Below are 57,671 nucleotides of genomic sequence, written 5' to 3'. Positions count from 1 at the left end.
TTGAGAAAAGTCTCTGACTTGGAATAAAATCAAAATATTATCTAAAAAATGATTAATTTGTGGTTGTTCTGGCTCTGTAAAATGTAGACATTTAATTAAATAAATCCCCTCTTCGGCAGAGATGATAGATTCATCTCTTCGAAGAGAGGTTTTTAAATTATTCATATAATGTTGTTATTCAAACCAACTTTTTTGAATTTCTAAACCATACCTCCATTAACATAAATGGTTTGACCATTGATCCATCTAGCTGGACCTGCTAAAAAGGAAATTACTTCAGCAATATCTTCTGGTTTCCCTAAACGTTCAATAGGGTTCATCTTGGCCATTCGATCAATTGTCTCATCATCCTTGCCTTCAAAAAATAGTTCTGTTGCTGTTGGTCCAGGAGCTACTGCATTTACAGTGATATCGCGACCACGGAGTTCTTTTGCAAGTACAAGGCTGATTGCATCAACAGCTCCCTTGCTAGCAGTATAGGCAGCATAAGTAGGCAATGCAAGTTTCTTTACTGAAGTAGAAAGATTAATAATAGCTCCTCCAGATCTTACGCGACGGGCAGCTTGTTGATCAACAACAAAGGTACCACGGATATTTGTACGAATTATTTGATCAAGCTTATTAAGATCGAAATTAGCAATTGTATTAAGCCCCATAATTCCAGCTGAGTTAACTACAACATCTACTCCGCCAAAGTCTTTCTCGGTCATATCAAAAAGTTTGCTGACTGCCACTTCGTCGCTAATATCTGCCTTAATAGCAATTGCCTTTCCTCCTTTTTCTACTATGGATTGGACAGTTTTATCAGCTTCAACAGCATTATTTGCATATGCTATAACTACTGTTTGTCCGTCAGATGCGAGACGTTCTGAGATTGCACGTCCAATTCCACGTGATCCTCCTGTAACAATTGCAATTCTTTCTTTTTTAGTTGTATTCATAATAAAATCCTCCCTTAATATATGCAGCACGTAGCCGCTTTATGTTTTTTTATAATGAAATTGTGAATATAAATACCAAGTTGATATATATTTTTAATTTTGGTACTTTATATTTACTGTTTTAATGTTGACTATGTTTTTAGGTTAATTAGAAAGTTTACGAAATCACCATACTAGCAATTTGATTTCCTTTAAGAGTAAAAGCTATATCTCCTGTACCGTTATAACCATTTCCGGAAACCTTGACCGTAAGAACATAACTATCCGGTTGATTATTGGTTTTAAAAGATTTAATCTCGAAATGAGAATTTTGACCTATATTATCAGTTTGATTCCAAGATGATGCACCTTCACGGCCAAGATATGTGCGTCCCCAATCCTCAAGATAAGCATCCTCAGTAAACAAATCAATAAAAGATTTCGAATCACTTGCATTTGTAAAATCTACAAATAACTTGATTGGTAAAGGAATTTGTGTGTTGTTGTTAATAATGTTATGATTTTTACTCAAACTCAATTCTATCTTCTCCTTTCTGCTTTCATTAAATACCTTTTATCTAAGATAATTATATATATATGATGCATCAGTTAGGTAGCCTATTTTTATTTAATCATTGCCTAATCCTACAAAGTAGAATATAATTTGTATATCAATTGATAGTAGAAAGAAGTTAGAAATGGATAAAGAATTATTGAATAACAAAATTACAATTTATCAAAAAGAATTGGTTTCAATGATTAATGGACTTGTTAACATGGATGGAATACATGCTACAGCTATACCTTCTTTGCGGTTATTTCGCGCATCCAATGCTTCTGAGCCCTTACACACTATTTATGACCCATCGTTATTGCTAATTGTACAGGGATCAAAAATTGTAACGCTAGCTGATGAAAATTATCAGTATGATCCAACATCATATTTGGTTACATCTGTTCACCTTCCTATTACTGGTCAAATAATTCAAGCTACTTCTAAAGAACCTTATTTATGTGTGCAAATAAGCTTTAATACGGATCAAATACTTGATATTATTAAGGAATCAAATGAGGCGTGGAGTGGTAAGGTGGATTCAGGACGTGGAATAGTGGTTAATAGAATAAATTCTGATTTGCTTGATGCTGTGTTAAGACTTGTTCGTCTTTTATATACACCTAAGGATATTCCAGTTCTTTCGCCTTTGATAATTCATGAAATTCTTTATAGAATTCTGCAGGATAGGCAAGGAGATCTCATTAAGCAATTTGCAATGATTGGGAGTCATGCACATTGTATTGCAAAAGTTATTCAGATTATAAATAGTAATTTTTCAAAACCGCTGCGAATTGAAGAATTGGCAAAGAAAGTTAACATGAGTACATCTTCATTACACAATCAGTTTAAAAAAGTAACGGCAATGAGTCCTTTGCAATATCAAAAGCTGATAAGATTGCAAGAGGCGCGACGTCTGCTGTTTGCAGAGTCATCTGAAGCAGCAAATGTTGGTTTTCAAGTAGGTTATGAAAGCCCATCTCAATTTAGCAGAGAATATGCACGCATGTTTGGATTGCCTCCTATAAGCGATATAAATCGTATTCGAGCTTCGTTAGCTTCAGGCACTGCTTTAATCTAAAAGAATAACATTCTGATTATGGTACTAGTACACATTTCTGCAAACTGCACAAGTAGATAGTTGAAATTAATTTCTTTATTGTATACAGAAAGATCTAATGATCCGATAAAGATAGATTATAAAAACTTAACAGTAATAGTTTCATCTGATCATTAGGTTAAGTATCAGACAATTTTTATATTATACTTGATACTGATAAAAATACCATCTAAAGCCGTAAGTTTGGATGGTATTTTAATGTCTTATACAGTTTACAATTATATGCAAACTGTATAAATTTGGTTATAGATTCTTTTCTATATATTCTTCGTTTATATATCTCATTTTTTTATTTTTGATAATAGACATACTTACGTTTATCTTTATATCATCAAAATTAATTATGAAAGATTTGTTTTTCCTAATAAATGTATTGAGTGAGCTATACCAGAATTGCAGAAATTGAAGAAAAACTTAAAGAAAGTTAATATTATTTATAGTAAGGCATAGTAGATTTGATGTTATAAGGTAAGGAATATTCTTTGGAAATTAAATAGTATAATATTTGTAGATATTATACTATTTAGTGGTTGAAAAGTTAATTTATACTTATGAAATTTTCTCAACTATAGTTATAAATCTATTAGCGTATTCAGTTATTTTTTTGAGCATTTTACCTAAGCCTTTTGAGTTGCCTTATTTCTAATCATATGTACTGACAATGCAATAATCTGCGTAAGTAGTCCATAACAGCAAACACCTATCCAGCCAAAATAATCAAAGCAATATGAACCTAAAATCGATCCCATAGCTCCACCAACAAAAAATGAAAAAATATATATAGCAGTAACTCTACTTCTTGCCTCATCTGTAAGTTGTTGAACTCTTGTCTGGTTAGAAACATTACAAATTTGACTCCCCAAGTCAAGTATGATTACTCCAATAACTAGTCCCCAGAGCTTGAATCCAAATATTATTAAAATTATATATGATATAGTTACGAAAGCTATACCTATTCCAACAGTGAACCTAGAACCTTTTTTATCAGCTATTTTGCCAAAAAGTGGTGAGCAGAAGGCACCAACAGCACCTAACAGACCAAATAGTCCAGCAATATCGGATCCCATGTGATAAGCAGGAGATTTTAGCAAAAAGGTAAGGGATGTCCAAAAAGCACTAAATGCACTAAAAACCATTGCTCCAGTCATTGAAGCTTCCCTTAAAATATTATATTTTCTTACTAGTTTTGCCATAGACTTAAAAGCCTCAAAATATTTAATTTCAGATTGTGGCTGGAACTGTGGTAATAGAATGCGTAAAATAATTGATAAAATTATCATCGCTATTGATGCTATTAAATATATGGTTTTCCAATTAAAGTAGTTTCCTAATAATCCGCTAATTACACGTGAAAGCAGCATACCTATAAGTAATCCGCTAGTTATTTTTCCGATTACACTTCCTCTTTCATTCTTATTTGCCATCTGTGCAGCAATAGGAACTAATAATTGAGTAATCACAGATGTAAAACCAATAAATAATGATGCAGCACAGATTATATAAAAACTTCGGCTATAATACATAATGAAAAGAGATATTGCAGAAAAAATAAGCATGATATTAATTAGTTTTCTTTTTTCAACTATATCTGCAATAGGTAAAATTAAAATAATACCAAGTGCAAAGCCTATTTGAGTAATTGTCGCTATACTACCTGCACTTACTTGGGATATCATAAAATCCCTTGCTAATTCTCCCAGTAGTGGTTGTATATAATAAATGTTTGCTACTATAATTGCACATGCTATAGAAATTATCCATGTTAGCATAGGCGTAATTGTTTCTTTACCATTGAGTGTTTTTCTATTGTTTGCTTGCATTTTTAATTGTTTGTCCATATTATACCAATCCCTTTCAAAAGTTGTTATATAATTTTGCAATTGTTTTCATCATATTTGTAGCAATGATTCCAACAGATTATTTTCACTAAAGTATTCTAAACTTACTAATTAATAGGTGATCTAGAATATTCCAAAGCCATAATACTTTTCATATGTGTTTAATGATGCAAAATATTTATAGTAATTTTTTTATAATTATGATGCTAGTTCAAAGATAACCATATTTAATAGCGATTCACCTTGAGAATATGCTCTTTGACTGAAAGTATCAAATTGCTCAAATTTATTTTTGTAAAGGCGTATATGTTAATAATTTACCTTCTTCATTTACTTTATAAATTTTAATATAGTTTTAAAGTTATAATAAAATTTTATAATTAATTAGACTGTTTCAATATAATACGTATAATTCAATATTGAAATAGTCTTATCAATGCATAAGTAAAATTTAGTACAGGGCTTATGCAATTGATGTAAATAAATGCATTAATGTAAAAGAATTTTTTCATTGAAATGCATAAGTTCGGCTATTATACTAAATTAAACATATTTTTAAGTTCTTCATTTATAAACACATAATTTTTAACCCACAGGTTAAATAAAATGTAAGACACTTTAATTCTGTAATTTCTCTAATAAAATTGCCATGTTTTCTCCTAAGTTATCCATATTAACAATTCCTTCAGAATCATTTTCAACTTCACCAATTTCTCTGCCATACATCATATTCCAATATGTTGAACCTGTTAAGAACATCTGATTCCATTGAAAGAAGTGGTTTATAGTATCAAACGCATGGGTTGCACCACCTCTACGTACTGCTGTAATCGCTACTCCTACTTTATGCTTAAACATATAGTCATTTGCTTTGGCAACATAACCTGAACGTTCAATGAATGCTTTCATTGATGCACTTACATCAGTAAAATATACTGGTGATCCGAGAATTATACCATCTGCAGAAGACATCTTTTCGATACACTCATTAACGATATCTTTATTATTTACACATTTTTTATTTTTACTTTTATAGCAAGCCAAACACGAACTACAGCCAGAAATTGATTTACCAGATAATTGTATTAACTCTGTTTCTATACCATGTTTTTCCAAAACGCTAAATACACGTTTTATTGCTATCGCCGTATTTCCATTCTTTCTAGCACTTCCATTAATTGCTACGACTTTCATATTTACATCTCCTCTTGAAATAATATTAATCAACAAAAATTATTCATTTTTTAACAATAGTAAAAATGACATTTGCTTGTTTTTAGTATAATGCCATTAAACTTTAAACCAGTAGTACAATCGTCGTTAATTATTGCATAATTCTACGAAAAAAATTATGATGTTTGCTTCATATAAATCACCTCCTAAAATTAATTTACCCTAAGTCTGTAAATATAGGGTTGCAATAATCATAGCATTATGTTTATACTGGTTATAGTAGTGTATTTATACTGGTATTAAAACTACCACTTTAAGAAAAGGTAGGGGATTATAATGGATAATACAAAGCAAAGATATAAAGAGCTTGGAGACTTTTTGAAGACACGAAGAGCTAAAATCCTGCCTTCACAGGTTGGGCTGACAGAGGGAATACGGCGCCGTACACCAGGACTCAGACGAGAAGAGGTCGCTTTACTTTCAGGTATTGGGTTAACATGGTATACATGGCTTGAACAAGGGAGACAAATCCAGGTATCTAGTCAAGTTTTAGAAAGTCTCTCAAGGGTGTTGATGCTTGACAAACAGGAAGTTATACATCTCTATACACTTGCCCAGCAAGCTCCACCTGCTTCTTTTCATGCATCCAATAAGAATGTTAATCCAATGCTACAGAATGTTCTGGATAGTTTAAAATATTCGCCTTCTATGATTCTTGATATTCGCTGGAATGTTATTGCATGGAATAGGGCAGCTACGATGGTTTTTACCGACTTTAGCAAGATTAATATATGTAATAGGAATCTAATCAGTATAATGTTTACCAATCAAAACTATAAGCGATTATTTCCAGATTGGGAAAGCCAGGCAAAAGGAGCTCTAGCTCGTTTTCGAGCAGCTTGTGGAAAGATTATTGAAGATCCATGGCTTTCAAACTTTATCAAGGAACTTCGTTCTGAAAGCAAAGAATTCAACCAGTGGTGGCCAATGCATGATGTTGAACCAGATCAGGAAATCTTTAAGGAAATATTACACCCTGTATTAGGACAACTGAGATTTGAACATACAAGTTTTTTAGTTGCTAAGGACACTAATTTTAAGATGTATGTAAATACTCCGTTAGCAAAAGAAGATACCGAAAAAATTGCAGAATACATTAAAATTAATCAATAAGAAATAGGACATTTTGTAAGTGATCCTTGTAAAAAGTGATGAATCATCGAAGGCTATAGCTTTGATGGTTCATCATTTTTTATTCTATTATTTTTAATACCAGTATAAATTCACTACTGGTACGGTTATAGATAACGTAGTATCTTAATGAATGTGATTATGAATAAATTTCATATATTTTTGAAAGGAGGAAATTTTATTGAAAAAAAGATTATTAGGAAAAAGCAAACTTGAAGTTTCGGCTATGGGATTGGGGTGCATGGGAATGTCCGATTTTTATAGCGGACGTGATGATGAAGGTTCTATTCATACAATACACCGTGCTTTAGAACTAGGAATTACATTTTTTGATACTGCAGATATGTATGGTACTGGCAAAAACGAAGAACTTGTTGGCAAGGCTTTAAAAGGTCATCGTCATGAAATCGTACTTGCAACAAAATTTGGCAATGTACGAGGAAGAGATGGGCAATTTTTGGGTATTAACGGACGCCCAGAATATGTAAGAGCAGCTTGTGAAGCAAGTCTTAAGCGCCTTGGTGTTGAAACTATCGATCTCTATTATCAGCACAGAGTAGATCCTGATACTCCAATTGAAGAAACTGTGGGTGCTATGTCTGATTTGGTTCGTGAAGGTAAAGTACGTTATATCGGATTATCGGAAGCAACACCAGATCAAATCCGCCGTGCTAATGAGATACATCCTATTACTGCTCTGCAAACTGAATATTCTCTTTGGAGCCGCGATGTGGAAGACGTAATACTGCCAACATGCCGTGAACTTGGAATTGGCTATGTACCCTACAGCCCACTTGGCCGTGGTTTCTTAACCGGTGAAATTCAAAAATTTGAAGATTTGGCGGAAGATGACTACCGTCGTACTTCCCCACGTTTTCAAGGTGATAATTTTAAGAAAAATCTTAAGATTGTCCAGAAAGTAAGGGAACTAGCGTTTCAAAAAAATTGCAAACCTTCCCAATTTGCTTTAGCATGGTTGCTGGCTCAAGGAGATGATATTGTTCCAATTCCGGGTACAAAACGCACTATTTATTTAGAAGAAAATATTGGGGCTTTGGATATCGAATTAACAAAGGATGATCTTGCAAATATAAATGAGATTGCTCCTGTTGGTGTTGCATTTGGAGACCGTTACTAAAATTAAAATATAATTAATATAAATTTAGTAACAATTAAAAGGAGTTTTGCAAATGAAAGTATTATTAGTTAATGGTAGTCATAATAAAAATGGATGTACTTATACTGCTTTGTCTGAGGTAGCTGGAGCATTAGAAAAGAATGGTATAGAGACAGAAATTTTTCACTTAGGTACAAAAGCAATTTCTGGATGTGTGGGTTGTTATTCTTGTATGAAAACAGGCAAATGCTTTATGAATGATCAAGTAAATGAATTTTTAGAAAAGGCATATGAAGCAGATGGGTTTATTTTTGGATCTCCAGTACATTTTGCTTCTTCTACCGGGAGGTTAACTTCCTTTATGGATAGGTTATTCTTTACTAATATTTGGACAGGATCTTTATCCTACAAACCCGTGGCAGCAGTTATGAGTGCTCGCCGTGCTGGTACTACAGCTACATTTGATCAAATGAACAAGTATTTTACTATGAGTAATATGCCTGTTGTATCATCTCAATATTGGAATTCAGTACACGGAAATACTCCTGATGAAGTAAACCAGGATTTGGAAGGTATGCAGACAATGCGTACACTAGGTAATAATATGGCGTGGATGCTAAAGTCCATTGAAGCAGGAAAAGCTGCCGGTGTGACTTTACCTGAGAAAGAAGCACCAGCGCTCACTAACTTTATTCGATAAACTTTTTCTAGGTTAAATTACTGGACATGCTATTAGAATTTCTGTTATTAGTACATTTGTAGCTTATTAGGACGTTTGTGCTGCTATTACAAATATGGCAATTCAAGGCATTCTTAATGCTAAACAAAATGAATTAAAAGTAACGGATGCTGGTATATTCATTTTTTCATTCGGGTCTCCTTGATAGCACGTCCAAATGTTGCAAAATTATATTTTTCGTCTTTGTTACGCATATTTAATCACCTAAGTATATTCTAGGTTCCTAATAATTGTGTAACAGGTATAGAAAAACGTATTGTTAGGTTTTATAATTCTTATTATCTATTGTCTATAAAAAATATACTGCTGTGCGGTAAATAAAAAAAACCGCTATTGCAGCAGTATTCTTTTCTTGCTCTCATTTAAATATAGCTATACGGCGGTTTTGAATAATCAAAGCTGTCGTATTTTTTCAAATTCAGAAAAAGGCACACTCAATGTAAATTATATAAACGGCGGCTAATAGGAGGTAGCTGCTATTAAAATATATAATTGTCTAATAAAATTATACGTTAGGTTCTATAATAAAAAAGTTTATTATACAGCAATAAATAAAAAATACTATCAATTTGGATTTTTACAATATATTCAAAACATAATTATATCGAAAGCACATAAACAGATTAGACAGTCTGTTTATGTGCTTTTTTGGACTTTAAGAATTTCATTTAAAAAATTTTTAGAAGAACGCAACAAAAGTCACCTCTTTTGGAAGTTACGTTGCGGAAAGGGGAAAGAGGGAAAGCCTCAACCACTTCGTGACAGAAAGGGGGTGAACTTATGCAATCATCTTCTTTTGAAAAGGCAATCGAAGCTCAATTTGATTGCCTTACAAAGAAAGTCATTAAGTATGAAAAAAGTAAGTATTATAGAGATATTTCTAGACATTGGAAAAATGAAATTTCATTTTCTGATCTGTTAGAAGTAGAATTGGATGGCTTTCATAGAATAGACACATATCCTATTGAGTATACCACATTTAATGTTTTTGGAATGGAAGTACTAATAATGGATGAGCAGTTAAGCAAAGTTCTGAAAGTACTGCCAGAGAAGAAAAGAAATATTATCTTACTGTCATACTTTATGGACATGTCAGATTCAGAAATTGGAAGACTTATGAATCTTGTACGCAGCACAATTTATAGACATAGGACAAGCACACTAAACGAAATAAAAAAATTGTACAAGGAGGGATCAGAATATGAAGAAGAATAAAAATCTATCATTTGATACTATTGTAGCTGCTGTGGGTGGAGATAAGGAAGCGATTAAAAAAGTTTTGAACTTCTATGATGGTTATATATCAAAATTAAGTTTACGCAAAATGTATGATGATTATGGAAATGTTTATATGGTTGTTGATAGTGAATTAAAGGGTAGATTGCAAACTGCTGTAATGAATATGACTTTGAATTTCCAGATTACTGTAGTTTAGAAATTTAAAGTAGACATATATTTTGTCCTCTTTCTAAAATGCTTCCTATAATACTCTATAAAAGTTAATAAAATAATTAATGTTTGATATCTAAAAGCTTTATTGTTCTTTGAAAACTGAATAAAGCAATCGAATACGTTCTAATAAGAAAATAGCTGACAGACTGACACGCCATGACCATAAAGCGAGCGATTATTGTCAGTGCTCTGTAAGTAATCTTTGGCAACATTACTGCCATGACTTCTTATTGTAATAATGATACTCCCGTATAGCCCCTTAGTCCGAGCGTGATAAAACCGTCGCAGGCAATGGATACGGCTGCATGAGAACCATGCAGGGGTTAGATTCCCGTGAGCTGAGCCACAGCTATTCGATTTGCTTAGCAAATAACAGATTAGTAGAAAGGTGGATTATATGAACAAGGATTTGATTAGTTACAGTATGCAACTTGCAATGTTAAAAAAATTACTTGTTCGCAAGCTGATTTCAGAAGAAGAATATACAAAAGTAAAAAAAGGACTTATGAAGGATTATAAGATAGTATCAGATATAACTACTTGAATCGAAGTTCCTTTTGCTATATAATTAGCACAACAAAAGGAATACGGAAAGGTGGCTTATATGAAAGAAGTTGAAGTGATAAAAGCTAAAGGTATAACTACAGGGAGAAATAATGGGAAAACAATTGAACGATTACGTGTAGCTGCTTATTGTAGAGTAAGTACTGATAGTGAAGACCAATTAAATAGTTATAAATCGCAGGTAGCCTATTATACGGAATTAATCAAGAAAAATAAAGAGTGGGCTATGGCTGGAATTTTTGCAGACGAAGCAATTACAGGAACACAGGTGACAAAACGAGAAGATTTTCAAAGAATGATTAATGAATGTATGAATGGTGAAATTGATATGGTGATTACAAAATCTATTTCACGTTTTGCAAGAAACACTTTGGATACATTAAAATATGTTCGTATGCTAAAAGAAAAGAATATTGCTGTTTATTTTGAGTATGAAAAGATTAATACTCTTACAATGGATGGTGAATTACTACTTGTAGTTCTTAGTTCTGTAGCACAACAAGAAGTTGAAAATATATCTGCAAATGTAAAAAAAGGACTTAAAATGAAAATGAAACGTGGTGAATTGGTTGGATTTCAAGGATGCTTAGGTTATGACTATCATCCAGAAGATAAAACAATAACTGTAAATCAAGAAGAAGCTAAAATTGTCCAATATATTTTCAATAGATATATTGAAGGTGCTGGAGGTTCAGTAATTGGTAAAGAATTAGAGAATCTTGGATATAAAACAAGATATGGAAGTAGTTCATGGGCGCAATCAACCGTAATTGGAATAATTAAAAACGAGAAATACAAAGGCGATTTGCTTATGGGAAAGACTTTTACTGTTGATCCAATTTCGAAAAGAAGACTAGATAACTTTGGAGAAGAAGATAAATTTTATATTAGAGACCACCACGAAGCTATCATTAATGAAGAAATTTTTGAAAAAGCACAGGCAATTTTAGAAAGAAGAAATCAAAATAGGGTTAAAATTAGTGACGGAAATATTAAAAGAGAAAAATTCAGTAGACAATATGCTTTCAGTTGTATGCTTGAATGTGGTTTTTGCGGTGGTGCCTTAACTAGACGAAACTGGCATAGTGGAACAGATCACAGTAAAGTTGTTTGGCAGTGTGTTACAGCTACTAAAAAAGGAAAGAAATTTTGCAGTGATAGTAAAGCTATACCAGAAAAAGCTATCGAAGATGCATTTGTAGAAAGTTATCGTCTATTATGCTCTGATAATAAAGAAGTACTTGAAGAATTTTTGCAGAGAATGGAGGAGAATTTAAATAGTAGCAGTGTTAACAAGCGAATATCCAAAATAGATAAGGAAATAAATACACTAGAGAAAAAGAAAAATAAGTTAATTGATATGAGATTAGAGGATTCAATTGATAAAGCCACATATGAAGCAAAATATGCTGATTTAATATTAGCTCAAGAGAATCTTATTAAAGATAGAAAGAAGCTTGGTGAAATCTCTGAAAATGAAAAAGAAATAAAACACCGTTTAAAAGAATTTAAGACGACATTAGAACAAAATGAAGTATTAGATGAATTTGATAGATATGTTTTTGAAAGTGTAGTAGAAAAAGTTGTTATAGGTGAAATTGATGAAGAGGGAAATAAAGATCCTGCACAAATTACATTTGTCTATAAAACAGGATTTAAGAGTAGTTTAAATGGAGAGAAATTTAGACCTCAAAGAAAAAATGCAAGAGGTAGACATAGAACTTATGAATTGTGTTCATATGATAATAACGAGGTTGATAAATTGTGTTCTGATAGTAGCACCGACACATGTGGAAACTGTTACTCTACTAATCAAGAAATAGAGCTATTCTTGAAAATAATATAAGCTTAAAAACTTCCGACTTCCGACATTCTTCCGACGGGAGATTTAGTTGGTCGGAAGCTCTATGCTTATTACTATAATAAAGTATAAACAAAGAAGTAAAATCTGCGAATTTTAAGAATTACTAATGAAACGATAGTTATAGGTGCATATATTTCAAGGCAGTGTGTGAATTTTGGATTAAAGAAATAAATATAGAAGAAAAAAGTTCGAAATTTATGTACGAATTTTTGAAAGTGAATATTTAAGAAAGAAAACTATATTAGAGATATTTATTCAGACGTTGCTGCTAAAATAAAGAATCTGAGCGAGAATAATGAATTTTAATTATAGTGTCCAAAGTTTTTGTCACCTTTTTTTAGATTTTGATGAGTGGTATCAACAAAATTATACCTTTTTGGGATTATGGCAGAGTTTTGATATAAATTTAAAGTAAAATCAATAGGTATTGTCAAGATTATACTTAAGTCATTGACGATACCTATAAAGATCGGGGGGTATATTAATGAATATTAATGAAAAAACATATCTAAGTATAGAAGAGCTTATTTCATTACCAACCTTATCAGGTATAAACATAAGTGATGATGGCAAAAACGTAGCATTTGTCAAGAAGACAACTAACTGGAAAGACAATAAATATAGTAACCATATATGGATATATGAAAAAGACAAGGGGCAATGTTACCAATTAACAACTGGAGATATAGATTGTACATCCCCATTATGGTCTCCAGATTCTAAACATATTGCATACCTTAGTTCGGTTGGTGACGTGGATAAGAAGAAAAATCAGATATTTGTTAAGTCAGTAGATGATTATAGTAGTTCTCGTATTACTGATGAAAAAGAAGGGATCAGTAAATTCAAATGGGAGCCTACTGGCAAGGGTTTTTATTATGTTGCACATTCAAAAGAATCTGAGGAAATCAAGAAACGCAAGGAAATATATGGAGATTTCCAACATGTGGGTAAAGAATACCAGAATAATTTTTTATATTACATTGAAATAAAAAAAGGTATACAAAAATCTAATGATAAATATGATTACCTAGAAGGTTCCAGTAGTACAGGTAAGAATAAAAACGAAAATAGTATTGCGTATCAACTAAATCACGGTAAGGATTTTCATATCCATGAATTTGATATTTCAAATGATGGAAAAAAGGTTGTGTTTATGGCTACGCCAAGCCCAGATGAAGAAGATTATCAGAATGGAGACCTATACGTACTAGATATTAAATCTAGAGAGTTACATAAGATGAATGGAAAAAAGTTATTTTTGGGGAGCGTTTGCTTTTCTCCTAATGGCACAAAAATATGTTATACAGCAAGCATAAGGGAGAAGGATTACTATAAGAAACATATAACAGACAGTACACTAGAGATATATGATATTAATAGTGGAGAGCTAATTCAACCTTTAACAGATTTTGATAGTACGGTTATTCCAATACGATGGACAGCTAAAGGAATTTTAATTATATGGCAGGATAAAACTAATTATCTTATTGGGTTATTATCGGAAGATGGTAAGGTGGACATGTTAAGTGAAAAAACAGATTGCTTTATAATGGATGTTTCTATAACAGATAATGGAAATCATATATCATATAGTAAGGCTACATCCAATGAAACCTTCGAAGTCTATTTAGACGATAAAAAAATTACAAATGAGAATAGTATTTTTAAGGGAAAACTTAAAAGTAATAGGAAAGTAATCTCATGGAAAAGTAGTGATGATCTTGAAATAGAAGGTGTTTTATCAACCTCAATAGAGTTTGATTCAAATAAAAAATATCCTTTATTGGTACTAATCCATGGTGGTCCAGGGTGGGCATCTTTTCCAATCCATTCAGGCTGCTTCAATGAAAAATATCCTATTGAGCAGTTTATTGAAAAGGGCTTTATAGTTTTAGAACCAAACTACAGAGGAAGTTCAGGGTATGGTAATGAATTCTTAAAAGCAAACTATAAAAATCTGGGAATTGGTGACTACAATGATGTTATATCTGGGGTTGATATGCTAGTTGACAAGGGAATTGCAGATAAGGATAGAGTAGGGGTTATGGGGTGGAGCCAAGGGGGATATATATCAGCCTTCTGTTCTACATATAGTGATAGATTTAAGGCTATTTCAGTTGGAGGTGGAATTAGTGATTGGATTACCTATTATGCAAATACAGATATACCTCAATTTATTAGGAGATATTTAGGAGATGATCCATGGAGTGATCCAGAGATATATGCTAAAACTTCACCAATAACATATATTAAATCAGCCTGCACTCCCACCTTGATTCAACATGGTGAAAATGATGCAGGAGTTCCAGCTCAAAATGCATATGAGCTATATCAAGGACTAAGGGATATGGAAGTTGATACAGAATTAGTTATATTTAAAGGAATGGGATATAGTTCTGGTCAGCCAGGAATTAATGTGGCTATTATGAAGCAGAATTTGATGTGGTTTTCACACTATATTCTTGGAGAAAGCATTAAAGATTTTATGGTTTTATGATTAATAAATGGATATCTGCACAGGATACATAAAGATGAAACAGTCTTCATAAGGACACTGTTTTTTAATAACTACTATAAATCTAGCCCCAATAAAGGGAATGACTTGTTCTATATATTACTTGACGGTATAGTTTGTACATGGTAAATAATGCGTACTTATATAAGCAAAGCCGCCATTTATGGCGGCTTAAAAAATATCTATTTTGTTTTTTTCACTCAAGTGGAAGTCTTTCAAACTACGGAAGAAGCTCCTCAAGGAAATTGAGATTGGTATCTTCCATATGTTTTGTAATTTCTGTAAGAAGCAATTCAAAATAATTATAAGGTTTTAAATTATTTGATTTGTTTGTCTCTAATACTATAAATAATAGCACTAATCTTAGCACCATCAATTGTATTAATAAGATGCAAGTTATTTTTTCTGATACAGAAGCCACGAATGCTTGATTCAGCAGCATTATTGTCAGATGGAACATTTCCAGCTTCGAGAAATACTTTCAGGTATTTTTGTAAGTAAAGCCTTTTCCTGTTCCAAACGATATAGTAGAATCTGACTTACTGACAGTTAAATTCAATATATTAAAAAATATAATTTTTATTGATATTTTACTTTTAAAAAGTATAGTTGCATTACTATGTCTAAGATCATGCCAGCGGATATTTTTCTATGTGCAATATTTACATAATCTTTTTATTCGTTGTAGGAATCTAGAGGGTATTAAAAATTCACCATCTTCTTTGGTGAAAACCAAATCATATTTGATATTATTAAATTTATTTTTTAGATAAAACTCTTAATATTTGTCTAAAATAAAATTAATTAACAATTAGAAATCATTTCATTCACTTCTCTATTTTTCATTTGTATATTTTTCCTTAATAGAGTCTAGTTCTTCCTTGCTGTGATAGGAACCTGCACGTATAACAGCGTCAATTTTATGAAGATTTTGAACACTCTCTATAGGATTTGCATCCAAAAGTACTAAATCAGCATTCTTACCAACTTCTGCAGTGCCCATATCATCCAGGCGATTCAGAAACTCAGCTCCGTTCAGGGTCGTCATCTGAAGAACATGAAGCGGGGAGATGCCGGCCTTCTCAAGTTCGTCAAATTCCTTGTGAATAGCGTTACCTTCGCTTCCATCGGTTCCAGCCATCATTTTAACGCCTTCGAGATCGTAGGTCTTAACAAGACTTAAATATATATCATAGAGCCTCTGAGCAGTGGCTTCATCGCTCCCATTGAACAGGCCGGCATGCATGCGCACCATAGTCGGACATTGCCACGTATTATATTGGACATAGACATTGGCAAGCTCTTTTGCCTTTTCTTCACTATAAGTGTTAATGATATGCATCAGCTGGGTTTCATCTTTTGCACCCCCAGAGGTCTTAGTGCCCCACTTTATGAATTGCTCGTTCACAAAATGTTGAATGCCCCTGATCTTCATGAGCTGCACGAAGATTGGATTTTCAGTGAATTTGGTAGGAATTCCAGTTGCCTGCGATCTCAAGGCTTTCTCGTCTGTTGAGCAGGAAATCAGAGCCCCGAAGTTGATGCCAAAGTGTTCGATGCAGTGAAAACCATTTTTCGAGACCTCTTTCAAGTCCATATCAGGAAGCACATGTCCCACGACCGGAATACCGAGTTTGTTCGCCTCTGCTTGAATGGCATTAAACACATCCGGCGAAACACCGCCAACTTTTATAAAGTCAACCCCGGCTTTTTGCTGCTGGCGAACAAATTCCACGGCAATCTCTGGCGTTGGTGCATTTATGGGTGTCATGATATCAACGGGCATCGTCAGTAGCGCTGGTTCGTTCGTAGAGCTGGTAAAGGCACCGGATCTCCATTCCTTGAGAAGTTCAACTGAGCCGCTCATTTGTCGGAATCCGGTTACACCGTTAGCAAGCAGAAGAGCCATCGATTCCGAGGTGTTCTCTTCCCCAATCACATGCATATGCATGTTCAGATACCCGGGAACCACATACTTTCCAGTTGCATCAATGATCTTTGTGTCATTGTCCGCTTTGATTGTGCCAGCTGGTGCAATGTCCTTGATTTTTCCATTGACGCACAGAATGCTCATATTGGAAGTTAGATTACCAGTCCGCGTATCCACAATAGTTAAGTTATTCAGCAAAAGCTGATAGGGAGCGCTAGGCTGCTCCAATTTCTGCGTGGTGTAAGGTTGAATATTCGTTGAAGGCTGGCTGGCAAATAGACCAGTCCATGCAACTACAAGCGCTAATATCCAACAGAGCAGGATTCTCCATCCGCGCCAGAATCTCGTACTTCTAAGGAAAACGAGTAAACTAACACAGGCCGCCAGAATCAGATAAGCAAACCATCGCTCCCCACTGCTGATCATCAGCACTAGAACAACGCCAAACAAAAGCACTAATAATAGTGCAAAACCAATAGTCATTAAAATATTTCTTTGCTTCATCGTATTATTCTTCCTTTATATTAATCTCGCAAAGCGAGAATATTCTAATGAATGAAGTAATGGAGACTTTGTCTTTACATCTTTCCATTCGTTCTTATTCTAGACAAGTTAGTCAGTAAGGAATATTTGAACACCAATATTATGAAGATACAAGTATCTCCGGATTGAGTTAATTCGATCATTGTCGTGAAAAATTCTGAGCACAAAAAGAGCTTAGACAGGCTTTGCGACAATAAGAAATATATTAAAGAAGTATCGGTGTCTTGGTTATTTTGTGTACTATATTATTATTTATGTATTCAGCTTGTTTTGTGGTTTGTTTACATTTGCAATAATAAACATTGGGACAAGTAAAAGTGGTAAATCTATGATGAAAAACTTGATAACAGGATTATTTGATGTAGATGTATAACATATACCTTATGCATATTTAACTACGACACATAAAGGAAATATGGTAGGTTTTTCTTATAATTTGATATAGTGCTAACACATAGTAAAAATTAAATTTAATGTTAAGAGATAAAATGTGCAACTTTTTGAGGAATATAATCGTCTATTATATGAATCGATTCAGAACGGAGATGAAACATTGGTTGATGAAATAGCATTTAAAAAGGCTTTAGATGGAGATGGAGAGAGTTTTTATAAATGATTGGTGCCTATTAAGGACAAGTTGTATAAAGTAGCTTACGTGTATTTACGAAATGAGAATGATACATTGGATTGTATTCATGAAGCAATAATAAAGGCAATACAGTCATTAGATACATTAAAAGAACCACAATACTTTAATACTTGGATGATGAAAATAACTATTAACAAATGCAAAGATTATATTAAAAAAAATAATAAAGTAGTTTTAGTAGATATAGAAGATTATAAAGACATTATTGCAATAGACGAAGAACAATTTGAATGTGCAGATGATATAACTGATGTATTAAATAAACTATCTGTTAAGGAGAGAGAGTTTATTGTTATGAGATATTTGAAGGATATGCCATTAAAAGAAATATCTAATATTACAACTACACCGTTAGGTACTATTAAAAGTAATATTAGTAGGACATTAAGAAAAATGAAGAAATATATGGAGGAAGTAAAACAATGAAAAAAATAAAGATAGACAATATTGAAGTTTCTTCCAAGCTAGATGGTTTAATAAATAATGCAATTAAAGAAGGTTATAGAGATTATAGCAATAATAAAACTAAAAAGAAAGCACACAAAAGAAATATTCTAGTAGCAGGAATGGTTGTAGCATTAACTGTTACATTATTTGGAACAAATGTAGGAGCAGAGGTATTAACAAAAGTGTTAGTAATAACAGGGATAGATGATATTAGTAGTTTTTTTGGAATTGCAAAGAGTTTGGATGAATATAAAACCGTTGTAAATAAGTCTGTAACTGATAATGGAATAACAGTTAAATTAAATGAAGTCATATTGGATGGAAGTGAAATAATAGTTTCTTATAGTGAGTCTGCTGATAAAAAATTAGGTGAAAGTATAAGACCAGTGCATATTAAAGGGAATATTTATATAAATGGAAAGAAAGCAAATGAAGAAAATATTAATAATTTTCATTCAAAAGTCATTGATGTTTATAGTACCCAAGAAGTTATTACTTATGATTTGGAAAATATAGATTTAAGTGGAAGTTTAGATATAAAAATTGAATGTCAATCGATAGAATTAGAGAATGGATCCGAAAAAAAAGGAAAGTGGAATTTTGAATTTAAGGCTGATGGTAATGAACTAAAAGCAGATACAAGGGAAATAGAACTCAATAATAGATTTACTATTGAAGATGGAACAGAATATACTTTAAAAAAATATACAGATAACTCATTAGGTCAAAAAATTTATGCTTCTATATCAAATTTCAAAACAAGTAAAAAGTATAATCTAATTTTATTGATAGGAACTGATGATTTGGGAAATAAAGTTGAATTTTATTCATTAAATAGTGATGAAGATCATGCATTATTTAAAATACAAAGACATGGGCTTAATAATCTGAATGAAAATGCAAAAATATTAACATTAACTCCTTATGATGTAGAATTGCAAAAGGGTGGTGGTAAATCTGAATTAAAGCAAGTAGGAGAAGCATTTACAATAGATTTGTCACAATTAAAATAATAAATTTTAATATAGTTATAGATCTAACATTATTAAACTCTCATATTATGAGATTACTCATACAGATAATGCTGATTATAAAGTAATTTCTAAAATTTCATTTTACAGATTTTTTGCATGTAGTTGAGGGCATTGTGGTGTTAAAATGTTCCAAAAATCTAATATCAAACAGTGGGGGATTTATGTTAAAGTGACAATTATGTGACTAATAAAACTGTCCACCTAAAGCTGTTGATATAACTAATGTTAAGACTATGTGACAAAGTGACAACTAATTAAATAGTTTTAATTAATGATTATTGATTTTCTATACCATTTAAATATATATTTTATAATGATTATTTATTATTATGTGGCAAAATATTAACTTGTCACCCATTTGCCACCGTTAATAAGTAGTGGGTGGTAATTTTTATAATATAATTATTTACCATCATTTGTATAATTATTAGTATCCTTTAAGATATTTTCGAGTATATCCACTGTATTATCGCTCATTTTCTTAGTAACATGTAAATAAGTATCCATGGATAATCGAGTATGAGTCCCTAAAAAAGGATATATGCTTGCTGTTTGGAAAAGTAGTTATCGATGCTCCTGCCCCCATATGCACATTGCACCCATGATCGGTATTAGTGATCTTCCTTTTTCTGAAAGACTGTATTCTACTTTAGGTGGAATTTGTGGGTATTCTTTGCGAGTGACAAGACCATCTTTTTCTAACTCTTTGAGCTGTACACTTAGTGTCTTATAAGTAATCGTTCCGATTAGGCGCTTTAATTCGTTATATCGAACTACCTTATGACCATATAGCAAATAAAGAATTATCATTTTCCACTTTCCACCTAAAACGGAAAGTGTGTACCCAAAAGGAGTATCAGCAATATTAGATTTCCTTTGAATCGATTCATTATTCATATTCACACTATCCTTTACGAAAGTATGCGTCATAAAAGTGCATACTTATAATAATCTTTATACGATTGTATAATATTACTGATATAAATTCAACTGATATTCAGTTGGATAAAACATTCTTATAAAAGGAGTGACTTGAAATGAAAGTAACTGTAATAACAGGAAGCCCACGCAAATTTGGTACGTCCACTCTCCTGGCAGATAAATTTATCAAAGGTGCCAAGGAAGCGGGACACGAAATTTTTCGATTCGATGCAGCTTTTGAAGGAGTCCATCCCTGTACTAGCTGTAATAAGTGTGAGCATGGTGATAAACCCTGCGTTTTTCAGGACAGTATGGCAAAGCTATATCCACATTTAATTGACGCCGATTTGATTGCATTTGTAACACCGCTGTATTTTTTCGGTGTATCTTCTCAGATTAAAATGGCTATAGACCGCTTCCATGGCATTAACAATCAACTGAAAGGTGCAGATAAAAAAGCTATACTGATGGTAACCGCTGCCGGTAAAGAAGAGCATGTCATGAATGGTGTTGTTGGAAGCTACAATGAGACACTGCGTTATCTACAGTGGCAGGACTGCGGCATCGTGCTTGCAAACGGCTGTAACGAACGGGAAGCCATCGAAAAAACAAATTATCCTGAGCAGGCGTATCAGCTTGGAAAGAAGCTGTAAATCCAATAAATGATTCAGTGATGACTATGACATCTATATTGGGAGCTTCCTTCTAACTGGATAGATAACATGTATGATAAAAGAAATGAGATTGTATATGGTGGTGAGGATACAACACTTGAAGCAATTTGTAAATAATATAAAACGTGTAGAGAATGGTGAAGAGCCTGAAAGCAAGCTAAATCAGTTATTATAATTTTTGTACCTTAAAAATAAGGGCCTTTTAGATTTTTATCTCATTTTATTCCAAGCTTTTTATTGTAGGCTTTAAAGTGAACAGGAGAGTAAAAGACCAGTAGTGGATTGGATGAAATTGATTCAATTCTTTTTAAGATAAATAAGAAAACAATACATGTAAAATAAGCAGGTAATTACTTAGACAGTACTCTAAGTAATTATCTGCTTATTTTTTTGATTTGTATACCAGTGCTTATAAGACAGTAGGCAAGGTTATATCACTTCTAGGTTGCTGTTGGTTTTGGGTAAAGGGAAGAAGTCCTTATTTGTAACAAAAGTGAGTTGTATATACTGAAGGACGCAGATTTCCTGGATTTTATTGATGTTATACATGGCTTAAAATCTTCTTAAAGAAAATTTTTAAATATGCTTGACTTATATAAAACTCTAAGTGTTAGTATTAGTACAAAGTACAATACAAGAACTTTTAACATCTTTTATAAATCTAGAAAAGATGGTGAAAATGTACTTTAAATCGCACAAGAATATACAGAAGTCATGTATATTCCGTAAACAGGATATAAAAGTGGAATTTATGATTTTATTTAGAAAAAGACATGCAATGTAAATAAGGTTTATATTATAAAATAAGTAAAATCAATCAGCTTACAAGCAAGTACAGTAGATAATAAAAGGAGTGTTTATTATGGCAGAAAATATGAAACGAAATTGGACTTCGGCAGATATTCCTTCACAAAAAGGTCGCTCAGTTGTTATTACAGGAACAGGTGGAATTGGCTATGAAACAGCATTAGAGATGACTCGTGCAGGAGCTGAGGTTATAATGGCTGGTAGAAATAAGGATAAAGGAGAGGAAGCTATAAGAAAGATTAAGAAAATAAATCCTTCTGGAAATATACGTTTTGAAAAACTTGATCTAGCAGATCTTGCATCTATAGAAGAATTTGGTGAACGAATGAGATCTGAGCGCAAAAGTTTAGATATTCTTATAAACAATGCAGCAGTAATGGCTCCGCCTAAGCGCTTGGTTACAAAAGATGGGTTTGAACTGCAAATGGGTACAAATTATTTTGGACATTTTGCATTAACAGCACATATGCTTCCTCTTTTAAAGAAAGGAAATAAGCCAAGGGTAATCACCCTGAGTAGCTTAGCTCATCTTTCAGGAGTTATAGACTTTGATGATATTCAAGCAGAACACAGCTACAAACCAATGGTAACTTATTCTCAGTCGAAACTCGCATGCCTTATGTTTGCATTTGAATTACAGCGAAGAAGTGATGCAGCTGGCTGGGGAATTAGCAGTATAGGTGCGCATCCAGGTATATCAAGAACAGAATTAATACCTAATGGAGCCGGAAAGAATAGCCCAACTGGAATTGTGCGACGTTTATTTGGTCCGTTTTTATTTCAGCCAGCAGCTCATGGAGCATGGCCATCACTTTATGCTGCGACAGCAGAAAATGCAACAGGTGGAACATATTATGGACCTTCAAAAATGAGCGAAGTGAGAGGGTATCCTAAAATAGCTAAAATTGCACCACAAGCTATGGATGTTAAGGTTGCTTCAAAGCTTTGGGAGGAATCAGAGAAGTTGACAAACGTAAAGTTTATTTAATTAAAACTTAAGTAGTAAGAAATAACTAAAAACATATTATTAATCTTAAGATAAGCAGGCAGTCACTTAGATACTACTTTAAGTAATTGCCTGCTTATTTTCTATTTCAAGTTCATTTTAAAATTATTGCCTCAAGGAGATTAATAATTATCTGTTTTCTCACAGGAGCGGTTTTCTTTGCATTGCATGCATAAATGGATATATTAATTTTTCTATTCTTGTTCTACGAATATACTAGAAAGAGATAAGCCATCATCAGAATCATAGAGGGCAATTTTTAAATCGATGATATTTAAATTTTTCTTTAAATTATCTATTTGCTTTACAACCTCTTTCCTATGGGCGATCATCATCTGCTTTCTCTGTTCAGAGGTTTCAACCCCTTGCATTGCTAAGTCAATATATCTTCTAATCTCTTTAACTGGCATACCGCTATTTTTTAAACAGCAAATAAGTTTGATTACGTTCAAATCTGAATCGCTAAACTGTCTATTTCCAGTACTATTTCTTGAGACAAAAGGCAAGAGCCCTTCTTTGTCATAGAAGCGAATTGTATAAGGTGAAATATCACAAATATCGGCTACTTCATTTATTGTATACATTGATTTATTCTCCTCGAAAATTTTATAAAAAACTTTAAAACTCAGTAATACTTAGATAGAACTCTAAGTATTACTGACAGTATAAACTTAACTTCGAGAATTTACAAGGCTTTAATAGCTAGAAAGTATATGTATTCAAATTAAATAGACACAGAAATATTTAATTTTAGTTCATTGTGACAGTTCAAAATCACATTATTCTAAATTAATGATGTGGTTTTTAATTCAATTATTATTTTATATGGCAGAAGTTTAGAGAGAGGCACTTAAAAATAAAGATAATAGTGAAGCTAAAAGAAAATCTGTTAAGCCTTTTATTCTATTTTTTTGTAGAGTATTATATTCTGAAATATAGCTGTAGAATCGCTTATATTTTTATAAGTATGCGATTTGTTTGCTTTAAAATTCAAAGAATTTCCCTTTTTTAATCTAAAGCTTTTATTATCTATAATCATTTCAATTTCGCCTTGTGTGACTAGGATATATTCTTCAACTTCATCATTATGTGGTGTGGAAGGATGAATACAGCCAGACTCAAGTTCTATTGTAAATATTTCAAATCCTTTACTAATATCAAAAGGGAATATGGGATATAATCGCATTTTACTGTTTTCTTCTATTATTGGAATTATATCTTCTTGATCTATTATATTAAGCTCATCATTACTCTCATCGATAAAGACAGAAAAAGATACCTTAAGTCCAGTTGCAATTTTCCATAAGGTTGAAACCGTAGGATTAGATTGTCCTCGCTCTATTTGACCAAGCATTGCTTTGCTGACACCGGTTAACTTAGATAGTTCATCCAAACTTAAATTTCTCTTACTTCTTATATATTTAAGTTTATTTCCTATAATCAAATTTAGATTTTCCATAAAAACCTCCTTGCTATTAATCAATAGTTTTGTACATTATGGAAGAGCAATTTTCTAGATATATTTTATAGCATTCTAGAGGAAAAGTAAATTATATATTGAGCAATATAACGCATAAATATATAATATAACATATAGAAAGGGGAGATATATATGATAAAGGCATTTGCACTTGGAATAGCTGCATCATTTTTCTTTGCATTCACTTTTGTATTAAATCAACAAATGAGTGTCTCTGGAGGAAATTGGATTTGGAGCGCATGTCTTAGATATGTTTTTATGCTACCAATTTTATCTGTTATTGTTTTTTTTAAAAAAGAATTGTTTTATGTTTTAAAAGATATAAAAGAGAGAACATTTCAATGGATTATATGGAGCACAGTAGGATTTGGAATTTTTTATGCTCCACTAAGCTTTGCTTCAGCTTATGGTGCATCATGGTTAGTTGCAGGCACATGGCAGATAACAATAGTTGCGGGAGCGCTTATGTCACCATTATTTTTTAAAAATGTACAAACCGGGGCTAAAGTTACTAGAGTAAGATGCAGAGCACCTAAGAAATCTATTTTGATGTCTAGTGTGATTTTATTTGGGATATTACTAATGCAATTTGAGCATTCAAAGGCTGTCTCTGCATCACAATTGGGTATAGGCATCATACCAGTAATTTTAGCTGCTTTTGCCTATCCGCTTGGAAATCGTAAAATGATAGAGATATGTGAAAATAAGTTTACCACTTTTCAGAGAGTATTTGGGATGACTCTTTGCAGTATGCCATTTTGGCTTGCTTTGTCTTCCTTTGGTATAATTTTTGATGGTCTTCCAAGTAAGGGACAGTTAATTCAGTCTTTAATAGTTGCCATTTTTTCAGGTGTTATTGCAACTGTGCTATTTTTTAAGGCTGGAGATATGGTTGGGGGAGATACTCATAAAATGGCTATTATAGAATCAACTCAAGCTGGAGAAGTGGTGTTTACATTACTTGGAGGTATATTTGTTTTTGGTGATAAAATCCCAAATACTTTTGGAATTATAGGTATAATATTTGTGATTATTGGCATGATTTCTAATAGTCTTATGGGAAGCAGCGAAAACAAATAAAATATGATAATACTTAAGTTAAGCCGGTGTGACTTATTTAATTGAAGAAATTAAAAGCCTATTTGTTTTCATGAATCAAAACATCTGCGTGGAGTATTTTAAGAGAATTAATGGTAAATTAAAATATTTAAAGCAAAATTAACCATATATTAACCATCACTTAAACTGAAAGGAGTAACGTTAATAAGAAGGAATTATTTATTTTAGGAGGTCATATTATATGAAAATTAGTAAGAAAACTAAGTTTATTCTTCCAATTGCAGTAGCTGCAGTTGTTGCTACTTCTGCATGTCTACCTTATATAGCAGATGTTAATGCTGCTGTTACAGGAACCTCAAGCATTGAAGGCTTTTCTTTGCCTCAGGTAGCAGGTCCTTATAACATTAATGCAGGTGTTGGTTCAAATCCAAAGGAACTTGATTTCGCTTGGTTTACTCAAGCTGCTGGAAAAACTCAAGTGAAAATTTCACCCACATCTAAAATGAATGGCACACAATTTCCAGACTCTGCTGTGGTTCAGACTGCAGATCAGGCTGCCGTAAAAGCTACACAAGCTATTGATCAGGATTATTCAGTTCTTCCTCATACTAAAGGAACTCCTGAACCTGCTAATTATGGGGATAACGCTTTTAATGGAAAACCTTCAGCAGGTACTCTAACTGGTGAATATTCAAATAAGGCAACAGTAACAGGATTAGATCCAAACACACAATATTCATATTCTGTAAGTGACGAGAAAGGTAATTGGAGTCCAGTTTATACGATTACTACTCTACCTACTGATAAGGTAAGCTTTGCCGCTTTTGGTGATCCACAAATTGGTGCATTTGATGATTCTAAGGGGACTGCTAAATCCAATGCTACAGGTGGACATAAGAACTTAAATGATGATAAAACTGGCTGGCAAAACATGCTTAAGCTGGTAACTCAAAATAAAGATTTAAACTTCTTATTTTCAATGGGAGATCAAATTAACGATTATGATTACTTAACTCAACCTTCAGGTGTTCCTGATGGACAATGGTATCAATATAGAGACTTTTTCAATCCTGATCCTTCAATAAATTATATACAAAGTATGCCTTTAGCTGCGTTTTCTGGTAACCATGATCATCAAATGGGTGAATATTACGGTTATCATTACAATCAACCAAACATAAGCAAGCTTGGTGCTACAAGATATGGAAATGACGGAGACTATTGGTTTAATGCTGGCCCTGTTTTATTTATGGTACTTAATGCAAATAACTATGCTACAGCTGGTCATGATCAATTTATGAGTGAAGCTATTAAAGCTAATCCAAATGTAAAATGGAAAGTAGCTGTATGGCATCAATCTGCATACAGTGAAGCAAATCACAATACTAAGAATGAGATTGATGATCCAGTTTTAACAATTCGTAACACTTGGACAAAGATGATGGATAAATATAATGTAGATGTTGTATTACAAGGCCATGATCATTATTATACTCGTACAGCTCAAATGCTTAATGGAAATGTCATTAATCCTGATACTGGAGCATCTGAAAATTTAGAAAAGACTAATACTACTTCTATACCAGGAACTACAAATCCAAAAGCTACTTATGCAAAAAAAGATTATCCAGACAGTGTAACAAATCCTAAAGGCACAGTTTACTTTACTCTTGACACTGGAACAGGAAGTAAATATTATGACTTCAATTCAGGTAGTAACGATTCAGTTGGAGGAAGTGCAGACCATTCTTTCAGCGTTGTTGGATGGCAAGGTTATGTTCCATCCTATTCTGATGTATCTTTCACTGATAGTACATTTACAATTAAAACTTATGCAACAACAGATTACTCATTAAATAATCAATCACTAATTGATAGCTATACAATTACAAAAAACTAATTAATAAGTATTAGAAATCTTTAAAAAGATCAAGCAATCTAGTTTATATTGACTAGATTGTTTGTTATATAAAATTACGCTGCTATTATATAAGTGCAGTATAGAAATAGGAGAAATGACATGAAGGTAAAATTAGATTGGATTTCATCAATTAAAATAGGTGGTAAAGTTATTGGGCCAATTGCTGTTTTGTTTGTTTATATCATAATGGCTGTACTTTTCAGTTCTCACACGCCGATTTATAACCCATATAGTTCAGAAGCTGGCGGAGAAATGCATTACGAAACAGGTAAGGTTGTCTCAATTGATGAGCAATCAATAAACCCTTCAGGTTTTTCTGGGCTATATAGTGGAAGACAAATTGTCAGTGTCCTTATAGAAAGTGGACAATATAAGGGAAAAACTTTTCAAATTAATAATGCACTTAACTATGATACAAATTTTGTTCTTCATAATGGTCAAAATATTGTAGTGTCTGTAAATACATCCACTGGTGACACATCCTTTATAAATGCGTATATGTTTGCACCTTATCGTGTTGTTCCTTTGCTTGTACTTATCGGTCTTTTTATTGGGGCAATCTGTTTGGTAGGAGGCTGGCGTGGTTTCCATTCTGTGCTAGGGATTATATTTACATTGACCACAGTACTATTTATTTTTGTTCCATTACTTTTTCATGGTGTACCTGCTATTGAAGCAACTATTTTACTTGTTGTGGTCACTTCCTGCGTAACACTTTTTCTTGTGGGAGGCTTCGACAGGAAAACTTTGTCCGCTATATTAGGAACTGTAGCTGGGGTAATTATCTCAGTTATCCTTATGCTTGTTTTTAGCAAAATCTTGGGAGTATCTGGTTATACATCCTCTGATACAGATGCACTGCTCAATATTGCTGGTCAAAGCAAGCTGCAAGTGAAGGATCTTCTATTTACAGGGATTATTATTGCTTCATTAGGTGCTGTAATGGATATTGCTATTTCTATTGCAACTTCAATCAATGAGCTGCAAAAGCAAAAACCAGATGTTAGCTTTACGGAATTATTCAACTCTGGTATGAATATAGGACGCGATATGATGGGTACCATGACAAACACACTTATTTTAGCATTTCTAGGTGAGTCAATTTTTTCATTTATATTGATGTATTCTTATGAAGTCCAGTTTAAACAATTGATAAACTCTAACGGCATCGCAATTGATATTCTTAATGCTGTTTGTGGCGGCTTTGCAATTATTCTAACAGTTCCTATTGTATCTGGTATCACCGCTAAACTGCTTCAAGGAAAGCAAAGTTTAGATAACGAATAAGCTTTTATAGCATTATAATATACATCATGTGGACTAAGTGAAAACTTAGTCCATATTTTGTGATTCAATATATCTATAATTTGATTGCATGAGATGACGATTATCGGGCTTAAGATAATGCGATCGTTTTATTACAAGATGATATAATTATGCTAATAAAGGTTATATAACCATATTTTCACCTAATATAGTGTGATAAAGTAATTTCAAGTAAACGACTACAAATTGAAGAGCATAGGAATATAAATAAACTTTTTATAGTCAGCAGATAAAGTTTGTGACAGCAATTACAATTGATATGATTCATTGTAATTTTTGACATCAAAAAAAGATAACATACCATAGGAAAAGGGGGAATGAGGAGAGATTGGGAATAATATGAATCTAATTTTATTATTTAAGGAGGATGTATTTATGAAAAGATTAATGAGAAAAAGTGTTATGTTTATTATTGGTTTAGTACTAATAACATCATCATTTGTATCGGCAGCAAGTGCAGCAGCAAATCCTAGTCCGACATGGCATGTAGGTGAAAGAGTTATTCGTCATGGTGAAGCAAAACCATATGATTATTATGGTGCTAAGGACCCGAGCATTGTTTACTATAATGGCAAATATCATGTGTTTTATACAGGAGCAAATCAAAGTGGAGGGTGGCAGATGCTTCATACGTCTGCAAGTACAATTTCAGGACTTAAAACTGCGCCACGTAATTATATGAGTTCAATTGGAGAAAGCTATTTTTGTGCACCTGAGGTATTTTATTATGAGCCTAAGGGGCTATGGTATTTAGTATATCAAGATGGAACTTATGGGGTAGCCTATTCTACAACAAAAAATATAGATGATCCTAATTCTTGGTCAGGACCAAAATCATTTGGTATATCAGGAAATATGGGATGGGATTACTACATTGTTTGTGATGATTCATATGCGTACATGTATAATACACCAAGTGATGGTTCAGGAAAATTGTACGTACGTAAGACCTCTTTAGCTAATTTCCCAACAGGTTGGAGTGCACCTACAGTGGCTATAACTAATTCCTTCGAAGGTTCACATGTTTATAAATCACTTGCAGATGGTCAATATTATATGATTATTGAAGATCAGAAAGATGGCCGCTATTATGAATTATGGACATCAAAGAATGCTGGAGGACCATGGACTCAAGTAGCTGAAAAGTGGGCATGGCATGGTAATTTAACTTATGATGCAGATAAGTGGACAACTAATGTATCACATGGCGAAATCCTACGTTCAGGATATAATCAGAAAATGGAGATAAACGATATTAATCATGTTGATTTCCTCATTCAAGGTACTACTAATTTGAATGGCGATTATCAAAAGCTTATCTGGGACTTAGGAGTAATAAAAAATTATTAATAATCGAAAAGGAGCATCGCTCCTGATTAAAATTCAATCATTTTGCGACGCTCCCTTTAATATTAATTAAGTAAGTTTAAAAATTGCCGGATTCTTTCATTATCAGAATTATTTAAAGCATCATAGGATCCTCTTTCAATAATTTCTCCTTTATCTACAAATAGGAGTTCATCTGCAACTTCTCGTGCAAAAGACATTTTATGAGTAACAATTGCGATTGTGTAATTTTCCTTGGCAAGTTCTTTTATAAGATTTAAAACCTCTACTTCAAGTTCAGGATCTAATGCACTTGTAGGTTCATCAAAAAGCAGTATTTCAGGTTTCATCGCTAGAGCTCTTGCAATTGCAACACGCTGTTGCTGCCCGCCTGATAATTGATGTGGATAATTATTCCGTTTATCTAATAATCCGATTTTTGCTAAAAGGAGTTCAGCGTTTTTTATTGCTTGCTTTTTAGGGATTTTTAAAACTGTTATAGGACCTTCAATTATATTTTCAAGTGCAGTTCTGTGAGGAAACAAATTAAAACTTTGAAAAACCATACCTGTCTTTTTTCTATATGAGTTTATTTCAGTTTTTGTTATATTTCCTTTAGAAAAATCCAATACATCATTATTCATGATTATCATGCCTTCATCAGGTGTTTCAAGAAGGTTGAGGCATCTAAGAAGAGTGGTTTTTCCAGAACCTGACGGACCTATAATTACAGTTGTTTTATTTGATTCAATAGTCAAGTTAATATTTTTTAATATGTGTATATTATCATAATGTTTGTTTAAATTTTGAATTTCAACCATAGTTAAATCCTCCCAGCAGAGAAAAAATGGCATAAAATTTTAGCCTACAGATAGTTTCTTCTCTGAATACTTTTGTATTTGCGCTAATATTGTACAGAAAATCAGATAGACCAAAGCTACTTCGCAATATAAAACAAGAGGTTCATAGGTTCTTGCAACAATTCTCTGAGTTTCCATGAACATTTCAGTAACTGTTATGTTAGCTGCCAGTGATGTATCTTTAACAAGACTTATAAATGTATTAAAAAGTGGCGGAATTGATACTTTTGCAGCTTGTGGAAGAATAGTTCTTGTAAGAGTTTGTATATAAGTCATACCTAGGGAATAACTCGCTTCCCATTGCCCCTTAGGTATTGATAATATGGCTGCTCTTATTGTTTCAGAACTATAAGCACCAACATTTAGGGAAAATGCAATTATAGCTGATGGTATTGGATCTATCTTTATTCCAGCACTTGGAAGTCCATAAAAGATTATGAAAAGCTGAACTAAAAGAGGAGTACCTCTAAATATCCATACATAAAATTTTGTGACTTGTTTTAAAATTTTAAGGGTTGAAATTTGAACTAATGCAACTAGAATAGCTATGAGCAGTCCAATTGCAAAAGAAACCAGCGTCAGTGGAATTGAATATATGATTCCAGCTTTAAGCATAGGAAAGAGCGAGCTTTTTATAATTTCAACTATACGATCGTCAAAAAACATAAGGATACTCCTTTTTATTATTTTGTAACATCATTTCCAAAGTATTTTTCAGAGATATTTTTTAATGTTCCATCTTTATCTAATTTAGCTAAAGCATCATTTACTGCATTTACGAAAGAATCATTACCTTTACGTATTAAAACAGCATTATTACTTGCTTCATTAAGAGTATCAGCAATTTTTAATGGAGCATCTGGTTTTTGCTTTAAGTAGTCATAGAAAGCAACATCGTCATTGATTGTGGCATCTGCTCTACCACTTGCAATAAGATCTATTGACTTACTAAATTGACCATCTGTATCAACTAAATCTGCGCCGTACTTTTTAGCCATATCTGCAAAGTTACTTGTTAATCCCTGTGCTGCTTTTTTACCCTTTAAATCGTTGAAAGACTTAATGTCATTATTATCTTTACCCACTATAAGTACAGCTCTTGTTACAGTATAAGGTGTTGAAAAATCATATTTCTCTTTTCTTTCATCAGTGATTCCAACCTGATTCATAACAACATCGTAACGTTTTGCATCTAGCCCTGCTATACATGAATCCCATGGTGTTTCTATAAATTCAGCTTTTACACCAAGTTCCTTTGCGATAGCTTGTCCAACCTCTACATCATACCCAACTAATTCATTTTTATCATTATGATAAGTGTAAGGGGCATATGTGCCTTCAGTACCTATTTTTAAAGTTCCGCTGGATTTGATTTGTGCTAGTAAATCATCAGAACTTGTAGTGGATGATTGCTCAGATTTACTATTATTTGATGCAGTGTTTCCAGAACTGCCACAGCTTAATAAAGATGTAGCGGTTAATACTCCTATTAATAATAAACTAACTAGATTTCTTTTTTTCATATTTTATTCCCCCATATAATTTCTATCGATTTACTAAGAATTTAAATGATATTGTAATAATATTACACTTGTACGATATTAATTGTCAATATATATTAGTAAATTTATCGGAATAATAGAAGAACGTTATTGATCATGGTAAAAGTCATGTTATTTTCATATAAAGTTATATCTTAAAATATCAAAAGTTATAGACAAAGTTTGATGTATATGATAGGCTAGACTTATAGAGTCTTGCTAATGTTTAGTATTGTTTTTTGAATGTTAATTTGAGGGAATTAGTTAGGCCTATGAAAGAAAATAACAAATCCAAATATTTAGGTGGATTTACTTGTTGTTTTTTCGATAGGCTTTTATCAAAAATGTAAGAATAAAACGTTGTTAGGAGGATGAAAGATGTATTTTAAAGAAAAACATGGTTTTCCAAAAGATTTCTTATGGGGAAGTGCATCGGCTGCCTATCAAGTAGAGGGTGCAGCAGAAGAAGAAGGAAAAGGAAAAAGTAATTGGGATGAATTTGTAAGAATTCCAGGAAAAACATTTAAAGGTACTAATGGAGATGTAGCTGTTGATCACTATCATCGTTATAAAGAAGATATAGCTTTAATGGCGGAAATGGGATTAAAGACATATAGATTCTCTATCTCTTGGCCAAGAATTTATCCAAAGGGAAAAGGAGAAGTTAACGAAAAAGGATTACAATTTTATGATAATGTAATTGATGAATGTTTAAAGTACGGGATTGAACCAATGGTCACAATATATCATTGGGACTTACCATTAGCGCTACAGGAAGAATATAATGGGTGGGAAAGCAGACAAATCATTGATGATTTTGAAAACTATGCTGTAACATTATTTAAGCGTTATAAAGATAAGGTTAAGTATTGGATAACTTTAAATGAACAAAATATATTTACAGCACATGGCTGGATGATGGCTATACACCCACCAGGCAAGAAAAATGATTCAAAGATGTTTTATCAAGTAAATCATAATGCAAATTTAGCTCATGCTAAGGCAGTTCTTGCTTTTAGAAAGATAGTTCCAAACGGGAAAATAGGTGCCAGCTTTGCATTTTCACCAAGTTATGCAATAGATTGTAATCCAATAAATAATATAGCGAAAGCAGATTATGATGATATACAATCATTTTGGTGGATGGATGTATATGCATATGGAAGATATCCAAAAGCGGCATTTAAATATTTAGAAACACAAGGTGTTGCACCTACCTTTGAAGAAGGAGATGCAGAACTTATGAAAGCAGCAGCACAAGTAGATTTTATGGGGGTCAACTACTATCAAACTGCAGTTGTTGAGTACAATCCAATTGATGGTGTTGGAATGGCTGAAATGAATACAACAGGTAAAAAAGGAACAGCACAAGTTAGTGGTACTCCAGGATTATTTAAAAATCCACCAAATCAATACTTAAAAACTACAGATTGGGATTGGACTATAGATCCAATAGGTATAAGAATGGCTTGTAGAACTATTACAAGCAGATATGACTTACCAATAATTATTTCTGAAAATGGACTAGGTGCATTTGATAAGAAGACTGAAGATAATAAGATTCATGATGAGTATCGTATAGCGTATTTAAAGGCGCATGTAGAAGAATTAAAGGAAGCTATTAATGAAGGATGCGAAGTACTAGCATACTGCACATGGTCAATAACAGACTTATTAAGCTGGTTAAATGGATATCAAAAACGTTATGGATTTATTTATGTAGATCGTGAAGAAGAAGAAGGTGCTTCAATGAATCGTTATAAGAAGGACAGCTTCTACTGGTATCAAAATGTAATAAAGACTAATGGAGAAGAACTATAATATAAGTGTTAATCAAGTTATGAGTTATAAGTTGAGGAGGAAAAGCCTTCAGGTTTTTCAAAAAAATATATTTCAGAAATCCTCATTTTGGGAAAAAGTGAGATAAGTGAGATAAGTGAGATAAGTGAGAGTCCAAATTTTATATTTGGATTCTCGAACTTAGTTAAATTGTATATACAATTTAACTTCCTTTTGTATCTAGACTCTTGAACTTTCTTTTTGAGATTTATCCTTAACCTATCACTCATAACGTATAACTTATCATTTCCCAAGTCCATCCCAATGTTCATAAGCCTCATTTAATTCAATAAGGGAGGCTGACATATCTTTTGCAGTTATAGCACCACGAAGGCGAGCCAAGCTTGTATCGAAGGCATTTATTTCATCTCTTTCAGAACTGAATTGAACTCTTTTAACAATTTTATCCCATGTGTTTGATAAATCATCTGTATTTTTATTTGCGCTCTCCCAGTTTTCTGATTTTACATCCTGAGCAATTAATTGTATCGATTCAGGAATGTTATCATTTTTTCCTAATGGATTCTTTAAAAACCCGCCACTAAGCATAATCAGTACAAAAGAGAACAATGCCACAATAGGAATAGATATGACTAGAAATTTTCGCATAAAAATCACCTCATTTATTTTTCATATTCCTTGGTTTATAGTTGAGCATGGAATCTACTTATAAAATTTTGCCTATATATAATTTAAGAAAAGCCGTAGGCTTTTCCACTACAACTCATAATTCATAACTTTTTATTAGTATGGTCCTTTATAATCTCCAATATCGGTTACTTTCCTAATGTGATCTTCATATTTATCTATGTACAAAGAACCGGAAGGGGTAAGTGTCGCAAGAAACACTTCTGAAATGTCTTTAACTTCATTCATTTTCAATTGATCAGTAAGCCATTTCTCAGTTTTGTTGAGTTGCCTCAAATTTTCATTTATGAGAACTCCATCGTAAATAAGTTCTGTACTTATACCACTTGGTGCTTTAACGATATTCATATCTTTAGGAGTCAAAGGTTCATAATCAGGTTTCTTCAGCACTGATAATTGGCCATTTGGTTCAATAATTGCAAAATCCACCTGTGATAAATCAAAGACATCCTTATTTCTTAATAATGCCATTATATCAGCTGCGGTATATCTCATTTTTCTTAATACATCTTCCATTATCTTTCCATTCATAATAACAATTGCAGGTTCACCTTCTATGTATTTCGCTACATATCTCCATTTTTCGGTGATATATTCCATTAAATACCCAAGCAAAGCCCAAGCGAAAAGACCAACAAAATGTGGCCAGGCCCGACTAGATAAATCTGTAGTAAGAGTTGCAGCAATAGAACCAATTGTTATTCCAAGGGCATAATCAAAAAATGTTAGTTGGCTTATTTGCTGCTTACCTAGTATCTTTGCAAAAATGAGCAAAGAAAAAAATGCGATAATTGAACGTACAAGAACAACTAATCCTTCATTCAACGTTTATTCCTCCTAATCTTAAGTAATCTATAGTTATTATTTAACTTAAAGTAATTTTTATACTAATTTGTAACTAATATTTAACATAAGTAATACTTTTGCAATACGAGTGATGATACCGATTTAATGAGCATTTATGTCGAAATGGATGAAAAAATAAGGTTTTCGATTGCCAAATATTATGGTATTATATTTTTATAAGAAAATACATAACTCAAAGCATAAAATGGGATATCATGTAAATAAAGTAGTCACAATATCAAATAAACAAATTAAATGTTAAGTTAATTGAGGGGTTATGTGATAATAAGGGGGAGAAAAATGGACATATTTTTGGTCTTAGGTATGATTGGAGGCTTGGTAGTTGTTGTTACCGCAATGGTATTAAAAGGAGCCAGTATATCTATATTATTAAGTGGTGAAGCAATAATGGTAATCCTTGTGGGAACAGTAATAGCATTATTAAATTCGTTCCCAAAAGGCGAATTTGTCAAACTTCCTAAGATTTTTGGAGTACTATTCAGTAGTAAAGGTCAAGAAGATCCTGCTGAAGTAATAACAATGCTTGTAGAAATGTCTCAACAAACAAGAAAAGATGGATTATTATCGCTTGAAAGTACAGTACAAAACCTAGATAATAAATTTATGAAAAAGGGACTGGAAATGGTAGTAGATGGATTAGAACCTGATCTTATAAGAGAGGTCTTAGAAATTGAGATTGAAGGCCTTGAAGAGAGACATCGTCTTGGTGCTACGGCATTTGCAACTGCGGGAGGTACAGCACCTACACTTGGAGTTTTAGGAGCGGTTATCGGATTAATTGGAGCTCTTGGAAATCTAAATGATATTGATAAACTTGGAGAAAGTATATGTTCAGCCTTCGTTGCAACTGTTTATGGTATTTTCACTGGATACTTAATTTGGCATCCATTTTCAAACAGATTAAAAAGAAAGTCTTTAGAAGAAGTAAAAAATATGAATATTATGCTTGAGGGAATATTAGCTATTCAAGCAGGGAATAATCCAAAGAGTATTGAAAGAAAGCTAGTGGGTATGTTAGAGCCAAAACAAAGAGTTAGATTCGAAGAAAACAATGATAAGTAGTTTAGAGGAGAATAGCTATGAGTAAGAAAAAACAACATCAAGAAGAACATGTTGATGAAGCATGGCTTCTTCCATATTCAGATATGCTGACTCTTTTACTAGCACTATTCATTGTTATGTTCGCAATGGGACAAACAGATAAATCAAAATTTGAGGCAATGGCTCAGGAATTTAATATAATTTTTGCTGGCGGCAGTGCAATGATGAACAATAGTGGTGATTCCGCAGTTATCCCTTCAGGAAGTCCTACAGAAGCTCAAGCAATTAAAAGTGATTCTGAATTAGAAGAAGATAAAATGAATGAAGTTAAAAAACAGTTAGAACAAGAGATTCAGCAAGAAGGTTATGCAGATAAAATTAAGGTTGAACTTAATGGTGATGGATTAGATATTGCAATACAGGATGTTGTACTGTTTAATTCTGGAGAAGCAGATGTGCTCCAAAATGTATCACCATTGCTTTCGAAGATTTCTGATATGCTTCAAGGATTAGACAATAAAATTAAAGTCGTAGGTCATACAGATAATGTTCCTATAAGTAATTCAAAGTTTCGTTCAAACTGGGATTTAAGTGCAATGCGAGCAATAAATGTAATGAACTTTATGACTACTACAGGGAAAGTTGCTCAAGATAGAATGTCAATTCAAGCATACGGTGATCAAATGCCTAAATATTCGAATGATACAGAGGAAGGCAGAGCGAAAAACCGAAGAGTTGAAATAGTTGTAGCTCGTAAATATCCTTCAACTACGGATGAAAATACAAAGCCAAATCAATAATATGAATAAAAATTAATAAATATAAGATCTTAGTGGTAAGAGGCATGCAATTAAATTATATTAATTGCATGCCTTTCGTTTTTTAAAACTAAAAAATATAAAGATGAATTATCCATGAATCTTTTTTATTATATTTTGTGCAATCAGCATTTTGGACTATCATAATAGTGCAATCTGCATTTAAAACTATGACCTGTGGTACTTAAAAGATGTTGATAAAGAATTTAATATATAAGATATATGAATAACTTATGCATTTATTATTAAGAAAACCTATGAAAAACAATTGGAGGAGGAATTATGAGATTTCTAAAAGATATAAAAATTAGAACAAAATTAGTAATGGGTTTTGTAATAGTAGCACTTATAGCAGGAGCTGTAGGTGGAATTGGAATCTCTAAAATATACAGTACAGATGTAGGGTATACTGATTTATATAAAAATTACGGAGTAAGTATTGGAGATATTGAAAGTGTATCTGTTTCATATCAAAAAATAAATATTAGTTTATATAATCTTATCATGGAAAGAGATAAAGCTGATAAGACTAAATATATAAATGAAATAAAGGATTATGAAAGCGTTATTAATGAAAAATTGTCACAATTTGAGCATTCGGTTAAAACTGAGGAAAATAAAAGAGAGTTAGATAATCTTAAAGCATTACTGGACAAGTATCGCATTATTGAAGATGACATTATTGATTTGATTAATTCTGGGAAAGTAGATCAGGCATATGAAATGGTTACTTCAGATGCAGCACAAAATTTATCAGATAAAATAAATAATTCTATAGATAAATTATATGAATCTAAAATATCTAATGGTAATAATAAATCAGAACAGTATTCATTAGAGGTTAGATATACAATTATAACTATGATTATCACGATTGCTATAGCAGTGATTTTAGCTATAAGCCTTGGAACTATAATTTCTAAAGCAATAAATAGAGCCCTATTAAAGCTTATATACGTGACAGATGAAATAAGTAGTGGAAACCTGGATATAGATATTATAAGTGACTCAAAGGATGAAATAGGGATGCTTACAGAGGCTATGAGAAAAATGAGATGCAAATTAAATGAAGTCATAGAGAATATAAGCCTTGCAGCCAAGCAGGTTACAGTTGGTTCAAATCAGATAGCAGATTCTGCTGTGGTTTTATCTCAGGGGGCTACAGAGCAGGCTAGTGCTACTGAAGAATTAACAGCTTCTATTGAAGAAATATCTTTTCAAATTAAAGTAAATGCAGAAAGTGCGAAAAAGGCTAATGTTATAGCTAATAACACAAAAGAGAGTGCAGTTAAGAGAAATAGTGAAATGAAACTGATGCTTAATGCAATGGATGAAATTAATGCATCGTCTAAAGATATATCAAAAATAATTAAAGTGATTGATGAAATAGCATTTCAAACTAATATACTTGCCCTAAATGCGGCGGTAGAGGCAGCAAGAGCAGGACAATATGGAAGAGGATTTACAGTTGTTGCTGAAGAAGTACGGAATTTAGCCGCAAGGTCAGCAAATGCTGCTAAAGAAACTACAGAGATTATAGAAGAATCTCTTATTAAAATTAAGGATGGGACTAATATTGCAAATCAGACATCGGAAGCGCTTGAAAGTATTGTAGGCGATATTGAAGAGGTTGCAGGAATAATTAATGGAATATCAGAAGCATCAGATGAACAGGATTCTGGAATGGCTCAGATTTCACAAGGAGTAATACAAATATCCCAAGTGGTGCAGAGCAATTCAGCTACAGCAGAAGAAAGTGCTGCTGCAAGTGAAGAATTAGCAGGACAGGCAGAAGTTTTAAGACAGCAGGTTAATATGTTCAATTTATCAAAAGATACTGACCAAGATTCTCTTGTAGAACAAAAGAATGATGATCAGACGCAGCCTTATGTTCAGAGTATAAAGAGTAACATTAGTATAGAGAAAGTTGATAATGGTATCAAAAATGCAAAAGAACTAAAACCAAAAAAGATAATACTAAGTGATGATGAATTTGGAAAATATTAAAGATAAGGTGAAATTATGATTACAATTACAGAAAAAGAATTTATACAATTGTCTCAATACATAAAAGATAATTATGGAATAAATCTTAAAGTAGAAAAAAAGATGCTTGTAATAGGGCGCTTACAAAATGTATTACTGGAACATAATTTTGAAAGCTTTTCTCAATATTATCAATATATAATTTCTGATAAAAGTGGAAAGGCAGTCAGTACATTAATTAATAAGATTACTACTAATCATACATACTTCATGCGTGAAAAGAATCATTTTGAATATTTAAGAGATACAGTACTTCCATATTGGGCTCAAAACATTAAAGATAAAGATTTTAGAATGTGGTCAGCAGGATGCGCATCAGGTGAAGAGGCATATACAATTGCAATGATATTAGATAGCTTTTTTGCTGAGAAGAAGTTATGGTGGGATAAGAAGATACTCGCTACGGATATATCTGAGAAGGTATTAAATATTGCAAGAGAAGGTATATATCAAAAAGATAAAATCTCACCTTTACCTGAAGTATGGAAAAAGAATTATTTACAGAATTATGATGCGGAAAATTTAATATTTACAGATAAAATAAGAAATGAGATCGTATATAGGAAATTTAATTTGATGGATAAGGTGTTTCCATTTAAGAGAAAATTTCATGTGATTTTTTGTAGAAACGTAATGATTTATTTTGATAGTAAAACTAAAATTGAATTAGTACGTAAGTTCTATAATAGTATGGAGCCAGGAGGGTACCTTTTTATAGGTCATTCAGAATCCTTAACTGGGGAAAATGTAGGCTTTAGATATATAATGCCGTCTGTATATAGAAAAGAATAGGGAAAACTAAAGGCGACAGTAAGTTTATAACTGTCTTAAGCGATGATGCAAAGAGAAGGTGATATATGTGAGTGTAATTAGAGTACTAGTGGTAGATGATAGCGTTGTATTTAGAGAGGCTATATCAAGAGGAATATCAAGAGACCCTAAAATAGAGGTTGTTGGGAAAGCAGTGGATCCATATGATGCAAGGGATAAGCTTTTAGAATTAGATCCGGACATAATGATTTGTGATGTACAGATGCCTAAGTTAAATGGTGTAGAATTTATAAGAAGGCTTCTTCCACAATATAAAATTCCAATAATAGTAGTAAGTTCGTTAAGCGACGTTGTTTTTGATGCTTTGAATGCTGGAGCTGTAGATTTCTTAAGTAAGCCGGATGCTAGCATTCAAAATGGTTTTGAAAATTTTATAACTGAGCTGATAATGAAGGTAAAAGGCGCAGTAAACGTAAATTTATCAGCTAATCTAACAAGATTAATAGCAACAGGTTCAGATAAGATTGGGGAAAAAAGTGATATTCGTGCCTATAATAATAAAGTAATTGCTATAGGAGCATCCACTGGTGGTACAGAAGCTATTTATAGTATATTAAAAGTTCTCCCAAGATCAGTGCCTGGAATAGTGATAGTTCAGCACATACCGCCAGGATTTTCAAAGATGTTTGCAGAAAGACTTAATATGCAGACACACTTTGATGTAAAAGAGGCAAAGACAGGCGATATAATTGAACCTGGAAAAGTATTAATAGCACCAGGTGATAAACATATGAAGATAAAAAAATTAGGTGATAAATACATGGTTGAAACTTTAACTGGAAATAAAGTTAATGGTCACTGTCCATCTGTAGATGTACTTTTTGAGTCTGTTGCGAAAATAGCAGCTAAACATGCAGTTGGAGTAATTCTTACAGGAATGGGGCACGACGGAGCAATAGGACTTATGTCCATGAGAAAAGCAGGGGCAAAAACCATCGGTCAAGATAAGCAATCTTCAGTTGTATATGGAATGCCCAAAATGGCTTTTGACTTAGGAGCCGTAGAAAAACAAGTTTCTTTATCAAAAATACCTAGAACTATATGTGATATTATAAGTTAAAGCAATAACTAAAACTGTAATAAGTTATATAAGAAAGTTCTGCGGATTTTCAAAAAATATACATTTCAGAAATCACATTTGCTAAAAAGATGTTCCGCAAAAGTGAGGGTTTAAGCCTTGCACTTGGCTATCAAAACATTTTCTGTAAGAATTTTATGGTTTATTACCCTAACTCTCTTTTTGGCGTATATATAGAATAATTATTTGGACTTTTGTGTGTACCTATACTAGAAATCATATACATTTTTATGAAATAGGCATGTGAAATTAAGCTGATGAAAGTTCTTAAATGGAGCTTGTTCCATTTAAGAACTTGCTTCGGGAGCATGCAGAAATGGATACAAGCTCCATTTTAGAACTTTCCAGCGAAAATTTCATAAGTCCTGTGGAATAAAAATGTATGTGATTTCGGTAAGTTACCACATAAATAAATCAAAGTTGATTATCTATATATTTATACAAGCCCATTTTTTACGGCATATACTGCGAGTTGGGTGCGGTCTTTTAGTTGAAGCTTTGATATAATCTCGGTGATTATATTTTTTACAGTTCCCTCAGCAATAAATAGAGCTGTTCCAATTTCCTTATTGTCTTTCCCATCAACAATCATAGCTACTATGTTTAATTCCCTTTCTGTTAAAGACACATTTATACCTTCAATAGCAATAGTCTTTTTTTTAGTCTTCTTATTTTCTTTATACAGATTTGATACAAAAGGATTTAAAACATCCTTGGTGATTATCCCAAGTCCTAATGAAGCGCTCTTTATTGAAAGTATAAGTTCTTCTGTACTTATATCTTTTAAAATATATCCATCTGCGCCACTGCTTATAGCGTCAGTTACATCATTTGTATCGTTAGATGCAGTAAGAATTAATACTTTTATTGATGGAAATTTAGATTTTATTAATTTTGTAGCTTCTAGTCCATTACATACTGGCATAGATAAATCCATTAAAACTACATCAGGCTTATATTCTTTACATAAATCATAAGATTCATTACCGTTAGTAGCGCAAGCAACAACCTTTATGTCACTATTATTTTCAATTATATTCTTAAAACTTTCCCTCAAAAGCTTTTGATCTTCAGCAATAATAACCCGTATCATAAAAACCCCTCACTATCCAATAAAGTAATATATTAGAAATTCCCCTAAATTTACAAAATCCAACATGAATTAAATACAAATAAATTCATATCAATGTAAAAATTATACCATGTTTATACATGAGAGAACAATGTATAAAGAAGCATCTAAGTTGGTTTAATTTTCTAAGAAGTAAAATTAGATACGTAAACTTAAATTTAATGAAGCATTTTGTCTAAAAATGCATTTTGCATTTTTCATTTATTTGTTGTGCAATTTGCATTTTATTGTATGACCTGCGGTACTACAAAGCTACTATAAAAACATTTAAAATAATACTGTTAATAGAAAAAAGTAGAAGTTTATATAAATTAAGCGAAGGGAGAAGAATTTATGAAGAGAGCATTAGTTGTAGATGATGCTGCATTCATGAGAATAGCATTAAGAAAGATTTTAGAAAAGAGTGGTTTTGAAGTTGTAGGTGAGGCAGATACAGGAATAAAAGCTGTACACCAATACAGGATGTTAAAGCCAGATATTGTAACTATGGATTTGACTATGCCAGAGCTTGGAGGAGTAGAGGCAATAAAAATGATTAAATCCATTGATAATAATGCTAGGATCATAGTTATTTCTTCTATGGGACATGAAATTAATGTTAAGGAAGCTATAATAGCAGGTGCAGTATCATTTATAGTAAAACCATTTAAGGAAGAAGTTATATCGAAGCAATTGATGAATTTTGGTGAAAAAATATAAAAACAAAGATTTTATACTAAGGAATGCAAAAATAAACACGGGTACAACTTGAGCATGAAAATTAGATGATTCAGTATTTGGTGGAGGGAATTAAAATGTTTACTATGGGAAATTCAAAAATAAAAAATAAGATCGGTTTAATATTTATATTGATAATTGCGATAGAGTGCATATTATCGGCTATAGCTTATAAAGGAATAGATGCACAAAATTATATTTTAATAATTTTATTAGGTGCAGTATTTTTTACGATAATCTTGGGAGTATTACTTATAAATTCGATTGGTAAATCAATAAGAAACCTTAATAATACAATTGTTAAAATTGCAGACGGAGAATTTGATGAAAATATAAGTGTAGAAATCAAAGATGATTTTGCTGAACTAGGTGATTCTCTAAAAACAGTAATGAATGATATAAAAAGTGTAGTTAATGATTCTAATTTTATTGCAGAATCAATTAAAAAAGGAAATTTTGATATAAAACTAGATAGTACAAATTACAAAGGATCATGGAAAATTATAAGTGAAAATAATTTAAGTACAGCAAACATATTTATAAAGAATATTAGAACCGCTTCAAATTACATAGAAAAAATAAGCAAGGGAGAAATCCAAACAAAATACAGTGAAGATGAATCTGGAGAATTCAGTACTGTCAAGAAAAACATTAACGGGCTTATTGATAACCTGAATGCTTTTGAAAAAGAGATATACTGGTTAAAAGATACTTTCAAGTTAGGAAATACAAGAGATAAAATAGATTCTTCTAAATTTGAAGGCGTATTCAAGGAAATGACAGAATGCATAAATGATACAGTATGGGTATCAATAGATGTATTTTTACAACTATTTGGGATGCTCAAAGCATATTCAGAAGGAGATTTATCAGCTCAGCTTGAAGAACAGCCAGGAAGATACAATTTGGTAAAAGAACATTTGGATAAATTAAGAGGAAACTTATTGTCTATAGCTAAAGAACAGATTGATGTAGCTGACGAGATTAAAAAAGGTAATTTATCTAAGAGAATGGATTCTTCACATTTTAATGGCTCATGGGCTGAAATGACAGATGGAATTAATGGAATAATAGAAGCTTTTGTAGAGCCAATAAATGTAACAGCAGATTATGTTAAGAGGATAAGCAACGGTGATATACCAGAAAAAATAGAAACTGAATACTATGGTGAATTTAATAATACAAAAAATAATTTAAATATGCTGATTGATACTTTAAATATGTTCATAAAAGAAATTAATTGGATGAACGATACCTTTAAACTAGGAAATACAAGAGATAAAATAGAGGTTTCTAAATTTAATGGAGCATATAAACAAATGGCTCAAAGTGTAAATGACGCAATGTGGATATCTGTAGATGTATTAATAAAAATCTTTGCTGTATTAAAATCATATTCAGAAGGTGATTTAACAGTCGAACTTGAAAAATTACCGGGAAGATTTGGAATTGCTAATGATAGTTTAAATGGATTAAAAGATAATATTCTTAAAGTAGTTGATGAACAAGTAAGGGTTCTTTCAGCAGCGGCATCGGGCAACTTGCAGGTAAGAGGAGAGGAAGAGAAATTTGATGGAAGCTTTAAAGAGCTTGTAAACATAGTAAATAGAGCTGTAGATGCTTTTGCCAAACCAATAGGAGAAATAAACAATGCACTTATAGAGATGTCAAAAGGTAACTTAGACATAACTGTTCAAAATACATACAGTGGGGATTATGGAAGCATAATAAATGCTTTAAATGCATCCATACAAGAACTTAACCAAGTACTTACAGCTATAAATGTTTCAGCAAGTGAAGTGGCAGCAGCATCTATTCAAGTTTCAAATGCAAGCCAAAGCTTGTCACAAGCATCAGCAGAACAAGCAAGTGCAGTTGAGGAAGTAACAGCTTCACTATCAGAAATAGGAGAGCAGACAAGATTAAATGCTTCAAGTGCTAATGAAGCGAATGATTTAGCTGTAAAAGCTACAACAAATGCTATAAACGGAAATGCAGAGATGGATAATATGCTTAAAGCTATGAATGAAATAAATGAAGCATCTGAAAATATTTCTAAGATAATAAAAGTAATAGATGAAATAGCTTTCCAAACAAATATATTAGCACTTAATGCAGCTGTAGAAGCAGCAAGGGCAGGACAACATGGTAAAGGCTTTGCAGTAGTTGCAGAAGAGGTTAGAAATCTTGCAGGAAGAAGTGCAAATGCTGCTAAAGAGACCACAGTTTTAATAGAAGGATCTATTAAAAAGGTAAATGCAGGAACAGAAATAGCTAATAATACAGCTGAGTCATTAAGTGCCATAGTTGATGATATCAGAAGTACTTCTGAAATAGTGAGCAAAATTGCAGCATCATGTGATGAACAGGTACTAGCTGTGTCTCAAATAAATGAAGCTATACATCAGATATCAAAAGTTACTCAAATGAATTCTGCTACATCTGAGGAAACAGCCTCTTCAAGTGAAGAGATGTCAAGTCAGGCAGAAAATTTAAAAGAAAGAGTTGCACAATTTAAGTTAAGAAGAAAAGCTCAAGGTAGAATATTCTTAGATAATAATGAAAAAGAAAATATGTTAGGAATGGATAATGCTGTGGATAATGGACAACTTAATAGACTATCCAATCTAAGCGCAAGAAACGAGATAAATTTAGATAATATGGATTTTGGGAAATATTAATATAGATATAAAACATATTAACTAGATTTATAATTTGCAACTGATATTTTTGATATGTTTAGGTAATAAATTAGCTTTTTAAGTTGTTTATTTATATAAGATGTAGAGGGAGCGATATGATGAGTGAAAATATAATTAGTACTATTGAAGATACAGAAGAAGATACCCAGAAGGAAAAATATCTTACTTTCTTACTTGATAATGATTCTTATGGTATAAGTATAAATAATGTTATAGAGATTATTGGAATACAGCCAGTAACATTAGTTCCAGAGCTGCCAGATTATATAAAGGGAATAATTAATCTTCGTGGGAAAATAATTCCTGTTATGGACGTTAGGCTAAGGTTTAAGAAAGAATTTAGAGAATATAATGATAGAACCTGCATAATAGTTGTAGATATAAATGAATTATCAATTGGTCTTATTGTTGATAGTGTATCAGAAGTGTTAGTAATATCAGATCAAGATATTATGCCGCCACCAAATTTAAATAATGCAAACAACGGATATATAAAGGGCATAGGTAAGGTTGGCAAGGAAGTTAAGTTGATTTTAGATTGTAATAAATTAATAGGTGATGAAGAAACTGATATTTTAAATAATGCTGAATAGCTGTCAGGAGGAATTACAATGGAATGGTTTTACAATATGAAAATAAGATCAAAAATATTATTAGGATTTTTAATAGTGGTTTTTATAGCTGGATTTATAGGAATTTTAGGAGCTATTAATATTAACAAAATTAATGAGCTTGATACAAAACTATATGAAAAAATGACTGCGCCTTTAGGAGATGTAATTGACGTATGTAATTCTTTCAATGATGTAAGAGCATATGCAAGAGATGCATTGCTTGCAGAAAATTCTTCTGATGTCCAAGAGTATCAAAATAAAATTAATGATTCAAGTGATAAGTTTGATTCTAGTCTTACTAAAATTAAAGAAACTACACTCACAGATGAAGGTGAAAAAGCCATAAATGAATTAGAAAGTTCAGAAGCAGATTATTTGGATATAGTAGATAAATCAATTCAGTTAAAGAATCAAGGAAAAGACGAGGAGGCACTAAAGCTTTTTTATGATCAAGGAAAAGTAGCATTACAAAAACTACAAAGTAATGCTGATAAATTTGTTGACCTAAAGTTAAATATTGCCAAAGAAACAGCTGAAGGCAATAATAAAACAGCTGATAATACAACCATATTAACCATGGCAATTTTAATTGTAGGAATAATAGCAGCAATATTTATAGGAATATTTATTTCAGCATCAATAAGTAAACCTGTTCGTAAAATAATCAAAATAGCTGATAAGGTAGCTGATGGAGATTTTGATGTAGATATTAATATGCAAAGTAAGGATGAAATTGGTTTACTAGCAGGAGCTTTTAGAAGAATGACTGAAAAGCTAAATAGTACTATGCATACTATAAATGCAGCAGCTGAACAAGTTGCAGCAGGATCAAGACAAGTGTCGGATTCCAGTGTATCTCTTTCTCAAGGTGCAATGGAGCAGGCAAGTTCCATAGAAGAATTAACATCATCTATGGAAGAGATATCTTCTCAAACAAAAATGAACGCTGAAAATGCTACAAGTGCTAATGATATTGCAGTAAGTGCTAAATCAAATGCAGAAGATGGATATGAACAAATGAAGGAAATGCAAAAAGCAGTAGTTGAAATAAATAATTCTTCAACAAACATCTATAAAATTATAAAAGTAATTGATGAAATTGCATTCCAAACTAATATTTTAGCATTAAATGCGGCAGTAGAAGCAGCTAGAGCAGGGCAGCATGGTAAAGGGTTTGCAGTTGTTGCTGAAGAAGTAAGAAATTTAGCAGCAAGGTCTGCAAAGGCTGCTAAAGAAACAGCAGATATGATTGAAGGCTCAATTAAGAAAGCAGAGGCGGGAACCAATATAGCTGATAAAACTGCTGGAGCATTAAACAAAATAGTAGAGGATACTGTGAAGATTGCTGAGTTTATTAGTCAGATAGCAATAGCTTCAAATGAACAGGCAGAAGGTATTGAACAAATTAATCAGGGAATAATGCAGGTATCAACCATAGTTCAGAGCAACTCAGCAACAGCAGAAGAAAGTGCATCAGCTAGTGAGGAATTGGCTTCTCAGGCTGAAATGCTTAAGGATCAGGTTAAGCAATTTAAATTAAAATAAGAATGATAATTTATTTATATAAATTTTATTATCATATTGCTATTTAAATCATAAATCTTTATCTATTCATATTAAATGTAATAGTAAGTTATCATTAAAAATTATATAGATATGATGAAGAAAATATAAAAATAGAATACACATCATAAGGATAATTATTACGTAGGATAATTTGAAATATATTTAATAAATATAAAACACGCTGTTATCAAATATAGGAAGCAGCGTGTTTTATAATAGTTATATTTATGCAATATTAATAAAGACAGAACGTTCTTTAAAAAAATTTGCAATCTCTATTTCAGCCCTACTGCTTATAATAAATAATTCATTTAAGTCTGATTCGAGGTATGTAAGATAATTAGATCTTAAAGAATCGTTAATTTCAGAAGCTTTTGCATACACATCGGTTAGTCTGTAATTGCCAGAGACTCCTTTAATATCATGAATTATCTTTTGGATATTTTTTAAGTCTTTTTCAGCAATAAAGATTTTTAACTCTGATAATGATGAATTTATTTCATTAATTAATTCAGAATAAAGTTCTGATATTTCAGAAATGCTTAATCCTAAATCTTTAGCAAAGCCAGTTATATCATATTTACTATAATAATTCATAATTACTTCCTTTCTACAGTAGTTTATTTCATATTTAATATATTTGAAATTCTTTTAACGAACTCTGGTATGTTAATTGGCTTGGTAATATAATCAGAAAAACCGAGAAAATGAGCTTGTTCTATATCCTCTGGCATTGCATTTGCACTAATGGCTATTACAGGTATATTAGAAGTCTCATCATGATTCTTTAATATTTCAAAAACTTTGTAACCATCCATTCCAGGAAGATTAATATCAAGTAATATTAAGTCTGGTTTGTTTTCTATAGCTAAATTGATGCATAATTCTCCAGAAGGTGCTGAGAGAATTTTTAGATTAGAGCTGATTTGATTAATAATATGCTCAACAAGTCGTAAATTGGCAGGATTGTCTTCAACGTGTAATATTTTATAAGGTTTAGATTCTAAAAAAGGCTTTTTAACTTTTAATGAAATTAGATTTTTATATTCTTGTCTAACATTAGATTCTATACAGGGCAGTTCAATCCCAAAATGACTTCCAATATTTTTTTTACTGACAACAGAGATTTTACCATTCATTAATTCAGTAAGCTGCTTAACCACAGAGAGGCCAATGCCTGATCCTTCTATTATATTATTTACGTTATTTAAGCGATAGAAAGGTTTGAAGATTAAAGTTAAATCAGACTCTAATAAACCAATGCCAGTATCGATAACATGAAATTTATATGTCTCATTAATTCGCTCATAATAAAAAACTACTTCACCTTTTGGTTTATTATATTTAATTGCATTAGATAATAAATTGATTAATATTTGTTTTAAACGAGTTTTGTCAGCATAAACAAACTCATCTGACTTTGGGAGGTTTGGAGTAATAATTTTAATCTCATGTTCATTAGCTAAAGGGCTTACAATGGAAAGAGTTTCTTCCATAATTGATTTAACGGGTACTGAATTCATAGAAATATTTAATTTCCTAGATTCTATTTTGGCTAAATCCAATACCTCATTTACCAACTCAAGAAGATGGTTACTAGCCTTTAATATTTCATTAACGCTTTCATTTTGTGAAGCCGTAAGCGGTGCTTCAGGATCTAATTGTAGAATTTGTGAAAAGCCTAAGATTGCATTAAGCGGAGTCCTAAGTTCATGACTCATATTGGATAAAAATTCAGATTTAGCTTTGTTAGCTTTTTCAGCCTCTTCCTTAGCTTTAAGAATAGATTGAATAAGTTCCTTTTGTTTAATTTCAGATTGCATATTTGATGAATTATTATCTGATTTATCTGAAGGTTGACCATTGTAAATTAAATTTACTAATTTTTTTGCTCCCATAATTCAAAATTCTCCTCATAAGTTTTCAAAAAAATAATATAATACTGATAATTTTACAAAAAAATAATACCTCTCACTAATTAATATACCATATTTTACATTAAAATTTAACTGAATATTAGTATTTTTCTATAAATTTCAAAAATTAATTAAGGCACATGAAAGAAAATAATAGACCAAAATAGGCAAGCATACTGGTCTGTTATTTTTTTGATTGTGCCTAAAAGCATAATATGACATGATGCTGTCATATTATTAGTGATATATTGTTATAAGTAATGGAAATTTATTATATAAGTTGCAATAGCAATTTTGTATTGATAAATTAAAGAAACTCTGCAAAGACTTCAGGCATAATTGTGAATTGTAAATTGCAGCATATATATGAATAATTGAAAGGGAGTATATATAATGGATTATGAGATAGTATATCTAAAAGAAAAAATTGTTACTGGTATTAAAATTAGAACAAATAATAATGATCCTACAATGAAGAATGATATAAGTAATCTTTGGAAAAGGTTTCTGGAAGATGGAATTTATCAATCAATTCCTAATAAGAAAAATGAGAATATTATTGGATTATACACTAATTATGAAAGTAATTTTAATGGAGATTATGATGCTATGATCTGCTGTGAAGTATTAGAAGAAAAAAAGTTCTTAGAAAAGGTTGAAGTGAAGAAAATTACAGCAGGCAAATATGCAAAGTTTATTATTAAAGGTAATAATAAAGAAGCAGTAGCAGAATTTTGGGCTAAGCTTTGGACAATGAAATTAGATAGAAAATATACCTTTGACTTTGAGGAATACCAAACTGATTGGAATATGAACAATAGAGAAATAAATGTATATATATCAATAAATTAAAGAGACGCATTTGTTAAAAAATTATACAAAGAAAGAGGAAAACTCATGGAATTTATAAGTGCTAAAACAATTGTATCAGGATATTCTGAAAGCAATGCTTGGTTTGGAGATAATTATACTATGAATATTTATAAGGGATGCTGCCATGGATGTATTTATTGTGATAGCCGTAGTGAATGTTATAGAATAGACAATTTTGATGTGGTAAGAGCAAAAGAAAATGCCCTAGCATTAATTAATAAAGAACTTAAGTCTAAAAAAAGAACTGGTGTAATAGGGACTGGTGCCATGAGTGATCCTTATAATCCTTTTGAAAGAGAATACAAACTCACGAGGGGAGCTTTAGAGCTTATCAATACATACGGATTTGGGGTGTCACTTATAACAAAAAGTGACTTGGTTATAAGAGATATTGATATTTTAAAGAAAATAAAAAGCCATTCTCCAGTTTTAGTAAAGATAACAATAACAACCTGTAGTGATGAACTTTGTAAAAAGATAGAGCCTAATGTTGCAGTATCCTCAAAAAGATTTTCTGCAATAAAAGAACTTTCAGAAAACGGAATCTTTGCAGGGATACTGCTTATGCCAGTACTTCCATTCTTAGAGGACGATGAAGAAAATATAAGAAACATAGTTAAAAAGGCTTATGAAAATGGTGCTAAGTTTATATTTCCATCCTTTGGTGTGACTTTAAGGCAAAATCAAAGAGATTGGTATTATAAAAAACTTGATGAAAAGTTTCCGGGAATTAAGCAAAAATATATAAAACAATTTGGAAATAACTATGAATGTTATTCTCCAAAGGCAAAACAATTGTGGAATCTTTTTAAAGAAGATTGTGAAAGATACGGGATAGTATACAAAATGAGCGATATCATTAAGGCCTATAAGAAAGGATATGAAAAAGATCAACTTTCATTATTTTAGCTGTAAAATTTTAAGAAGTATAAATTTAGAGGGGAAAATTTCATGAATTTAACGTTTGAAATAAGATCATTATATGTTTGTGTTAGAGAGATGGAAAGAGCAATTAAATTTTATGAAGAGTTATTGGGGGAAAAGGTCTTTAAAGAAGATGAAATATATAGTGTATTTGTAATTAATAACTTTAGATACGGGTTATTTGCAAATGAAAAGATGAATGAACTCAAGGTATGGGGAAATAACTGCTTGCCAAGCTTTGAAGTAAATGACATTGATTTAGTTCAGAAAAAACTTGAGAAGCTCAATTGTCCAATTATTTTTCCGCTAACAATTATAGGGGACAATAAAGTATTAGAATTCCTAGATAGTGAAGGGAATGCCATAGAAGTAACTTGTCCAATGCATTAGAATAGCAATAAGTAATAAATTAAATTTTTGATTTATTTATATACAGTTGATTATAATAAAGTTAGGTGATGAAGATGCAGATTAATAGGTTGTTTGAGATAGTATATATTTTATTAAATAGAAAAACAATAACAGCAAGAGAACTTGCAGAACATTTTGAAGTATCAGTAAGGACAATTTATAGAGATATCGATGCATTATCGATTGCGGGAATACCGGTGTATACAAGTAAGGGGAAGAGTGGAGGAATTAGCCTAACTGATAATTTTGTATTAAATAAATCTATGCTTTCAGAAAAAGAGCAGGAAGAAATATTAATGAGCCTCAAGAGTCTTAGTGTTATGAAGTTTTTAGATGTAGAGCCTGTTTTTAAGAAATTAAGTACAGTTTTTAATAAAGAGGGCGTTAGCTGGATTGATGTTGATTTATCGCAATGGGGCAGTGATAGTGACGAAAAAGACAAGTTTAGCTTAATAAAAACAGCTATTCTTAATAACAGAGTTGTCAGTTTTATTTATTATAATTCCAATGGTGAAAAAAGCTTAAGAAACGTTGAACCCTTAAAAATAATATTTAAAGGACAGGGATGGTATTTATATGGCTTCTGCAAGCTTAAAAATGAATTTAGGGTATTTAAATTTACACGTATTAAAAAGTTGAATTTACAAAATGACGTCTTTAAAAGAGATATTCCTAATGGCACATTAAACATATCTGATAAATTACATGATAGTAAAATGGTAACTTTGAATTTGAAAATCCATGAGAATATGGCATATAGGGTTTATGATGAATTTGCTGAAGAAAATATCGTGAAAAATTCAGATGGAAGTTTTAACACAATTGCAATTTTTCCTGAGGGAGATTGGATTTATGGATATATCATGTCATATGGAGAATATGCAGAGGTTATAGAACCAGATTATATCAGAGAAATTATAAGAAGAAAATTTGAAGAAGGTTTAAAGAATTATATATAGTAATTGAGCATCTTAATATAAAATTAAGGTGCTTTTATTATTGGCTTGAAGTTATGGAATTTTAACCGAAATTGTACATTGCCAGCGGTACATTATCAATTGAAGAGAGGCGTAGCCGCTTTTCATGATACCAGAGAGCTGGCTAAATAAATGAGTAATATAACTTGAAAGTGGATTAAGTTAAAGATAATAGTATGTGGGATATGTGGTATAATGGAAGTTAATATAGCCACATTTATAAATGTGACTAAAATGTATATAATATGTAATATAAAAGAAATTATTACTATTAAAATTGGAAGGAGATTGAAGAGTATGCCATTTATAGGATCAAAAGTTAGCGTGAAAATTTCAAAAGAAAAAGAGGTAATAATAAAAGAGAAATTAGGAAAAGCAATAGAGTTAATTCCTGGGAAAAGTGAAACTTTTCTAATGATTGGTTTTGAAGATGAATATTCATTATATTTTGCAGGAGAAAAGTTAGAAAAAGGTGCATTTATTGAAGTAAAAATATTTGGAAAAGCAAGTAAAGATGCTTATGAAAAATTAACAGCAGAAATTTGCAATATATATGAAACAGAGCTTGGAATACCTCAAAATAAAATATACGTAAAATATGAAGAAGTTAACGAATGGGGATGGAACGGAAAAAATTTCTAGTATAGATACACACAAAAGTTTAATTGGTGTAGATAATTATTCTATATAAGGCAAATTTATAAAATGTTTATTTATAAGTGCGGGGATGAAAAATAATTGTTTTATATTTTTGAGAATGAATATTATCTACAGAATTTTATAATTATTTAGTGAAGGATAATAATTAATGGGGAGGAAATCGATTGATTATAGGACTTGCTCAAATGGATATATCATGGGAAGATATTGAAAGGAATATGAAAAAAGTTGAGGAATTCATAGAGAAGGCAGCAGAAAATAATGTGGAATTAATATTGTTCCCAGAGATGACATTGACAGGGTTTACCATGGATATAAAAAAGCTTTTGCTATCAGAAGAAGAAATAATAGATTGGATTAAAAGTATGGCTGTGGTGAACAAAATAAATATAGGACTTGGATTTGCGATAAGAGTTGATGAAAGAGGCAAGAATAAATATATCATTATTTCGAAGGAAGGCCAGGTTCTGTTAAAATACACTAAGCTACATCCATTTTCTTATGCAGGAGAGAGCGAAAAATATTATAAGGGTGAGGAAATAGGTATTTGCAAAATTGATGAATTCAATATAGCATCATTTATTTGTTATGACTTAAGGTTTCCAGAAATATTCCAAATCACTTCTAAGAAGGCTCAAATGATTACTGTAGCAGCAAATTGGCCTAAATCAAGACAAGAGCATTGGATAACTTTATTAAAGGCAAGAGCTATCGAAAATCAATGTTATGTTATAGGAATAAACAGAGTAGGCATAGGTGACGGATTGCAATATGATGGAGGTTCAGTTTTTGTTAATCCAAACGGAGAAATCTTAAATGAGCTTACGACTAAAGAAGCTCTTGTTGTTGAGGAATTAGAAATTGAACAGGTTTTGGAAGTTAGAGCAAAGTTTGATATAAAAAGAGATAGAAGAGAAAATTTCTATAGTGAAAAGATAGATTACTGTATAAAGTAAAATTAAGCTAAAAATATAGAAGTGAAATGGCAGGCGAAAGAATGACTAATGAATTTCAACAAGAAATTGAAGAAGAAAGAAGTACATTAAGACAAGATATAAAAAAAACTGGTGGAAACTGTGCAAAGATACTCTTAATATTAGCCATATCAACGTATGGAATAGAATTTGCAGTAATATTTATAATAAAGTTAATTAATATTATATTATCTATAATTACAAAAGGTAACTTCAATATAATTTCACATTTTTCTAAAGATGCAGAAAATTTTTTAGTTGGATATCTTCCGTGTATAATTGGCGACATTATAGCAATTATTATAGCTATGAATACTACAAAAATAAAAATTAAACAGGAGATATTTTCAAAAAATAGATCAACAAAGTTATTTGTGTTGTTAGGGACAGCTTCTTCTATAGGTGTTGGAATGATATCAAATACGATATATTCTTTATATGCTATAATACTTAATGAATTAAAGATAACTATACCAACGCCAGATTTTACTTTTCCTTCGCAAACTGTTTACTTGATATTATTTTTAACTTATGTTTGTTTAGTTGGGCCAATCTTAGAAGAAATCATATTTAGGGGTTTTATTCTTAAAAGCATGCAAAGGTATGGAAATTTGACAGCAATCATTGTGTCATCAATTTTATTTTCCATGTTCCATTTGAATCTGGTTCAGTTCATTAATCCAATATTAATGGGAATTATTTTAGCCTTTATTGCAACTAAATCAAAATCTATTGTGCCATCAATAATAGTTCATGTATTTAATAATACAATTAACTTTGCAATTACTGGAATATCATTACTCAATATGCCAATAGTAGATGTTTTAGTAGGAGTTATATATTTCTTAATAGGAATTGCAGCATTACTCCTATTTGTTAATATGTATAAAGAGGATTTCATGGAAACAGCTATTGAAGATACTATGGTATTAAAAATCCTTGAAAAAGTTAAGGCTTCTTTTAGTGGAGGGTGGGCAATAGGTTATATAGTTTTTTATGGATTATTTATAGTTGGTACCACATTAATAACGAATATAACGAAAATTAAGTGATATATAATATATACTAGCTTGTTATGTTTTTTCAGATGCTTAAAGGGGGACTAATATAGTGAATAAGGAATTATTATCAGTCATAGAGAATCTAAATGATGAACTTATAGGATTATATCGCAAATTGCATGAGAATCCTGAGCTATCTAATGAAGAATTTGAAACTACAAAATTAATAAAAAGTTTATTAGGAAAGGCAGAAATAGAAATTCTTGATTTGCCATTAGAAACAGGACTTGTAGCACAAATAAAAGGGAACCCTAATGGTCCGGTTGTTGCCATTAGAGGTGATATAGATGCTCTGCCAATTCAAGAAGAGACAACTTTACCATATAAATCAAAAATTGATGGAATGATGCATGCGTGTGGGCATGATTTTCATACGGCTGTAATTTTAGGAGCAGCATATCTGTTAAAAAGGCATCAACCTTCATTAGTAGGTACAGTTAAATTTATATTTCAGCCTGGAGAAGAAAGCGCAGATGGAGCAAAGAAGATTATATCAACAGGTGTTTTAGATGATGTAAACGCTATATTTGGAATACATAATATTTCAGATGCAGAAGTTGGTATTATGGGAATAAAAACTGGGGCTATGACAGCAGCTGTTGATAGATTTGAAATTAAAATCACAGGAGTTGGAAGTCATGCAGCTAAACCTGAAAGAAGTGTAGATCCAATAATAATTACTGCTAGCATAGTTACAGCTCTTCAAACAATTATTAGCCGCAATATAGGACCAACAGAAAAAGCATTATTAAGTGTGACTCATATAGAGTCAGGAAATACATGGAATGTTATTCCGGAATCTGCGTATATTGAAGGAACAGTTAGAACATTAAGTGAAGATATACGTCAGTTAATTCATAAGAGAATGAATGAAATAGTTACAGGAATAGCTAAGTCTTTTGGAGGAAATGCAGAACTTATTTGGCATTTAGGAGCTCCAGCAACAAATAATAGTGAGGAATGGGTGGAATTTAGCAGTAAAATTGGCAGAAGGTTGGGATATAATGTTAAGCAAATTTCTATGGGACTAGAGGGAGAAGATTTTGCATATTATCAAAAAGACATACCTGGTGCATTTATTACTGTAGGGATAGGAAAATCTTATGCACATCATCATCCAGAATATAAGGTAGATGAAAAGGCAATTTTAAATTGCTCAAAATACTTTGCACAATTAGCAGAAGAAGCATTAGGAGAAATAATAGAGGAAAAATATAGAGATAAGTCCATTACTAAATTTTAAAATTAAGATAAAATGAATTGAAGAGAGATATAGTTTATTATGCGGGATTGTTAAAGGAGTGCTTAAGACACTAAAAGAAATGCTAAATAAACAGGTCTCTCTTTTTTTATTTGCACATATCATTAAAATTAGTGGATAATATATAATTACAAGTTAAGTA

Annotated in this window: 54 protein-coding genes; 37 read left to right on the top strand and 17 right to left on the bottom strand. The window is 31.7% G+C overall.

From position 1 onward, the window contains the following. Window positions 1-200 precede the first annotated feature (200 nt). Window positions 201-971, bottom strand: a complete 771-nt coding sequence (locus CDLVIII_RS28195) for an SDR family oxidoreductase (protein ID WP_242835809.1) — start codon at window positions 969-971, stop codon at window positions 201-203. Window positions 972-1,098: 127 nt separating this feature from the next. Continuing rightward, on the bottom strand, window positions 1,099-1,458 hold the full coding sequence (locus CDLVIII_RS28190; RefSeq protein ID WP_009172894.1) for a hypothetical protein: 360 nt from the start codon (window positions 1,456-1,458) through the stop codon (window positions 1,099-1,101). A 217-nt stretch (window positions 1,459-1,675) separates the two neighbouring features. On the opposite strand from CDLVIII_RS28190, the gene CDLVIII_RS28185 reads away from it, so the two are divergent. Further along, a complete protein-coding gene (locus CDLVIII_RS28185) occupies window positions 1,676-2,554 on the top strand; it encodes an AraC family transcriptional regulator (RefSeq protein ID WP_242836042.1) in 879 nt (292 codons plus the stop codon). Window positions 2,555-3,210: 656 nt separating this feature from the next. Here CDLVIII_RS28185 and CDLVIII_RS28180 read toward each other — a convergent pair. Both CDLVIII_RS28180 and CDLVIII_RS28175 read right to left on the bottom strand, forming a co-directional pair. Then, window positions 3,211-4,431 (bottom strand): MFS transporter, encoded by a 1,221-nt coding sequence (locus tag CDLVIII_RS28180; protein WP_009172892.1) that lies wholly within the window; start codon window positions 4,429-4,431, stop codon window positions 3,211-3,213. Window positions 4,432-5,049: 618 nt separating this feature from the next. After that, window positions 5,050-5,625 (bottom strand): flavodoxin family protein, encoded by a 576-nt coding sequence (locus tag CDLVIII_RS28175; protein ID WP_009172891.1) that lies wholly within the window; start codon window positions 5,623-5,625, stop codon window positions 5,050-5,052. A gap of 315 nt (window positions 5,626-5,940) precedes the next feature. Here CDLVIII_RS28175 and CDLVIII_RS28170 point away from each other — a divergent pair, with 315 nt between their 5' ends. The 8 genes from CDLVIII_RS28170 to CDLVIII_RS28135 all read left to right on the top strand — a co-directional run bounded on the left by CDLVIII_RS28170 (window position 5,941) and on the right by CDLVIII_RS28135 (window position 15,031). Continuing rightward, window positions 5,941-6,777 (top strand): helix-turn-helix transcriptional regulator, encoded by an 837-nt coding sequence (locus CDLVIII_RS28170; RefSeq protein WP_009172890.1) that lies wholly within the window; start codon window positions 5,941-5,943, stop codon window positions 6,775-6,777. Window positions 6,778-6,976: 199 nt separating this feature from the next. Continuing rightward, entirely contained in the window at window positions 6,977-7,933 is a 957-nt protein-coding gene (locus CDLVIII_RS28165) for an aldo/keto reductase (RefSeq protein WP_009172889.1), read from the top strand. A 52-nt stretch (window positions 7,934-7,985) separates the two neighbouring features. Beyond that, the gene (locus CDLVIII_RS28160; RefSeq protein ID WP_009172888.1) at window positions 7,986-8,612 is read left to right on the top strand and encodes a flavodoxin family protein; all 627 of its coding nucleotides are present in this window, start codon (window positions 7,986-7,988) and stop codon (window positions 8,610-8,612) included. 819 nt (window positions 8,613-9,431) lie between these two features. Continuing rightward, window positions 9,432-9,866 (top strand): sigma factor-like helix-turn-helix DNA-binding protein, encoded by a 435-nt coding sequence (locus CDLVIII_RS28155; RefSeq protein ID WP_009172887.1) that lies wholly within the window; start codon window positions 9,432-9,434, stop codon window positions 9,864-9,866. Further along, a complete protein-coding gene (locus CDLVIII_RS28150; protein ID WP_009172886.1) occupies window positions 9,853-10,086 on the top strand; it encodes a helix-turn-helix domain-containing protein in 234 nt (77 codons plus the stop codon). The genes CDLVIII_RS28155 and CDLVIII_RS28150 overlap by 14 nt, the downstream gene beginning before the upstream one ends. Window positions 10,087-10,500: 414 nt before the next feature. Next, window positions 10,501-10,647, top strand: a complete 147-nt coding sequence (locus CDLVIII_RS28145; RefSeq protein ID WP_009172885.1) for an SHOCT domain-containing protein — start codon at window positions 10,501-10,503, stop codon at window positions 10,645-10,647. Between the two features lie 60 nt (window positions 10,648-10,707). Beyond that, on the top strand, window positions 10,708-12,513 hold the full coding sequence (locus CDLVIII_RS28140) for a recombinase family protein (RefSeq protein ID WP_009172884.1): 1,806 nt from the start codon (window positions 10,708-10,710) through the stop codon (window positions 12,511-12,513). A 502-nt stretch (window positions 12,514-13,015) separates the two neighbouring features. Further along, the gene (locus CDLVIII_RS28135; RefSeq protein ID WP_009172883.1) at window positions 13,016-15,031 is read left to right on the top strand and encodes a S9 family peptidase; all 2,016 of its coding nucleotides are present in this window, start codon (window positions 13,016-13,018) and stop codon (window positions 15,029-15,031) included. A gap of 335 nt (window positions 15,032-15,366) precedes the next feature. On the opposite strand, the gene CDLVIII_RS32825 is transcribed toward CDLVIII_RS28135, so the two are convergent. Next, window positions 15,367-15,534, bottom strand: coding sequence for a transposase (locus tag CDLVIII_RS32825; RefSeq protein WP_347462535.1), 168 nt, complete (start codon window positions 15,532-15,534; stop codon window positions 15,367-15,369). Window positions 15,535-15,884: 350 nt separating this feature from the next. Continuing rightward, window positions 15,885-17,483, bottom strand: coding sequence for an amidohydrolase family protein (locus CDLVIII_RS28130; RefSeq protein ID WP_009172882.1), 1,599 nt, complete (start codon window positions 17,481-17,483; stop codon window positions 15,885-15,887). Window positions 17,484-17,757: 274 nt separating this feature from the next. On the opposite strand from CDLVIII_RS28130, the gene CDLVIII_RS31705 reads away from it, so the two are divergent. The 4 genes from CDLVIII_RS31705 (at window position 17,758) to CDLVIII_RS28120 (ending at window position 19,631) form a co-directional block, all read left to right on the top strand. Further along, window positions 17,758-17,895, top strand: coding sequence for a hypothetical protein (locus CDLVIII_RS31705; RefSeq protein ID WP_186005534.1), 138 nt, complete (start codon window positions 17,758-17,760; stop codon window positions 17,893-17,895). A gap of 117 nt (window positions 17,896-18,012) precedes the next feature. Beyond that, window positions 18,013-18,138, top strand: a complete 126-nt coding sequence (locus CDLVIII_RS32705; RefSeq protein ID WP_009172881.1) for a hypothetical protein — start codon at window positions 18,013-18,015, stop codon at window positions 18,136-18,138. 3 nt (window positions 18,139-18,141) lie between these two features. After that, window positions 18,142-18,597: a sigma-70 family RNA polymerase sigma factor gene (locus CDLVIII_RS28125; protein WP_242835808.1), complete on the top strand. Its 456-nt coding sequence runs from the start codon at window positions 18,142-18,144 to the stop codon at window positions 18,595-18,597. Further along, window positions 18,594-19,631 carry a DUF4179 domain-containing protein gene (locus CDLVIII_RS28120; RefSeq protein ID WP_009172879.1) on the top strand — a complete coding sequence of 346 codons (1,038 nt, stop codon included), beginning with the start codon at window positions 18,594-18,596 and terminating at the stop codon, window positions 19,629-19,631. Before CDLVIII_RS28125 ends, CDLVIII_RS28120 begins: the two co-directional genes overlap by 4 nt. Before the next feature lie 585 nt (window positions 19,632-20,216). On the opposite strand, the gene CDLVIII_RS28115 is transcribed toward CDLVIII_RS28120, so the two are convergent. Further along, a complete protein-coding gene (locus tag CDLVIII_RS28115) occupies window positions 20,217-20,549 on the bottom strand; it encodes a helix-turn-helix domain-containing protein (RefSeq protein ID WP_009172878.1) in 333 nt (110 codons plus the stop codon). Between the two features lie 140 nt (window positions 20,550-20,689). Between CDLVIII_RS28115 and CDLVIII_RS28110 the strand changes: the two genes are divergently transcribed. Both CDLVIII_RS28110 and CDLVIII_RS28105 read left to right on the top strand, forming a co-directional pair. After that, window positions 20,690-21,226: a flavodoxin family protein gene (locus tag CDLVIII_RS28110; RefSeq protein WP_009172877.1), complete on the top strand. Its 537-nt coding sequence runs from the start codon at window positions 20,690-20,692 to the stop codon at window positions 21,224-21,226. An 883-nt stretch (window positions 21,227-22,109) separates the two neighbouring features. Next, window positions 22,110-23,042, top strand: coding sequence for an oxidoreductase (locus CDLVIII_RS28105; RefSeq protein WP_009172876.1), 933 nt, complete (start codon window positions 22,110-22,112; stop codon window positions 23,040-23,042). Window positions 23,043-23,254: 212 nt separating this feature from the next. On the opposite strand, the gene CDLVIII_RS28100 is transcribed toward CDLVIII_RS28105, so the two are convergent. Further along, window positions 23,255-23,644 carry a MerR family transcriptional regulator gene (locus tag CDLVIII_RS28100; RefSeq protein ID WP_009172875.1) on the bottom strand — a complete coding sequence of 130 codons (390 nt, stop codon included), beginning with the start codon at window positions 23,642-23,644 and terminating at the stop codon, window positions 23,255-23,257. Between the two features lie 314 nt (window positions 23,645-23,958). Continuing rightward, window positions 23,959-24,519: an XRE family transcriptional regulator gene (locus CDLVIII_RS28095; protein WP_009172874.1), complete on the bottom strand. Its 561-nt coding sequence runs from the start codon at window positions 24,517-24,519 to the stop codon at window positions 23,959-23,961. A 153-nt stretch (window positions 24,520-24,672) separates the two neighbouring features. On the opposite strand from CDLVIII_RS28095, the gene CDLVIII_RS28090 reads away from it, so the two are divergent. From CDLVIII_RS28090 to CDLVIII_RS28075, 4 genes are all read left to right on the top strand, one after another. After that, on the top strand, window positions 24,673-25,620 hold the full coding sequence (locus CDLVIII_RS28090) for a multidrug resistance efflux transporter family protein (protein ID WP_009172873.1): 948 nt from the start codon (window positions 24,673-24,675) through the stop codon (window positions 25,618-25,620). 220 nt (window positions 25,621-25,840) lie between these two features. After that, window positions 25,841-27,499, top strand: a complete 1,659-nt coding sequence (locus CDLVIII_RS28085; protein WP_009172872.1) for a metallophosphoesterase family protein — start codon at window positions 25,841-25,843, stop codon at window positions 27,497-27,499. A 120-nt stretch (window positions 27,500-27,619) separates the two neighbouring features. Then, window positions 27,620-28,807, top strand: coding sequence for a YibE/F family protein (locus CDLVIII_RS28080; protein ID WP_009172871.1), 1,188 nt, complete (start codon window positions 27,620-27,622; stop codon window positions 28,805-28,807). Between the two features lie 414 nt (window positions 28,808-29,221). Then, a complete protein-coding gene (locus CDLVIII_RS28075; RefSeq protein WP_009172870.1) occupies window positions 29,222-30,196 on the top strand; it encodes a non-reducing end alpha-L-arabinofuranosidase family hydrolase in 975 nt (324 codons plus the stop codon). Between the two features lie 62 nt (window positions 30,197-30,258). On the opposite strand, the gene CDLVIII_RS28070 is transcribed toward CDLVIII_RS28075, so the two are convergent. The 3 genes from CDLVIII_RS28070 to CDLVIII_RS28060 are packed head-to-tail and all read right to left on the bottom strand — an operon-like array spanning window position 30,259 to window position 32,555. Next, window positions 30,259-30,993 carry an amino acid ABC transporter ATP-binding protein gene (locus tag CDLVIII_RS28070; protein ID WP_009172869.1) on the bottom strand — a complete coding sequence of 245 codons (735 nt, stop codon included), beginning with the start codon at window positions 30,991-30,993 and terminating at the stop codon, window positions 30,259-30,261. 39 nt (window positions 30,994-31,032) lie between these two features. After that, window positions 31,033-31,698 carry an amino acid ABC transporter permease gene (locus tag CDLVIII_RS28065; protein WP_009172868.1) on the bottom strand — a complete coding sequence of 222 codons (666 nt, stop codon included), beginning with the start codon at window positions 31,696-31,698 and terminating at the stop codon, window positions 31,033-31,035. A gap of 17 nt (window positions 31,699-31,715) precedes the next feature. After that, window positions 31,716-32,555 (bottom strand): amino acid ABC transporter substrate-binding protein, encoded by an 840-nt coding sequence (locus CDLVIII_RS28060; RefSeq protein ID WP_009172867.1) that lies wholly within the window; start codon window positions 32,553-32,555, stop codon window positions 31,716-31,718. A gap of 396 nt (window positions 32,556-32,951) precedes the next feature. On the opposite strand from CDLVIII_RS28060, the gene CDLVIII_RS28055 reads away from it, so the two are divergent. Beyond that, entirely contained in the window at window positions 32,952-34,394 is a 1,443-nt protein-coding gene (locus tag CDLVIII_RS28055; RefSeq protein WP_009172866.1) for a glycoside hydrolase family 1 protein, read from the top strand. Between the two features lie 261 nt (window positions 34,395-34,655). Here CDLVIII_RS28055 and CDLVIII_RS28050 read toward each other — a convergent pair whose 3' ends face one another. Then, window positions 34,656-35,021, bottom strand: coding sequence for a DUF4363 family protein (locus CDLVIII_RS28050; RefSeq protein WP_009172865.1), 366 nt, complete (start codon window positions 35,019-35,021; stop codon window positions 34,656-34,658). 135 nt (window positions 35,022-35,156) lie between these two features. Then, complete coding sequence (locus tag CDLVIII_RS28045; protein WP_009172864.1) at window positions 35,157-35,885, bottom strand: DUF421 domain-containing protein; 729 nt, start codon at window positions 35,883-35,885, stop codon at window positions 35,157-35,159. Between the two features lie 321 nt (window positions 35,886-36,206). Here CDLVIII_RS28045 and motA point away from each other — a divergent pair, with 321 nt between their 5' ends. The 5 genes from motA to CDLVIII_RS28020 all read left to right on the top strand — a co-directional run bounded on the left by motA (window position 36,207) and on the right by CDLVIII_RS28020 (window position 41,723). Then, window positions 36,207-36,989 carry a flagellar motor stator protein MotA gene (motA, locus tag CDLVIII_RS28040; RefSeq protein ID WP_009172863.1) on the top strand — a complete coding sequence of 261 codons (783 nt, stop codon included), beginning with the start codon at window positions 36,207-36,209 and terminating at the stop codon, window positions 36,987-36,989. Between the two features lie 17 nt (window positions 36,990-37,006). Continuing rightward, a complete protein-coding gene (locus CDLVIII_RS28035) occupies window positions 37,007-37,768 on the top strand; it encodes a flagellar motor protein MotB (protein WP_009172862.1) in 762 nt (253 codons plus the stop codon). Window positions 37,769-38,068: 300 nt separating this feature from the next. Next, window positions 38,069-39,793 (top strand): methyl-accepting chemotaxis protein, encoded by a 1,725-nt coding sequence (locus CDLVIII_RS28030; RefSeq protein ID WP_009172861.1) that lies wholly within the window; start codon window positions 38,069-38,071, stop codon window positions 39,791-39,793. A gap of 15 nt (window positions 39,794-39,808) precedes the next feature. Then, on the top strand, window positions 39,809-40,624 hold the full coding sequence (locus CDLVIII_RS28025) for a protein-glutamate O-methyltransferase CheR (protein WP_009172860.1): 816 nt from the start codon (window positions 39,809-39,811) through the stop codon (window positions 40,622-40,624). A gap of 67 nt (window positions 40,625-40,691) precedes the next feature. Further along, the gene (locus CDLVIII_RS28020; RefSeq protein ID WP_009172859.1) at window positions 40,692-41,723 is read left to right on the top strand and encodes a chemotaxis response regulator protein-glutamate methylesterase; all 1,032 of its coding nucleotides are present in this window, start codon (window positions 40,692-40,694) and stop codon (window positions 41,721-41,723) included. A 454-nt stretch (window positions 41,724-42,177) separates the two neighbouring features. Here CDLVIII_RS28020 and CDLVIII_RS28015 read toward each other — a convergent pair whose 3' ends face one another. Further along, complete coding sequence (locus CDLVIII_RS28015; protein WP_009172858.1) at window positions 42,178-42,834, bottom strand: response regulator transcription factor; 657 nt, start codon at window positions 42,832-42,834, stop codon at window positions 42,178-42,180. Between the two features lie 372 nt (window positions 42,835-43,206). On the opposite strand from CDLVIII_RS28015, the gene CDLVIII_RS28010 reads away from it, so the two are divergent. The 4 genes from CDLVIII_RS28010 (at window position 43,207) to CDLVIII_RS27995 (ending at window position 48,451) form a co-directional block, all read left to right on the top strand. Beyond that, window positions 43,207-43,572 carry a response regulator gene (locus CDLVIII_RS28010; protein WP_009172857.1) on the top strand — a complete coding sequence of 122 codons (366 nt, stop codon included), beginning with the start codon at window positions 43,207-43,209 and terminating at the stop codon, window positions 43,570-43,572. Window positions 43,573-43,667: 95 nt separating this feature from the next. Further along, a complete protein-coding gene (locus CDLVIII_RS28005; RefSeq protein WP_009172856.1) occupies window positions 43,668-46,271 on the top strand; it encodes a methyl-accepting chemotaxis protein in 2,604 nt (867 codons plus the stop codon). Between the two features lie 119 nt (window positions 46,272-46,390). Beyond that, complete coding sequence (locus tag CDLVIII_RS28000; RefSeq protein ID WP_035302643.1) at window positions 46,391-46,885, top strand: chemotaxis protein CheW; 495 nt, start codon at window positions 46,391-46,393, stop codon at window positions 46,883-46,885. A gap of 18 nt (window positions 46,886-46,903) precedes the next feature. After that, window positions 46,904-48,451: a methyl-accepting chemotaxis protein gene (locus tag CDLVIII_RS27995; protein ID WP_009172854.1), complete on the top strand. Its 1,548-nt coding sequence runs from the start codon at window positions 46,904-46,906 to the stop codon at window positions 48,449-48,451. Between the two features lie 246 nt (window positions 48,452-48,697). On the opposite strand, the gene CDLVIII_RS27990 is transcribed toward CDLVIII_RS27995, so the two are convergent. After that, entirely contained in the window at window positions 48,698-49,069 is a 372-nt protein-coding gene (locus tag CDLVIII_RS27990; protein ID WP_009172853.1) for an Hpt domain-containing protein, read from the bottom strand. Window positions 49,070-49,092: 23 nt separating this feature from the next. Then, window positions 49,093-50,370: a response regulator gene (locus CDLVIII_RS27985; RefSeq protein WP_009172852.1), complete on the bottom strand. Its 1,278-nt coding sequence runs from the start codon at window positions 50,368-50,370 to the stop codon at window positions 49,093-49,095. A 411-nt stretch (window positions 50,371-50,781) separates the two neighbouring features. Here CDLVIII_RS27985 and CDLVIII_RS27980 point away from each other — a divergent pair, with 411 nt between their 5' ends. The 8 genes from CDLVIII_RS27980 (at window position 50,782) to CDLVIII_RS27945 (ending at window position 57,511) form a co-directional block, all read left to right on the top strand. Continuing rightward, complete coding sequence (locus CDLVIII_RS27980; protein WP_009172851.1) at window positions 50,782-51,240, top strand: GyrI-like domain-containing protein; 459 nt, start codon at window positions 50,782-50,784, stop codon at window positions 51,238-51,240. Between the two features lie 45 nt (window positions 51,241-51,285). After that, on the top strand, window positions 51,286-52,170 hold the full coding sequence (locus CDLVIII_RS27975) for a radical SAM protein (RefSeq protein ID WP_009172850.1): 885 nt from the start codon (window positions 51,286-51,288) through the stop codon (window positions 52,168-52,170). A 42-nt stretch (window positions 52,171-52,212) separates the two neighbouring features. Next, entirely contained in the window at window positions 52,213-52,575 is a 363-nt protein-coding gene (locus tag CDLVIII_RS27970; protein ID WP_009172849.1) for a VOC family protein, read from the top strand. A 74-nt stretch (window positions 52,576-52,649) separates the two neighbouring features. Continuing rightward, a complete protein-coding gene (locus CDLVIII_RS27965; protein WP_009172848.1) occupies window positions 52,650-53,555 on the top strand; it encodes a YafY family protein in 906 nt (301 codons plus the stop codon). A 315-nt stretch (window positions 53,556-53,870) separates the two neighbouring features. Then, complete coding sequence (locus CDLVIII_RS27960; protein ID WP_035302639.1) at window positions 53,871-54,215, top strand: phenylpyruvate tautomerase MIF-related protein; 345 nt, start codon at window positions 53,871-53,873, stop codon at window positions 54,213-54,215. 182 nt (window positions 54,216-54,397) lie between these two features. After that, window positions 54,398-55,189, top strand: a complete 792-nt coding sequence (locus tag CDLVIII_RS27955) for a carbon-nitrogen family hydrolase (protein WP_009172846.1) — start codon at window positions 54,398-54,400, stop codon at window positions 55,187-55,189. A 26-nt stretch (window positions 55,190-55,215) separates the two neighbouring features. Continuing rightward, window positions 55,216-56,259: a CPBP family intramembrane glutamic endopeptidase gene (locus tag CDLVIII_RS27950; protein ID WP_186005533.1), complete on the top strand. Its 1,044-nt coding sequence runs from the start codon at window positions 55,216-55,218 to the stop codon at window positions 56,257-56,259. 55 nt (window positions 56,260-56,314) lie between these two features. Then, the gene (locus tag CDLVIII_RS27945; RefSeq protein WP_035301961.1) at window positions 56,315-57,511 is read left to right on the top strand and encodes an amidohydrolase; all 1,197 of its coding nucleotides are present in this window, start codon (window positions 56,315-56,317) and stop codon (window positions 57,509-57,511) included. Window positions 57,512-57,671: the final 160 nt, after the last annotated feature.

The sequence above is a fragment of the Clostridium sp. DL-VIII genome (genome assembly GCF_000230835.1).
Taxonomy (GTDB): Bacteria; Bacillota; Clostridia; order Clostridiales; family Clostridiaceae; genus Clostridium.
This window is presented reverse-complemented; position numbering and strand designations above follow the sequence as displayed.

Bases quoted from the DNA above. Each gene is read 5' to 3' on its own strand.
- CDLVIII_RS28070 (WP_009172869.1), bottom strand. From the start codon at position 30,993: ATGGTTGAAATTCAAAATTTAAACAAACATTATGATAATATACACATA.
- CDLVIII_RS28135 (WP_009172883.1), top strand. From the start codon at position 13,016: ATGAATATTAATGAAAAAACATATCTAAGTATAGAAGAGCTTATTTCA.
- CDLVIII_RS27990 (WP_009172853.1), bottom strand. From the start codon at position 49,069: ATGAATTATTATAGTAAATATGATATAACTGGCTTTGCTAAAGATTTA.
- CDLVIII_RS28035 (WP_009172862.1), top strand. From the start codon at position 37,007: ATGAGTAAGAAAAAACAACATCAAGAAGAACATGTTGATGAAGCATGG.
- CDLVIII_RS28115 (WP_009172878.1), bottom strand. From the start codon at position 20,549: ATGAATAATGAATCGATTCAAAGGAAATCTAATATTGCTGATACTCCT.
- CDLVIII_RS28055 (WP_009172866.1), top strand. From the start codon at position 32,952: ATGTATTTTAAAGAAAAACATGGTTTTCCAAAAGATTTCTTATGGGGA.
- CDLVIII_RS28145 (WP_009172885.1), top strand. From the start codon at position 10,501: ATGAACAAGGATTTGATTAGTTACAGTATGCAACTTGCAATGTTAAAA.
- CDLVIII_RS28140 (WP_009172884.1), top strand. From the start codon at position 10,708: ATGAAAGAAGTTGAAGTGATAAAAGCTAAAGGTATAACTACAGGGAGA.
- CDLVIII_RS28060 (WP_009172867.1), bottom strand. From the start codon at position 32,555: ATGAAAAAAAGAAATCTAGTTAGTTTATTATTAATAGGAGTATTAACC.
- CDLVIII_RS28085 (WP_009172872.1), top strand. From the start codon at position 25,841: ATGAAAATTAGTAAGAAAACTAAGTTTATTCTTCCAATTGCAGTAGCT.
- CDLVIII_RS28015 (WP_009172858.1), bottom strand. From the start codon at position 42,834: ATGATACGGGTTATTATTGCTGAAGATCAAAAGCTTTTGAGGGAAAGT.
- CDLVIII_RS28175 (WP_009172891.1), bottom strand. From the start codon at position 5,625: ATGAAAGTCGTAGCAATTAATGGAAGTGCTAGAAAGAATGGAAATACG.
- CDLVIII_RS27985 (WP_009172852.1), bottom strand. From the start codon at position 50,370: ATGGGAGCAAAAAAATTAGTAAATTTAATTTACAATGGTCAACCTTCA.
- CDLVIII_RS28090 (WP_009172873.1), top strand. From the start codon at position 24,673: ATGATAAAGGCATTTGCACTTGGAATAGCTGCATCATTTTTCTTTGCA.
- CDLVIII_RS28030 (WP_009172861.1), top strand. From the start codon at position 38,069: ATGAGATTTCTAAAAGATATAAAAATTAGAACAAAATTAGTAATGGGT.
- CDLVIII_RS28050 (WP_009172865.1), bottom strand. From the start codon at position 35,021: ATGCGAAAATTTCTAGTCATATCTATTCCTATTGTGGCATTGTTCTCT.
- CDLVIII_RS28025 (WP_009172860.1), top strand. From the start codon at position 39,809: ATGATTACAATTACAGAAAAAGAATTTATACAATTGTCTCAATACATA.
- CDLVIII_RS28010 (WP_009172857.1), top strand. From the start codon at position 43,207: ATGAAGAGAGCATTAGTTGTAGATGATGCTGCATTCATGAGAATAGCA.
- CDLVIII_RS28155 (WP_009172887.1), top strand. From the start codon at position 9,432: ATGCAATCATCTTCTTTTGAAAAGGCAATCGAAGCTCAATTTGATTGC.
- CDLVIII_RS27965 (WP_009172848.1), top strand. From the start codon at position 52,650: ATGCAGATTAATAGGTTGTTTGAGATAGTATATATTTTATTAAATAGA.
- CDLVIII_RS27995 (WP_009172854.1), top strand. From the start codon at position 46,904: ATGGAATGGTTTTACAATATGAAAATAAGATCAAAAATATTATTAGGA.
- CDLVIII_RS28120 (WP_009172879.1), top strand. From the start codon at position 18,594: ATGAAAAAAATAAAGATAGACAATATTGAAGTTTCTTCCAAGCTAGAT.
- motA (WP_009172863.1), top strand. From the start codon at position 36,207: ATGGACATATTTTTGGTCTTAGGTATGATTGGAGGCTTGGTAGTTGTT.
- CDLVIII_RS27975 (WP_009172850.1), top strand. From the start codon at position 51,286: ATGGAATTTATAAGTGCTAAAACAATTGTATCAGGATATTCTGAAAGC.
- CDLVIII_RS28160 (WP_009172888.1), top strand. From the start codon at position 7,986: ATGAAAGTATTATTAGTTAATGGTAGTCATAATAAAAATGGATGTACT.
- CDLVIII_RS28080 (WP_009172871.1), top strand. From the start codon at position 27,620: ATGAAGGTAAAATTAGATTGGATTTCATCAATTAAAATAGGTGGTAAA.
- CDLVIII_RS27970 (WP_009172849.1), top strand. From the start codon at position 52,213: ATGAATTTAACGTTTGAAATAAGATCATTATATGTTTGTGTTAGAGAG.
- CDLVIII_RS28100 (WP_009172875.1), bottom strand. From the start codon at position 23,644: ATGTATACAATAAATGAAGTAGCCGATATTTGTGATATTTCACCTTAT.
- CDLVIII_RS28130 (WP_009172882.1), bottom strand. From the start codon at position 17,483: ATGAAGCAAAGAAATATTTTAATGACTATTGGTTTTGCACTATTATTA.
- CDLVIII_RS28000 (WP_035302643.1), top strand. From the start codon at position 46,391: ATGAGTGAAAATATAATTAGTACTATTGAAGATACAGAAGAAGATACC.
- CDLVIII_RS28110 (WP_009172877.1), top strand. From the start codon at position 20,690: ATGAAAGTAACTGTAATAACAGGAAGCCCACGCAAATTTGGTACGTCC.
- CDLVIII_RS28185 (WP_242836042.1), top strand. From the start codon at position 1,676: ATGATTAATGGACTTGTTAACATGGATGGAATACATGCTACAGCTATA.
- CDLVIII_RS28095 (WP_009172874.1), bottom strand. From the start codon at position 24,519: ATGGAAAATCTAAATTTGATTATAGGAAATAAACTTAAATATATAAGA.
- CDLVIII_RS28005 (WP_009172856.1), top strand. From the start codon at position 43,668: ATGTTTACTATGGGAAATTCAAAAATAAAAAATAAGATCGGTTTAATA.
- CDLVIII_RS28105 (WP_009172876.1), top strand. From the start codon at position 22,110: ATGGCAGAAAATATGAAACGAAATTGGACTTCGGCAGATATTCCTTCA.
- CDLVIII_RS28075 (WP_009172870.1), top strand. From the start codon at position 29,222: ATGAAAAGATTAATGAGAAAAAGTGTTATGTTTATTATTGGTTTAGTA.
- CDLVIII_RS28180 (WP_009172892.1), bottom strand. From the start codon at position 4,431: ATGGACAAACAATTAAAAATGCAAGCAAACAATAGAAAAACACTCAAT.
- CDLVIII_RS28170 (WP_009172890.1), top strand. From the start codon at position 5,941: ATGGATAATACAAAGCAAAGATATAAAGAGCTTGGAGACTTTTTGAAG.
- CDLVIII_RS28065 (WP_009172868.1), bottom strand. From the start codon at position 31,698: ATGTTTTTTGACGATCGTATAGTTGAAATTATAAAAAGCTCGCTCTTT.
- CDLVIII_RS27950 (WP_186005533.1), top strand. From the start codon at position 55,216: ATGGCAGGCGAAAGAATGACTAATGAATTTCAACAAGAAATTGAAGAA.
- CDLVIII_RS28150 (WP_009172886.1), top strand. From the start codon at position 9,853: ATGAAGAAGAATAAAAATCTATCATTTGATACTATTGTAGCTGCTGTG.
- CDLVIII_RS27960 (WP_035302639.1), top strand. From the start codon at position 53,871: ATGCCATTTATAGGATCAAAAGTTAGCGTGAAAATTTCAAAAGAAAAA.
- CDLVIII_RS27980 (WP_009172851.1), top strand. From the start codon at position 50,782: ATGGATTATGAGATAGTATATCTAAAAGAAAAAATTGTTACTGGTATT.